The organism is Frigoribacterium sp. VKM Ac-2530 (genome assembly GCF_015350835.1).
Classification (GTDB): domain Bacteria; phylum Actinomycetota; class Actinomycetes; order Actinomycetales; family Microbacteriaceae; genus Frigoribacterium.
Genome location: NZ_JADKSE010000001.1, coordinates 417,229 through 474,899, shown reverse-complemented (window position 1 = coordinate 474,899; position 57,671 = coordinate 417,229). Strand labels below are relative to the sequence as shown.

The 57,671-nt window shown below is 73.2% G+C and carries 50 protein-coding genes and 4 tRNA genes (2 of these 54 only partly in view); 34 read left to right on the top strand and 20 right to left on the bottom strand.

What is annotated here, in order from left to right; all coding sequences use genetic code 11:
* From ITJ48_RS02175 to dxs, 3 genes are all read left to right on the top strand, one after another.
* A protein-coding gene (locus ITJ48_RS02175; protein WP_194612223.1) for a DUF3159 domain-containing protein crosses the window boundary here: on the top strand, positions 1-175 show its final stretch. 614 nt of this gene lie to the left of the window's left edge; the window shows 175 of its 789 coding nt (coding positions 615-789); its start codon lies off the left edge, out of view; it ends in the stop codon at positions 173-175.
* Between the two features lie 150 nt (positions 176-325).
* On the top strand, positions 326-3,142 hold the full coding sequence (locus ITJ48_RS02170) for an aconitate hydratase (RefSeq protein ID WP_194612222.1): 2,817 nt from the start codon (positions 326-328) through the stop codon (positions 3,140-3,142).
* 118 nt (positions 3,143-3,260) lie between these two features.
* A complete protein-coding gene (dxs, locus tag ITJ48_RS02165; RefSeq protein ID WP_194612221.1) occupies positions 3,261-5,201 on the top strand; it encodes a 1-deoxy-D-xylulose-5-phosphate synthase in 1,941 nt (646 codons plus the stop codon).
* A gap of 113 nt (positions 5,202-5,314) precedes the next feature.
* Here the strand turns inward: dxs and ITJ48_RS02160 are convergent, their stop codons facing one another.
* The 4 genes from ITJ48_RS02160 to ITJ48_RS02145 all read right to left on the bottom strand — a co-directional run bounded on the left by ITJ48_RS02160 (position 5,315) and on the right by ITJ48_RS02145 (position 10,661).
* Entirely contained in the window at positions 5,315-7,459 is a 2,145-nt protein-coding gene (locus tag ITJ48_RS02160) for a 3-hydroxyacyl-CoA dehydrogenase NAD-binding domain-containing protein (protein WP_194612220.1), read from the bottom strand.
* Complete coding sequence (locus ITJ48_RS02155) at positions 7,456-8,661, bottom strand: thiolase family protein (protein ID WP_194612219.1); 1,206 nt, start codon at positions 8,659-8,661, stop codon at positions 7,456-7,458. Before ITJ48_RS02155 ends, ITJ48_RS02160 begins: the two co-directional genes overlap by 4 nt.
* 72 nt (positions 8,662-8,733) lie before the next feature.
* A complete protein-coding gene (locus ITJ48_RS02150; RefSeq protein ID WP_194612218.1) occupies positions 8,734-10,047 on the bottom strand; it encodes an HRDC domain-containing protein in 1,314 nt (437 codons plus the stop codon).
* A 20-nt stretch (positions 10,048-10,067) separates the two neighbouring features.
* Positions 10,068-10,661 carry a DUF3000 domain-containing protein gene (locus ITJ48_RS02145; protein WP_123545995.1) on the bottom strand — a complete coding sequence of 198 codons (594 nt, stop codon included), beginning with the start codon at positions 10,659-10,661 and terminating at the stop codon, positions 10,068-10,070.
* Between the two features lie 103 nt (positions 10,662-10,764).
* Between ITJ48_RS02145 and ITJ48_RS02140 the strand changes: the two genes are divergently transcribed.
* A complete protein-coding gene (locus tag ITJ48_RS02140) occupies positions 10,765-12,006 on the top strand; it encodes a S9 family peptidase (protein WP_228506185.1) in 1,242 nt (413 codons plus the stop codon).
* On the opposite strand, the gene ITJ48_RS02135 is transcribed toward ITJ48_RS02140, so the two are convergent.
* Genes ITJ48_RS02135 through ITJ48_RS02125 form a run of 3 tightly spaced genes read right to left on the bottom strand, consistent with a single transcriptional unit; the run spans position 11,927 to position 14,078 of the window.
* Entirely contained in the window at positions 11,927-12,727 is an 801-nt protein-coding gene (locus tag ITJ48_RS02135) for a dihydrofolate reductase family protein (RefSeq protein WP_194612217.1), read from the bottom strand. The genes ITJ48_RS02140 and ITJ48_RS02135 overlap by 80 nt on opposite strands.
* A complete protein-coding gene (locus tag ITJ48_RS02130) occupies positions 12,724-13,173 on the bottom strand; it encodes a SufE family protein (RefSeq protein ID WP_123545989.1) in 450 nt (149 codons plus the stop codon). The genes ITJ48_RS02135 and ITJ48_RS02130 overlap by 4 nt, the downstream gene beginning before the upstream one ends.
* A 5-nt stretch (positions 13,174-13,178) precedes the next feature.
* Positions 13,179-14,078 (bottom strand): sulfurtransferase, encoded by a 900-nt coding sequence (locus ITJ48_RS02125; protein ID WP_194612216.1) that lies wholly within the window; start codon positions 14,076-14,078, stop codon positions 13,179-13,181.
* Between the two features lie 188 nt (positions 14,079-14,266).
* On the opposite strand from ITJ48_RS02125, the gene zapE reads away from it, so the two are divergent.
* From zapE to ITJ48_RS02110, 3 genes are all read left to right on the top strand, one after another.
* Positions 14,267-15,283 (top strand): cell division protein ZapE, encoded by a 1,017-nt coding sequence (gene zapE / locus ITJ48_RS02120; protein ID WP_194612215.1) that lies wholly within the window; start codon positions 14,267-14,269, stop codon positions 15,281-15,283.
* Positions 15,284-15,519: 236 nt separating this feature from the next.
* Entirely contained in the window at positions 15,520-16,800 is a 1,281-nt protein-coding gene (locus ITJ48_RS02115; protein WP_194612214.1) for an ammonium transporter, read from the top strand.
* Between the two features lie 207 nt (positions 16,801-17,007).
* The gene (locus tag ITJ48_RS02110; protein WP_194612213.1) at positions 17,008-20,493 is read left to right on the top strand and encodes a TIM-barrel domain-containing protein; all 3,486 of its coding nucleotides are present in this window, start codon (positions 17,008-17,010) and stop codon (positions 20,491-20,493) included.
* 187 nt (positions 20,494-20,680) lie between these two features.
* Here the strand turns inward: ITJ48_RS02110 and ITJ48_RS02105 are convergent.
* From ITJ48_RS02105 to ITJ48_RS02095, 3 genes are all read right to left on the bottom strand, one after another.
* Positions 20,681-20,752: transfer RNA gene (locus ITJ48_RS02105), tRNA-Val, on the bottom strand.
* A gap of 62 nt (positions 20,753-20,814) precedes the next feature.
* Positions 20,815-20,888, bottom strand: a tRNA-Cys gene (locus ITJ48_RS02100).
* Positions 20,889-20,950: 62 nt separating this feature from the next.
* Positions 20,951-21,022 (bottom strand) — tRNA-Gly (locus ITJ48_RS02095).
* Positions 21,023-21,224: 202 nt separating this feature from the next.
* Between ITJ48_RS02095 and ITJ48_RS02090 the strand changes: the two genes are divergently transcribed.
* The 4 genes from ITJ48_RS02090 to ITJ48_RS02075 all read left to right on the top strand — a co-directional run bounded on the left by ITJ48_RS02090 (position 21,225) and on the right by ITJ48_RS02075 (position 23,444).
* A tRNA-Val gene (locus tag ITJ48_RS02090) sits at positions 21,225-21,300 on the top strand.
* A gap of 199 nt (positions 21,301-21,499) precedes the next feature.
* Entirely contained in the window at positions 21,500-21,928 is a 429-nt protein-coding gene (locus ITJ48_RS02085; RefSeq protein ID WP_194612212.1) for a hypothetical protein, read from the top strand.
* Positions 21,925-22,350, top strand: coding sequence for a hypothetical protein (locus ITJ48_RS02080; RefSeq protein WP_194612211.1), 426 nt, complete (start codon positions 21,925-21,927; stop codon positions 22,348-22,350). Before ITJ48_RS02085 ends, ITJ48_RS02080 begins: the two co-directional genes overlap by 4 nt.
* A 62-nt stretch (positions 22,351-22,412) precedes the next feature.
* Entirely contained in the window at positions 22,413-23,444 is a 1,032-nt protein-coding gene (locus tag ITJ48_RS02075; RefSeq protein WP_194612210.1) for an alcohol dehydrogenase catalytic domain-containing protein, read from the top strand.
* A gap of 73 nt (positions 23,445-23,517) precedes the next feature.
* On the opposite strand, the gene ITJ48_RS02070 is transcribed toward ITJ48_RS02075, so the two are convergent.
* From ITJ48_RS02070 to ITJ48_RS02050, 5 genes are all read right to left on the bottom strand, one after another.
* Entirely contained in the window at positions 23,518-24,471 is a 954-nt protein-coding gene (locus tag ITJ48_RS02070) for a manganese catalase family protein (protein ID WP_194612209.1), read from the bottom strand.
* Positions 24,472-24,627: 156 nt separating this feature from the next.
* Positions 24,628-25,476, bottom strand: a complete 849-nt coding sequence (locus ITJ48_RS02065) for a galactosyltransferase-related protein (protein ID WP_194612208.1) — start codon at positions 25,474-25,476, stop codon at positions 24,628-24,630.
* Positions 25,473-26,537 carry a glycosyltransferase gene (locus tag ITJ48_RS02060; protein WP_194612207.1) on the bottom strand — a complete coding sequence of 355 codons (1,065 nt, stop codon included), beginning with the start codon at positions 26,535-26,537 and terminating at the stop codon, positions 25,473-25,475. Before ITJ48_RS02060 ends, ITJ48_RS02065 begins: the two co-directional genes overlap by 4 nt.
* Positions 26,534-27,751, bottom strand: a complete 1,218-nt coding sequence (locus ITJ48_RS02055) for a glycosyltransferase (protein ID WP_194612206.1) — start codon at positions 27,749-27,751, stop codon at positions 26,534-26,536. The genes ITJ48_RS02060 and ITJ48_RS02055 overlap by 4 nt, the downstream gene beginning before the upstream one ends.
* Positions 27,748-28,953, bottom strand: a complete 1,206-nt coding sequence (locus tag ITJ48_RS02050) for a glycosyltransferase (protein WP_194612205.1) — start codon at positions 28,951-28,953, stop codon at positions 27,748-27,750. The genes ITJ48_RS02055 and ITJ48_RS02050 overlap by 4 nt, the downstream gene beginning before the upstream one ends.
* Positions 28,954-29,206: 253 nt before the next feature.
* On the opposite strand from ITJ48_RS02050, the gene ITJ48_RS02045 reads away from it, so the two are divergent.
* The 7 genes from ITJ48_RS02045 (at position 29,207) to ITJ48_RS02015 (ending at position 36,789) form a co-directional block, all read left to right on the top strand.
* Positions 29,207-30,139: a WcbI family polysaccharide biosynthesis putative acetyltransferase gene (locus ITJ48_RS02045; protein ID WP_194612204.1), complete on the top strand. Its 933-nt coding sequence runs from the start codon at positions 29,207-29,209 to the stop codon at positions 30,137-30,139.
* 44 nt (positions 30,140-30,183) lie between these two features.
* Complete coding sequence (locus ITJ48_RS02040) at positions 30,184-31,233, top strand: hypothetical protein (RefSeq protein ID WP_194612203.1); 1,050 nt, start codon at positions 30,184-30,186, stop codon at positions 31,231-31,233.
* Positions 31,230-32,618 carry a glycosyltransferase gene (locus tag ITJ48_RS02035; RefSeq protein WP_194612202.1) on the top strand — a complete coding sequence of 463 codons (1,389 nt, stop codon included), beginning with the start codon at positions 31,230-31,232 and terminating at the stop codon, positions 32,616-32,618. The genes ITJ48_RS02040 and ITJ48_RS02035 overlap by 4 nt, the downstream gene beginning before the upstream one ends.
* Before the next feature lie 181 nt (positions 32,619-32,799).
* Entirely contained in the window at positions 32,800-33,933 is a 1,134-nt protein-coding gene (locus ITJ48_RS02030; RefSeq protein WP_194612201.1) for an ABC transporter substrate-binding protein, read from the top strand.
* A complete protein-coding gene (locus ITJ48_RS02025; RefSeq protein ID WP_370544848.1) occupies positions 33,933-34,853 on the top strand; it encodes an ABC transporter permease in 921 nt (306 codons plus the stop codon). The genes ITJ48_RS02030 and ITJ48_RS02025 overlap by 1 nt, the downstream gene beginning before the upstream one ends.
* Positions 34,850-35,713, top strand: a complete 864-nt coding sequence (locus ITJ48_RS02020; RefSeq protein ID WP_194612200.1) for an ABC transporter permease — start codon at positions 34,850-34,852, stop codon at positions 35,711-35,713. Before ITJ48_RS02025 ends, ITJ48_RS02020 begins: the two co-directional genes overlap by 4 nt.
* Positions 35,710-36,789, top strand: a complete 1,080-nt coding sequence (locus tag ITJ48_RS02015; RefSeq protein ID WP_194612199.1) for an ABC transporter ATP-binding protein — start codon at positions 35,710-35,712, stop codon at positions 36,787-36,789. Before ITJ48_RS02020 ends, ITJ48_RS02015 begins: the two co-directional genes overlap by 4 nt.
* 78 nt (positions 36,790-36,867) lie before the next feature.
* Here the strand turns inward: ITJ48_RS02015 and ITJ48_RS02010 are convergent, their stop codons facing one another.
* On the bottom strand, positions 36,868-37,140 hold the full coding sequence (locus tag ITJ48_RS02010; RefSeq protein WP_123545960.1) for a hypothetical protein: 273 nt from the start codon (positions 37,138-37,140) through the stop codon (positions 36,868-36,870).
* A 194-nt stretch (positions 37,141-37,334) separates the two neighbouring features.
* Between ITJ48_RS02010 and ITJ48_RS02005 the strand changes: the two genes are divergently transcribed.
* Positions 37,335-38,141, top strand: coding sequence for a DUF817 domain-containing protein (locus ITJ48_RS02005; RefSeq protein WP_194612198.1), 807 nt, complete (start codon positions 37,335-37,337; stop codon positions 38,139-38,141).
* Here ITJ48_RS02005 and coaBC read toward each other — a convergent pair.
* The gene (gene coaBC / locus ITJ48_RS02000; RefSeq protein ID WP_194613299.1) at positions 38,101-39,369 is read right to left on the bottom strand and encodes a bifunctional phosphopantothenoylcysteine decarboxylase/phosphopantothenate--cysteine ligase CoaBC; all 1,269 of its coding nucleotides are present in this window, start codon (positions 39,367-39,369) and stop codon (positions 38,101-38,103) included. The two genes, ITJ48_RS02005 and coaBC, sit on opposite strands and share 41 nt — an antisense overlap.
* Positions 39,370-39,568: 199 nt before the next feature.
* On the opposite strand from coaBC, the gene ITJ48_RS01995 reads away from it, so the two are divergent.
* The 4 genes from ITJ48_RS01995 (at position 39,569) to ITJ48_RS01980 (ending at position 42,780) form a co-directional block, all read left to right on the top strand.
* Complete coding sequence (locus ITJ48_RS01995; RefSeq protein WP_194612197.1) at positions 39,569-40,315, top strand: NRDE family protein; 747 nt, start codon at positions 39,569-39,571, stop codon at positions 40,313-40,315.
* A gap of 120 nt (positions 40,316-40,435) precedes the next feature.
* Positions 40,436-41,302 carry a transporter substrate-binding domain-containing protein gene (locus tag ITJ48_RS01990; protein ID WP_370544737.1) on the top strand — a complete coding sequence of 289 codons (867 nt, stop codon included), beginning with the start codon at positions 40,436-40,438 and terminating at the stop codon, positions 41,300-41,302.
* Between the two features lies 1 nt (position 41,303).
* The gene (locus ITJ48_RS01985; RefSeq protein ID WP_370544736.1) at positions 41,304-41,969 is read left to right on the top strand and encodes an amino acid ABC transporter permease; all 666 of its coding nucleotides are present in this window, start codon (positions 41,304-41,306) and stop codon (positions 41,967-41,969) included.
* The gene (locus ITJ48_RS01980; protein ID WP_194612196.1) at positions 41,956-42,780 is read left to right on the top strand and encodes an amino acid ABC transporter ATP-binding protein; all 825 of its coding nucleotides are present in this window, start codon (positions 41,956-41,958) and stop codon (positions 42,778-42,780) included. The genes ITJ48_RS01985 and ITJ48_RS01980 overlap by 14 nt, the downstream gene beginning before the upstream one ends.
* A gap of 18 nt (positions 42,781-42,798) precedes the next feature.
* Here ITJ48_RS01980 and ITJ48_RS01975 read toward each other — a convergent pair whose 3' ends face one another.
* Genes ITJ48_RS01975 through ITJ48_RS01965 form a run of 3 tightly spaced genes read right to left on the bottom strand, consistent with a single transcriptional unit; the run spans position 42,799 to position 46,785 of the window.
* Positions 42,799-44,118: an LLM class flavin-dependent oxidoreductase gene (locus ITJ48_RS01975; protein ID WP_194612195.1), complete on the bottom strand. Its 1,320-nt coding sequence runs from the start codon at positions 44,116-44,118 to the stop codon at positions 42,799-42,801.
* Entirely contained in the window at positions 44,115-45,533 is a 1,419-nt protein-coding gene (locus ITJ48_RS01970) for a PLP-dependent transferase (protein ID WP_194612194.1), read from the bottom strand. Before ITJ48_RS01970 ends, ITJ48_RS01975 begins: the two co-directional genes overlap by 4 nt.
* 25 nt (positions 45,534-45,558) lie before the next feature.
* Positions 45,559-46,785, bottom strand: coding sequence for a cobalamin-independent methionine synthase II family protein (locus ITJ48_RS01965; RefSeq protein ID WP_194612193.1), 1,227 nt, complete (start codon positions 46,783-46,785; stop codon positions 45,559-45,561).
* 268 nt (positions 46,786-47,053) lie between these two features.
* Here ITJ48_RS01965 and ITJ48_RS01960 point away from each other — a divergent pair, with 268 nt between their 5' ends.
* From ITJ48_RS01960 to ruvA, 11 genes are all read left to right on the top strand, one after another.
* Complete coding sequence (locus tag ITJ48_RS01960; RefSeq protein ID WP_370544847.1) at positions 47,054-48,322, top strand: aminotransferase class V-fold PLP-dependent enzyme; 1,269 nt, start codon at positions 47,054-47,056, stop codon at positions 48,320-48,322.
* Positions 48,319-48,768 (top strand): Fe-S cluster assembly sulfur transfer protein SufU, encoded by a 450-nt coding sequence (gene sufU, locus ITJ48_RS01955; RefSeq protein ID WP_194612191.1) that lies wholly within the window; start codon positions 48,319-48,321, stop codon positions 48,766-48,768. Before ITJ48_RS01960 ends, sufU begins: the two co-directional genes overlap by 4 nt.
* Positions 48,769-48,856: 88 nt before the next feature.
* The gene (locus tag ITJ48_RS01950; RefSeq protein WP_194612190.1) at positions 48,857-49,909 is read left to right on the top strand and encodes a hypothetical protein; all 1,053 of its coding nucleotides are present in this window, start codon (positions 48,857-48,859) and stop codon (positions 49,907-49,909) included.
* Positions 49,906-51,480 carry a phenylacetate--CoA ligase family protein gene (locus tag ITJ48_RS01945; RefSeq protein ID WP_194612189.1) on the top strand — a complete coding sequence of 525 codons (1,575 nt, stop codon included), beginning with the start codon at positions 49,906-49,908 and terminating at the stop codon, positions 51,478-51,480. The genes ITJ48_RS01950 and ITJ48_RS01945 overlap by 4 nt, the downstream gene beginning before the upstream one ends.
* Before the next feature lie 179 nt (positions 51,481-51,659).
* Positions 51,660-53,570, top strand: a complete 1,911-nt coding sequence (gene thrS / locus ITJ48_RS01940) for a threonine--tRNA ligase (RefSeq protein WP_228506338.1) — start codon at positions 51,660-51,662, stop codon at positions 53,568-53,570.
* Between the two features lie 2 nt (positions 53,571-53,572).
* On the top strand, positions 53,573-54,181 hold the full coding sequence (locus ITJ48_RS01935) for an HIT domain-containing protein (protein WP_370544735.1): 609 nt from the start codon (positions 53,573-53,575) through the stop codon (positions 54,179-54,181).
* A 54-nt stretch (positions 54,182-54,235) separates the two neighbouring features.
* The gene (gene pdxS, locus ITJ48_RS01930; protein WP_194612187.1) at positions 54,236-55,156 is read left to right on the top strand and encodes a pyridoxal 5'-phosphate synthase lyase subunit PdxS; all 921 of its coding nucleotides are present in this window, start codon (positions 54,236-54,238) and stop codon (positions 55,154-55,156) included.
* On the top strand, positions 55,146-55,769 hold the full coding sequence (gene pdxT, locus ITJ48_RS01925) for a pyridoxal 5'-phosphate synthase glutaminase subunit PdxT (protein ID WP_194612186.1): 624 nt from the start codon (positions 55,146-55,148) through the stop codon (positions 55,767-55,769). Before pdxS ends, pdxT begins: the two co-directional genes overlap by 11 nt.
* 101 nt (positions 55,770-55,870) lie before the next feature.
* Positions 55,871-56,635, top strand: coding sequence for a YebC/PmpR family DNA-binding transcriptional regulator (locus ITJ48_RS01920; protein ID WP_194612185.1), 765 nt, complete (start codon positions 55,871-55,873; stop codon positions 56,633-56,635).
* A 9-nt stretch (positions 56,636-56,644) separates the two neighbouring features.
* Complete coding sequence (ruvC, locus tag ITJ48_RS01915) at positions 56,645-57,220, top strand: crossover junction endodeoxyribonuclease RuvC (protein WP_123545937.1); 576 nt, start codon at positions 56,645-56,647, stop codon at positions 57,218-57,220.
* Positions 57,217-57,671, top strand: the 5' portion of a protein-coding gene (gene ruvA, locus ITJ48_RS01910) for a Holliday junction branch migration protein RuvA (protein WP_194612184.1). 160 nt of this gene lie beyond the right edge of the window; 455 of the gene's 615 nt are visible here — the first part of the coding sequence; it begins with the start codon at positions 57,217-57,219; its stop codon lies off the right edge, out of view. The genes ruvC and ruvA overlap by 4 nt, the downstream gene beginning before the upstream one ends.

The window sequence follows — 57,671 nt, the reverse complement described above, 5'->3', positions numbered from 1 at the left end:
GCAGCTCCCGCTCCTGCTGAGCGGGCAGATCACCGCGCTCGCGACCCTCAAGCTCCTCATGGGCGTGCCCCTGTACGCCGGCCTCCTCTGGGTCACGTGGCTGCTCGTCCGGACCGTCTACCGCGGTCGCGCCTCCGGTGACGACGTCGTCGACGCGCAGGGCACCGTCAGCTAGCCCACCGCCTCCGGTGCTAGGTTTGTCTCGACATCAAGACAGTTCGACGACATGCGCCCGCAGTCCGTCGACGACTTAGGCTGACCTCGCTGGTGCGGTCCCTCGTCGTCGGGTCATGATGAGGGCGAAGTCCAGCAAGGGAGACGGCACGTGTCTGCAATCAACAGCTTCAGCTCGAAAGACGTCCTGACGGTCGGCGGCACCGACTACGAGGTCTACCGCATCGACGCGGTGGACGGCTCGCAGAAGTTGCCCTTCAGCCTCAAGGTCCTGCTCGAGAACCTGCTCCGCACCGAGGACGGCGCGAACGTCACGGGCGACCAGATCCGCGCGCTCGGCTCGTGGCAGCCGACCGCCGAGCCCGACACCGAGATCCAGTTCTCGCCGGCGCGCGTCGTCATGCAGGACTTCACGGGGGTGCCCTGCATCGTCGACCTCGCGACCATGCGCGAGGCGGTCTCGGCCCTCGGCGGCGACCCCACCAAGATCAACCCCCTCGCCCCGGCCGAGCTCGTGATCGACCACTCGGTCATCGCCGACCTGTTCGGCTCGGCCGACGCCCTCGAGCGCAACGTCGAGATCGAGTACGAGCGCAACGGCGAGCGGTACCAGTTCCTCCGCTGGGGCCAGACGGCCTTCGACGACTTCAAGGTCGTGCCGCCGGGGACGGGCATCGTGCACCAGGTCAACATCGAGTACCTGGCTCGCGTCACCTACAGCCGCGAGGTCGGCGGGGTCCTCCAGGCCTACCCGGACACCCTCGTCGGCACCGACTCGCACACGACGATGGTCAACGGCCTCGGCGTGCTCGGCTGGGGCGTGGGCGGCATCGAGGCCGAGGCGGCCATGCTCGGCCAGCCCGTCTCGATGCTCATCCCCAAGGTGGTGGGCTTCAAGCTCAGCGGCTCGATCCCGACCGGCGTCACCGCGACCGACGTGGTGCTGACCATCACGCAGCAGCTGCGTCGCCACGGCGTCGTCGGCAAGTTCGTCGAGTTCTACGGCGAAGGCGTCGCCGAGGTGCCCCTGGCGAACCGCGCCACCATCGGCAACATGAGCCCGGAGTTCGGGTCGACCGCGGCGATCTTCCCGATCGACGACGTCACCCTCGACTACCTGCGACTCACCGGCCGCAGCGACGAGCAGATCGAGCTCGTCGAGAAGTACGCCAAGCTCCAGGGCCTCTGGCACGACCCGTCGGTCGAGCCGGTCTTCAGCGAGTACCTCGAGCTCGACCTCGCGACCGTCGTCCCGTCGATCGCCGGCCCGAAGCGTCCCCAGGACCGCATCGAGCTGACCAACGCGAAGAGCCAGTTCGGGGTCGACCTCGACAACTACGCCACGACGGACCACTCGATGGTCGACGCCGCGGTCGAGGGCACGTTCCCCGCGTCCGACCCCGTGGGCTTCACCGCGCAGGACGAAGAGTCGTCGCACGCCCACTCGCACACGCACACCTCGCACGCCCCGTCGACGGTGTCGAAGCCGACCCAGGTCGCCCTCGACGACGGATCCTCGTTCACGCTCGATCACGGCGCGGTCGCCATCGCCGCCATCACGTCCTGCACGAACACGTCGAACCCGTCCGTCATGCTCGCGGCCGGCCTGCTCGCCCGCAACGCGAGCAAGAAGGGCCTCAAGGCCAAGCCCTGGGTCAAGACGACCCTGGCGCCGGGCTCGAAGGTCGTGACCGACTACTACGAGAAGGCCGGTCTCACCACCTACCTCGAGGACCTGGGCTTCTACACCGTCGGCTACGGCTGCACGACCTGCATCGGCAACTCGGGCCCGCTGCTGGACGAGATCTCGAGCGCCGTCCAGGACAACGACCTCGCCGTCACGGCCGTCCTCTCGGGCAACCGCAACTTCGAGGGCCGCATCAACCCCGACGTCAAGATGAACTACCTGGCCAGCCCGCCGCTGGTCATCGCCTACGCGCTGGCCGGGTCGATGAACTTCGACTTCGAGGCCGACGCGCTCGGCACGTCGCCGGACGGCAGCGACGTCTACCTGCGCGACATCTGGCCCGACGCGGCCGAGGTCCAGTCGACCATCGACTCGTCGATCGACACCGACATGTTCACGCACGAGTACGCCGGCGTGTTCGACGGCGACGAGCGCTGGCGGTCGCTGCCGACGCCCACGGGTGCGACCTTCGAGTGGGACCCGGAGTCGACCTACGTCCGGAAGCCCCCGTACTTCGAGGGCATGACCCTCGAGACGACGCCGGTCACGGACATCGTCGGCGCCCGCGTCCTCGCCAAGCTCGGCGACTCGGTCACGACCGACCACATCAGCCCCGCCGGGTCGATCAAGTCGGACAGCCCCGCCGGCCACTACCTGGCCGAGCACGGCGTCGACCGGAAGGACTTCAACTCCTACGGGTCGCGTCGCGGCAACCACGAGATCATGATCCGCGGCACGTTCGCCAACATCCGGCTGCGCAACCAGCTGCTCGACGGCGTCGAGGGCGGCTACACGCGCGACTTCACCCAGGCCGACGCCCCGCAGTCGTTCATCTACGACGCGAGCGCGCGCTACCAGGAGCAGGGCACGCCCCTCGTCATCCTCGGCGGCAAGGAGTACGGCTCCGGCTCGTCGCGCGACTGGGCGGCCAAGGGCACGAGCCTCCTGGGGGTCAAGGCGGTCATCACCGAGAGCTTCGAGCGCATCCACCGCTCGAACCTGATCGGCATGGGCGTCGTCCCGCTGCAGTTCCCGGCGGGCGAGACCTGGGAGTCCCTGGGCCTCGACGGCACCGAGTCCCTCAGCATCCACGGCCTCGAGCAGCTGAACGAGGGCACGACGCCCAAGACCGTGCACGTCACCGCGGAGCCGACCGAGCACTCGGCCGACGGCGCCCGCACGATCGAGTTCGACGCCGTCGTCCGGATCGATACGCCGGGCGAGGCGGACTACTACCGCAACGGCGGCATCCTGCAGTACGTCCTCCGCAGCCTGGTCTAGCCGCACCCCGAGGCCCTCGACGTCGTGTCCGCACGGCGCCGGGGGCCTCCCGGCGTTCCCGGCGGTCCGCGCCTAAACTGAGGATCGCCGCCTCCGGGCTGCCGGAAAGGAAATACCGATGAGCATCCTCGAGACGATCACGGGTCCCCGCGACCTCGATCACCTCACCGACCAGCAGATGATCGCGCTGGCCGCCGAGATCCGCCGCTTCCTCGTGACCGAGGTGTCCAAGACCGGCGGGCACCTGGGACCGAACCTCGGCGTCGTCGAGCTGACGCTGGCCATGCACCGGGTCTTCGAGTCGCCGCACGACGCCTTCGTCTTCGACACCGGCCACCAGTCGTACGTGCACAAGCTCGTCACCGGGCGGCAGGACTTCAGCGGGCTTCGGCTGCGCGGCGGCCTGGCGGGCTACCCCCAGCGCTCCGAGTCCGAGCACGACATCGTCGAGAGCTCCCACGCCTCCAGCAGCCTGTCGTGGGCCGACGGCATCTCGCGGGCGTTCCAGCTCACGGGGCAGTCGGACCGCCACGTCGTCGCGGTGGTGGGCGACGGCGCCCTCACCGGCGGCATGACGTGGGAGGCGCTGAACAACATCAGCGACGACAACGGTCGCCGGCTGATCATCGTCGTCAACGACAACGGCCGCTCGTACGCGCCGACGATCGGCGGCATGGCGCGGTTCCTCAACACCGTCCGCACCCGCAGCACGTACCGCGACATGCACCGCGGCTCCGAGGCCGTGTTCGACCACCTCGGGCACCCCGGCCGTGCGCTCTACCGCGGCGTGCGGGGCGGCCTGCACGGTTTCCTCAGCCGGTTCACGAACAACGAGGCCCTCTACTCGAACCTCGACATCAAGTACCTCGGCCCGGTCGACGGCCACGACCAGAAGGCGATGGAGGAGGCGCTCACCCAGGCGAAGGACTACGGCGCCCCCGTCATCGTCCACGCCATCACGGAGAAGGGCCGCGGCTACGACCCGGCTCGTGCCGACGTCGCCGACCAGTTCCACGCGGTCGGCCAGATCGACCCCGAGACGGGCGAGCCGCTCGAGACGACCAACGCCCCCTCGTGGACGAGCGTCTTCGCGGACGAGATCGTCTCGATCGCCGAGCGCGACGAGACCGTCGTGGGCATCACGGCCGCCATGCTCCGTCCCGTCGGGCTGCACAAGCTCGCCGAGCGCTTCCCGAGCCGTGTCCTCGACGTCGGCATCGCCGAGCAGCACGCCGTGACGAGTGCGGCCGGCCTGGCCTTCGGCGGCCTGCACCCCGTCGTGGCCCTCTACGCCACCTTCGTCAACCGCGCCTTCGACCAGGTGCTCATGGACGTCGGCCTGCACCGGGCGGGCGTGACGTTCGTGCTCGACCGGGCGGGCGTCACCGGCCCCGACGGGCCCAGCCACCACGGCATGTGGGACCTGGCGCTCCTCCAGATCGTCCCGCACATCCGCCTCGCCGCCCCGCGGGACGCCTCCCGCCTGCGCGAGGAGCTCCGCGAGGCCGTCGCCGTGACCGACGCGCCGACCGTGGTGCGCTTCTCGAAGGGCAGCGTCGGCACCGAGCACGAAGCCGAGTCGCGCCTCCCGGACGGCGTCGACGTGCTGGCGAGCGACGAGCGGCGCGACGTGCTGCTGGTCTGCGTGGGGCCGATGGCCACCGTCGGCCTGGACGTCGCCGAGCGCCTCGCGGCGCAGGGGATCGGGGCGACCGTCGTCGACCCGCGCTGGGTCGTCCCCGTGCCGCGGTCGATCATCGAGCTCGCCGCCGAGCACCGCCTCGTCGTCACCATCGAGGACGGTGTCCGGGTCGGCGGCATCGGCACCCGTGTCCGTCAGGACCTGCGCGAGGCCGGCGTCGACACCGCGCTCACCGAGCTCGGGCTCCCCGACGAGTTCCTGCAGCACGGCTCGCGGGCAGAGATCCTCGAGGAGGCGGGCCTCACCCCCCAGCACATCGCGCGCGACGTGGTGGCCCAGGTCCTCGGCAGCAAGATCCCCGTGGCCCGGCCGCTCGACGAAGCCTCGTCGCGTCGGGTGGACGCGCAGCAGGACTAGGGCGTCCGTGCGCCGCACGCAGCACGATGAGGGAGGGCCCCGACGACCAGGTCGTCGGGGCCCTCCCTCGTGACGGGACGAGCGCCTCCTCGGCGGTGGCCGGGACGCCCGGCTCAGGCCGAGGCGCGCACCGCGTGCTCCGGGCCGACCACGAGGGGGTCGTGGAACGTGCGTCCCCGCACCCGCTCGGAGGCTCCCACGCGGTCGAGGTAGGGCGTCACGCCGCCCATCTGGAACGGCCAGCCGGCGCCCAGGACGAGGCAGAGGTCGATGTCCTCGGCCGCCGCGACCACCCCGTCGTCGAGCATCCGGCCCACCTCGTCGGCGAGGCCGTCCTCGATGCGGCGCCGCAGCTCGTCGTCCGAGAGGGGAGTGCCCTCGCCGGCGACGAGCGCGACGGCCTTCTTGTCGAACCCCTTGCGACGGCCCTTGGCGTCGCGCTCGAAGACCCGGCCGTGCTCGGCGAGCCGGTGCAGGCCGTCGCTGGCGAAGAAGCGGTCGGGGAACGCCGCGTGGTGCGTGTCGAGCACGTGCGCCCCGACGGTGAGGCCGACGAGCTCGAGCAGCTCGAAGGGAGTCATCGGGAGGCCGAACGGCGCGGTGGCCCGCTCGACCGTCTCGAAGGGGGTGCCCGTCTCGACGGCGTGCATGGCCTCGCCGAGCAGCTTGGCCAGGATGCGGTTGACCACGAAGCCGGGCGTGTCGGCGGTGATCACGGCGTTCTTGCGCAGTGCGGCAGCCGTCACCATGGCCGTGCTGAGGGTCGCCTCGTCGGTCCCCGGTGCCTTCACGACCTCGATCAGCGGCATCACCGCGACCGGGTTGAAGAAGTGGAAGCCCACGAGGCGCTCGGGGTGCGCGAGGCGGGCCCCGATCTGCTCGACGCTGAGCGACGAGGTGTTCGTGGCGAGCACCGTCGTCTCGGAGACGACGGCCTCGACGTTCGCGAAGACCTCCTGCTTGACGCCGAGTTCCTCGAAGACGGCCTCGATGACCCAGTCCGCGTCGGCGAAGTCGGCGAGGTCGGTCGTGCCGGTCACGAGCGCGGTGAGCCGGTTCGACTCGTCGCCCGAGATGCGGCCCTTCTCGGCGAGCTGCAGGATCTCGCCGCGGATGCGCTCCACCCCGGCGTCCACGCGGGCCTGGTCGATGTCGGTGATGACCACCGGGACCTGCAGGCGCCGGACGAAGAGCAGCGCGAACTGGCTGGCCATCAGGCCGGCCCCCACGACGCCGACCTTGCCGACCTTCCGCGCGACGTCGGGCGACGGAGCCCCCGCGGGCTTCTTCGCCCGCTTCTGCACCAGGTCGAAGGCGTACATGCTGGCGTGGAACTGGTCGCCCGACACGAGCTCGGCGAGGGCCTCGTCCTCCGCGGCGAAGCCCGTCGCCCGGTCGGTGTTCCGTGCTGCCTCGAGCAGGTCGAGGGCGACCCAGGGCGACCGCGCCACCCGGCCGATCTTCGACTCGAGCGACTTGCGGGCGATCGAGATCGCGGCGCCCCACTTCACGGCGCGCTCGATCTTGCCGGGCACGTTCGGCCGGGCGACCTTCGTGCGACCCGCCACGACGCCGTCGGCCCAGCGGATCGAGTCCTCGAGGAACGCGGCCGGGCCGAACTCGACGTCGACGATGCCGAGCTCGAGGGCCTGCGCGGCCTTGAGCGTGCGGTTGATCTTGAGCGGGTTCTCGAGGACGACCTTGAGCGCGTTCTCGATCCCGATCAGGTTCGGCAGCAGCCAGGCGCCGCCCCACGCGGGGACGATGCCCAGGAACACCTCGGGCAGGGCGATGGCCGCCGCGGACGAGTCGACCGTGCGGTAGTCGGCATGCAGGGCTATCTCGAGCCCGCCTCCCAGGGCCAGGCCGTTCACGAAGACGAACGTCGGCACCCCGGCCTCGTGCAGCTTGCCGAGGGTCGAGTGGCCCAGGCGGGCCAGCTCGCGGGCCACGTCGCGGCTCGGGATCTGGCTGACCTTGCTGAGGTCCGCACCGGCCGCCAGGAAGTACGGCTTGCCGGTGACCGCGATGGCCTGGACCTCGCCGCGGGAGGCGCGGGCCCGGAGGCCGTCGAGGGTCGCGGACAGCTCGACGAGGGTCGCGGGCCCCAGCGTGCTCGGTCGCTTGTGGTCGCGGCCGTTGTCGAGCGTGACGAGGGCGAGGACGCCGCCCGAGGGCAGCGGCACGTCGCGGACGAACGAGTGCGTCACCACCTCGTCGGCGCTGAGGGCGGTGAGCTGGTCGACTGCGCTGCTCACGATCGAGCCGCCTTCCGTGAGTGGTGGGGGTTCTCCCAGATGACGCTGCCGCCCTGGCCGAGGCCCACGCACATGGCCGTGAGCCCGTAGCGGACCTCCGGGTGCTGCTCGAACTGGCGGGCCAGCTGGATCATCAGGCGGACGCCCGACGACGCGAGCGGGTGGCCCACGGCGATGGCGCCTCCCCAGGGGTTGACCCGGGGGTCGTCGTCGTCGACGCCGAAGTGGTCGAGCAGCGAGAGGACCTGCACGGCGAAGGCCTCGTTCAGCTCGAACAGGCCGATGTCGTCGATCGTCAGCCCTGCCTTGCGCAGGGCCTTCTCGGTCGAGGGCACCGGGCCGATGCCCATGATCTCCGGCTCGACCCCGGCGTAGGCGAAGCTGACGAGGCGCATCTTGACGCCGAGGCCGAGCTCGTCGGCGGCTCCGCGGGAGGCGAGCAGGCTGACGGTCGCACCGTCGTTCAGCCCCGACGAGTTGCCGGCGGTGACCCGCCCGTGGGGGCGGAACGGCGTGCGGAGCCCGGCCAGCCCCTCCATCGTCGTCTCGGGCCGCGGAGCCTCGTCGCGCGTCGCCAGGCCCCAGCCCTCGGGCGTCTGCACCGCGACCGGCACCAGGTCCGGCTGGATGTGGCCCGCGTCGTAGGCGGCGGCGAGCTTCTGCTGCGACCGCAGCGCGAAGCGGTCGGAGCGCTCCTTGGTGAGCTGCGGGAACCGGTCGTGGATCCGCTCGGCGGTCGAGCCCATGTTGAGGGCGTCGCCGCTGACCAGCTTCTCGGTGAGGAACCGGGGGTTGGGATCGGCCGCGAAGCCCATCGGGTGCCGGCCCATGTGCTCGACGCCGCCCGCGAGGACGACGTCGTAGGCGCCGAACGCGATGCCGCCGGCGAGGGTCGTGACGCTCGTCATGGCGCCGGCGCACATGCGGTCGATCGCGAAGCCGGGCACCGAGCGGGGCAGCCCCGCCAGGAGGGCCGTGGTGCGGCCGAGGGTCAGGCCCTGGTCGCCCTGTTGCGTCGTGGCCGCGATCGCGACGTCGTCGACGCGGTCGAGGGGGAGCGACGGGTTGCGCTCGAGCAGCCCCTTCATGGCCTTCACGACGAGGTCGTCGGCCCTCGTTCCCCAGTACATGCCTTTTTCTCCGGCCCTGCCGAACGGGGTGCGTACCCCGTCGACGAAGACCACGTCTGTCGTGTCGGCCACAGTGCCTCCAGTGCTCGGAACTGCTCCGATCCTAGGGAGGGGCCTGCTGCCGGGAGAATCCTTGGCGGATTGCTACGAAGCGTCGGCGGGGTCGCTCTCGGGCTCTTGGTGGGCGTCGACAAAGGCCTCGGCCAGCCGCTCGGCGACGGCGTCGACCTGCCACGGGCGCGCGCCGAGCTCGACGAGGGCCGCGGCCAGCGTCTCGGTGTCGAACGGGATCGGCGGCTCCCAGCAGAGGCGCCGCAGCAGCTCGGGCGTGAGCAGGTTCTCGACGGGCAGGTCGAGTCCCTCGGCGATCTCGGCCACCGCGGGGCGTGCGTGCCGGAGGCGCGCGTCGGCCATCGGGTTCTTGTCGGCCCAGCTGCGGGGAGGCGGCAGGGTGTCGCCCGCCGGCCCGCGGGAGGAGGGCAGGTCACGGGTCGCCATGCCGCGCTCGATCGCGGCCCACCAGCGGTCGAGCTCGCTGCGGCTGGCGCGCCCGACGAACTCCTTCACGCCGGCGAGGGCGCGCTTGTCGGCGGGCTGCGCCTTCGTCGCGGCGACGAGCGACTGGTCGGGCACGAGCCGGCCGGCGGCCGTGTCGACCTGACGGGCGTAGTCGTCGCGGGCCTGCCAGAGCTCGCGGGCGACGGCGAGCGAGCGGGCCCCGCGGACGGTGTGCAGGCCGGTCAGGCGCCGCCAGGGCTCGGCCTTGGCCGGCTTGGCCTCCCGGGCCACCGTCGCCGCGAACTCCTGGCGGGCGATGTCGAGCTTCCCGTCGCGCTCGAGCAGCTCGGCCATCGCGTCGCGGAGGTCGACGAGGAGCTCGACGTCGAGGGCGGCGTAGACGAGCCAGCTCTGCGGCAGGGGCCGCGTCGACCAGTCGGCGGCCGAGTGCTCCTTGGCGAGGTGGACCCCGAGCAGCTGCTCGACCACGGCGCCGAGGCCGACCTTGGGCAGGCCCGCCAGGCGGGCGCCGAGCTCGGTGTCGAAGACGAGATCGGGGTCGAGCCCGACCTCGCGCAGGCACGCGAGATCTTGGCTCGCGGCGTGCAGCACCCACTCCTCGTGCCCGATGACGGCCTGCAGCTCGTCGAACGACCCGATGGCCGGCGGGTCGAAGAGGAAGACTCCGCTGCCCCGGCGGAACACCTGGATCAGGTAGGCACGCTGCGAGTAACGGTAGCCGGACGCCCGCTCGGCGTCGATCGAGACCGGTCCGTGCCCCGCGGCGATCGCCTCCACGGCCTCGAGGTAGGCCTCGCGGTCGGCGATGACGTGCACCTCGCCGTGCACCGAGTCGGCGGTCGCGGCGCGCGGGACGATCGTCGTCGGGGCGACCGTGACGGCGGGGGAGGAGGGCGACGACTCGTCGACCGGGGATGACTCGGGTGTGGGGGCGCTCATGTCTCCGTCGTTCCGGGGGGTCAGTCGCGGCCCACACGACGCGACGCGAGGAGCGTGACGCCCTCGACGGTCGGCGGCAGGCCCGCGAGGGTGCAGATCAGCTCGCTCCACGCCGCGACGTGGGGGGCGAGGTCGGTGCTGGTGGGGGTCCACGAGGCGCGCAGCTCGAGCTGCGCCCCGTCGCCCTGGGCGGCGAGCTCGCCGTAGCCGGACGAGAGCACCTTCGTGGCGGTGCCCGAGGCGGAGTGCCGGGAGGCGCCTCCTGCGTCGAGCGAGTCGACCAGCCAGGACCACGCGACGTCCGCGACGAAGGGGTCGAGGGCCAGGTCGGTCTCGAGCGGGGCCTGCGCGAAGCAGACGACGCGGAAGACGCCGCCCCACGCCTCGGGCGCGCTCTCGTCGTACAGCAGGACGAAGCGCCCGGTGCCGAGCTCGGCGTCGGCCCGCCCGGACGCGCCCACCACGTCGCCGGCGAGGGCGAGGGCGTGCGGGGCGAGGCCGCCGGGGGCAGGGATCTCGGACACGGCGAGGTCGTCGCGGGAGAGGGCCTCGCGGACGGCGGCCGACGCGGCGGCGAACGCGGCCGGGACCGGCGGCGAGGAGGTGTCGGACACCTCAGCAGACTAGGCTCCCACCCGGCTCACAGCCGAGCGGCACGCCGCAGGTGCCCTCGCGCACGTGCCCCCGTTGCTCCGCCCCGTCCGCCCGGAGGTCTCGATGTCCCGACGCCCACGCACACGCCCTCGCCGCACCCCGGCGGCCGTCGCCGGCCTCGTCGTCTCCGTCTCCGTCGGCGGCACCGTGGTCGCGGCGTCGCTGGCCCTGGCGGCGGGCGCGGTCACCATGGCGCGGAAGGTCGTCACTCCGGCGCGACGCCGCCCTGACGACGTCCGGGTGCTCGGGCACGACCCCGTGGCGGCGACGGTGACCCTCGCGGCGAACCCCGACACGCGTCTGCCCGGCCGGTACAGCTTCTGGTTCGACCACGGGAAGGGGCACGCCCGCCTCGGCGAGGTGGTGCAGGAGGAGCGGGGTCGCGTCGTGCGCCGTGTCGAGGCCGTCGACGAGGGCGACCTGGCGACGGCCAGGGCGGGCCGCATCGGCGGCTGGCTCTGGCGGTCGCCTCGCGACGCCGGCCTCACGGTCGAGGACGTCGAGGTCGACACGCCTGTCGGCCCGGCTCCGGCCTGGCTCGTGCCGGGCCCCGACGGCACCGACGGACCGTGGATGATCGGCGTGCACGGGCGCGGCGTGACCCGGGCCGAGACCGTGCGCGCGGCGCCGGTCTTCCACCGGGCCGGATTCACCTCTCTCCTCGTGTCGTACCGCAACGACGCCGAGGCGCCCCGGTCGCCCGACGGCCGGTACGCGCTGGGCGACGCGGAGTGGGCCGACGTCGAGGCCGCGATGCGCTGGGCCGTCGACCACGGCGCGACGTCGATCGTGCTGATGGGCTGGTCGATGGGCGGTGCCACCGTGCTGCAGGCGGTGACCCGGGCCGAGCACCGCGACCGCGTCGTCGGCGTCGTGCTAGAGTCGCCCGTGGTCGACTGGCGCACCACGCTCCGCTACCAGGGGACGGCCATGCGCGTGCCGCGGGTCGTGCAGGAGCTGGCGATGCGCCTCCTCCAGTCCCCTCGGGCGTCACGGCTGAGCGGCAGGGCGGAGCCCCTCGACCTCGACCGGCTCGACCTGGTCGAGCGGGCCGGCGAGCTGCGCGTTCCCGTGCTGGTGCTGCACAGCGACGACGACGGCTTCGTGCCGTCGACTGCCTCGCACGCCCTCGCCGCCGCCCGGCCGGACATCGTGCAGCTCGAGGTGTTCGAGGTCGCCCGGCACACGAAGATCTGGAACTACGACCCCGAGCGCTTCGAGGCGGTCATCGACGAGTGGCTGGGCCGTCTGCCACGAGCCAGCGTGCGTACAGGGCGCTCTGGTCGTCCATCATCAGCTGGCTGAGCGAGAGCCGCGACGGGTCGAAGCGCTCCCGGCCGAAGACGGGCAGACCGCTCCCGATGACGACCGGAGAGGTCGAGAGGCAGAGCTCGTCGACGAGGCCGTCGTGCAGCAGCTGCCCGGCGAGCGAGGGCCCGCCCTCGCAGACGAGCGAGCGCAGGCCGTGGCCCCGCAGCCGGTCGACCAGCGTCGCGGGGGCGACCACGCCGTGGTCGTCGTCGTCGACGACGAGGACGGTCGCGCGGGCCGCGACGTCCGCGCCGAGGGTCTCCGTGACGCGGTCGACCGCCGCGGCGGGGCAGACGACGACGACACGGTCGGCGCGGTCGGGGTCCATCCGGTGTCCGCTGAGGTCGCCGCTGGCCGTGAGCACGACGAGCTGGGCGGACCGGGGCACCCGGTAGCCCTCGGCGCGGACGCTCGCGGCGCCGACGAGCACCCCGTCGGCGAGGTCGCGGATCGCCGCCAGCACGGCGCGGTCGTCGGCGTTGCTCAGCGTGTCGGACGTGCCGTCCTCGCCCGCCGCGTCGCCGCTGACGGCCGCGATCAGGTTGAGGCGCAGCCAGTCGGCCGCAGGAGGTGCGTAGAGCTCCCGTAGACGCGCCCGCCCCTCGTCGGTGCCTGCCTCCACGACCGTGCCTGCCTCGACGACAGGGTCCGCCTCGACGAGCGTGCCGGTGCCCGCACCCCGCGAAGGAGCCGGGTGCAGCACCCGCAGGGTCACGCCGCCGACTTCTCTCGGACCTGGCGCTTGGCCCGGGCCAGCAGCGCCGTCATGCCCCGCACGCGGAGCGGGCTGACCGCCACGCCGAGGCCGATCGTCTGCGGGTAGTCGTCGGGGACGTCCTCGAGCACCTCGCGCACCGACAGACCGCTCAGCCCCTGGGCGAGGATGGAGGCGAAGCCGCGGGTCGTCGGCGCCTCGCGAGGAGCCGTCGCGTGCATCGTCACGACGTCGTCCGACACCTCGACGAAGATGAACACGGGCGACTGGCACTCCTCCACGCGCTCGAGCAGGTCCGGGTGCCCCTCGTACTCGGCGGGCAGAGACGGCAGCTCGTCCGAGAACTCGAGCAGCAGCTGCAGCCGGTCCTTCACGTCGAGGGCGAGGAAGTCCTCGCGGGTCTCGGCCAGGACGCGGGGGAGCGCCCCGGGCTCGGAGGCCGACACCACGCTCAGCGCCCCGGGACCGTGCCGGGCTCCACGCCCTGCACGATCGGCACGCGCACCGCGCTGCCCCACTCGGTCCACGAGCCGTCGTAGTTGCGGACGTTCTCGAACCCCATCAGGTGGTGCAGCACGAACCACGTGTGGCTCGACCGCTCGCCGATGCGGCAGTACGCCACCACGTCGTCGCCGTCGGAGAGGCCGGCGCCGTCGCGGTAGACCGCCTCGAGCTCGCCCAGGCTGCGGAAGCGGCCGTCCTCGGCCGCCGCCTTGCCCCACGGCACGTTCTGGGCCGACGGGATGTGGCCGGCGCGCAGCGCGCCCTCCTCGGGGTAGGCCGGCGCGGTGGTCCGCTCGCCCGAGTACTCCTCGGGGGAGCGGACGTCGATCAGCGGCGATCCGAGGTGCGCGAGCACGTCGTCCTTGTAGGCGCGGATCCGGCTGTCGTCCCGCTCGACGACGGGGTAGTCGGTGGCGACCGGCTCGGGTGCGTCGGTCGTGTACCCGCGGCCCTCCGCCTCCCACGCGGCTCGTCCGCCGTCGAGCAGGCGCACGTCGTCGTGGCCGAAGAGGGAGAAGACCCAGAGGGCGTAGGCGGCCCACCAGTTGTTCTTGTCGCCGTAGATCACGACGGTGCTGTCGCGGGAGATGCCGCTGCGCGACATCAGGGCGGCGAACGCCTCGCCGTCGACGTAGTCGCGCTGCACGGGGTCGTTGAGGTCGAGGTGCCAGTCGATCTTGACGGCGCCCGCGATGTGGCCGGTGTCCCAGAGCAGCACGTCCTCGTCGGACTCGACGACCACGAGGCCGGGCGTGCCCAGGTGCTCCTGGAGCCAGTCGGTGCTGACGAGGCGCTCGGGGTGGGCGTACTCGCTGAACCGTGCGGACGTGTCGTGCTCGACGACCATTGCTGTACCTCCTGGGTCGGCCCCGAGGGGCTGGGCGGTGTCGTGGGGGCGGCGGATAGGATCGCCGCGCGGCCCCGTCGAGGCTACGCACCCACGGTGTGCCCCGGCCGGGTCCCTCTGACTCTGACACAGATCGCGTCCCGGACATTCCCGCGGGCGCCCGTCCCGACGCCTGCGAGGTCGCACCGATGTCCACCGATCCCCTCCGCACCGTCGTGTCGCTCGTCGACCGGGCCCCGACCATCACGGGCGCCGAGATCGTGGCCGAGCTCGTGCCGCCGCGGCAGTTCGCCGAGGCGTCGCTCGAGAACTACCGGCCGGACGACGCGTTCCCGTCGCAGGCGGAGGCGGTCGAGGCCGTCGCCTCGTTCTGGGCCGCGGCCGAGCGCCCGGCCCGGCGAGGGCTGTTCCGGCGTCGTCCGGAGACGCAGGAGGCGCCTCCCGGCCTGTACCTCGACGGCGGCTTCGGCGTCGGCAAGACGCACCTGCTGGCCGCGGCGTACAATCGCGCGGCAGGCCGGCGCTACTTCGGCACGTTCATCGAGTACACGGCCCTCGTGGGAGCGGTCGGCTACGCGGGGGCGGCGAAGCAGCTCGAGGGCGCCGCGCTGGTCTGCATCGACGAGTTCGAGCTCGACGACCCGGGCGACACGATGATGATGACGCGCCTGCTCGGCGACCTCGCGGACGCGGGCACCCGCATCGCGGCGACCTCGAACACGCCGCCCGGCGCACTCGGCGAGGGGCGCTTCGCCGCCGCGGACTTCCTCCGCGAGATCCAGGGGCTCTCCGACCGGTTCCGCACCCTCCGCATCGACGGGAACGACTACCGGCGCCGCGAGGTCGAGGCGCGGGCGCACGTCGTGGCCGACCTGGACGCGGCCGTCGCCGCGGTCGCGGGCACCGCCTCCCTCGACGACTTCGGCGCTGCCGTGCAGCACCTGTCGACGGTGCACCCCAGCCGCTACGTCAAGCTGATCGGCGGCCTCGACGCCGTCGGGCTGCGCGACGTCACGCCGCTCACGAGCCAGACCGACGCGCTGCGCTTCGTCGCGTTCGTCGACCGTCTGTACGACGCCCAGGTGCGCGTGCTCGCGACCGGCACGCCCCTCGACGAGGTCTTCAGCGACGAGATGCTCGCGGGCGGCTACCGCAAGAAGTACCTCCGCGCGACGTCGCGGCTCGTCGCGCTGACCTCCTCCTAGACCTCTCCGAGCAGTTCAGGGGCGTCGTCCCGGCTGCCGGGGAGCCTCGGGAAACGCGTTGTTCACACGGGGCCGGATCCTGTTACATCGCCGAAACACGGGTGCACACGGTCCGAAACGAGGCGCCGCGACACTGGGGACCGCACCGCCCGAGCCCCGTGCTCACAGCCCGCTCACCCACGCGGACGGGTCGGGACCGGTGCGCCCCTGGCTCCCGAACTCGAGAGGTACCACCCATGGATCAAGGCAACACCGCGTTCATGCTGATCTGCGCAGCACTCGTGCTGCTCATGACGCCCGGACTGGCGTTCTTCTACGGCGGCCTCGTCAAGGCCAAGAGCGTCATCAGCATGATGATGCTCAGCTTCGGCGCGATGGGCCTGATCGGCGTCCTGTGGGTGCTCTACGGCTACGCGATCGCGTTCGGCAACCCGACCTCGATCCCCGGCGGCTCCGAGAAGTTCGTCGGCATCCAGGGCTGGTTCGGCATCGACCTCGCCTCGCTCGGGCTCGACAGCGCCTTCAAGGACAGCCTCGCCCCGACGGGCGACTACCCGACGATCGCCTTCGCGGCGTTCCAGGCGACCTTCGCCATCATCACCGTCGCCCTCATCTCGGGCGCCATCGCCGACCGCGCCAAGTTCGGCGCGTGGATGATCTTCGCCGGCGTCTGGGCCACCGTCGTCTACTTCCCCGTCGCGAGCTGGGTCTTCAACTTCACCACCGACGACGACGGCAACGTGGTCGGCGGCTGGATCGCCGCGATGGGCGTCATCGACTTCGCGGGCGGCACGGCCGTCCACATCAACGCCGGAGCTGCGGCGCTCGCCCTGGCGCTCGTGCTCGGCAAGCGCGTCGGCTTCGCCAAGGGCGCCGACAAGCCGCACAACCCGCCCTTCGTGCTGCTGGGCGCCGGGCTGCTCTGGTTCGGCTGGTTCGGCTTCAACGCCGGCTCGGAGCTCGCCGCCGACGGCGTCGCGGCCCTCGCGTTCCTCAACACGATCGCCGCCCCTGCCGCCGCCGTGCTCGGCTGGCTCGTCGTCGAGAAGCTCAAGGACGGCAAGGCCACGTCGGTCGGCGCCGCCTCGGGCGCCGTCGCGGGACTCGTCGCCATCACCCCGGCCTGCGCCGCCCTGACGCCCGGCTGGGCGGTCGTGCTCGGCGTGGTCGCCGGTGCCGTCTGCGCCCTCGCGATCGACCTCAAGTTCAAGCTCGGCTTCGACGACTCGCTCGACGTCGTCGGCATCCACCTCGTCGGCGGCCTGCTCGGGACGCTCTACCTGGGCATCTTCGCCAACGACACCGGCCTGATCTTCTCGCACACGTTCACGCAGCTCGGCATCCAGGCCCTCTCGGCCGTGGCCGTCATGCTCTACTCGTTCGTGCTCGCTTTCGTGATCGGCTTCGTGATCGAGAAGACCATCGGCTTCCGCGTCAAGAACGAGGACGAGGTGGCCGGCATCGACCTCGCCCTGCACGGCGAGGAGGGCTACGTGCTCGAGAACGCGCGCGCCTAGCGCTCCGCCTCACCGCACCTCCCAGGCGGCCCCGGTCTTCGCGACCGGGGCCGTCCTGTGCGTCCGGACGTCTGCACGACAGCTCTTGACAGTCGCTGCACATCTCGTCAGGCTGCAATCCGTACCCCGACGTACCCCATGGCGACCCGACGTGCCGTGCCGGGACGACGGCGGTGCGCCCCCTTCCCCGGACGACGGAGTCCCTGCATGCGCACACCTGCCCGACGACGCCTCGTCGCCGCCACCTCGATCGTCTCGGCCGGGCTGATCGCCGGCTTGACCGCTCTCGGGAGCGCGCCGCCCGCCTCCGCCGCCCCGGCCGCCGGCGAGGTGGCCGCCGCGCAGACCGTGGTCGAGGGCGACGCCCGGTTCCAGGTGCTGTCGCCGACGCTCATCAGGACCGAGTGGGCGCCCGGCGCCGACTTCACGGACGCGCCGACCTTCAACGTCGTCGGCCGCGACGCCTTCGCGCCCACGGCGTTCACGACGACGCGCGAGGACGGCTGGCTGACTATCGACACGGGGGAGGCGCGGGTCCGGTACGAGATCGGGTCCGGCCGCTTCGACGCCGACTCCCTGTCGCTCGGCCTCGCCCTGGGATCGGGCCAGCAGGTGACGGCGTCGCCCTGGCAGGAGGCGGCGGTCGCCACCTGCGAGATCGGCGTCCGCTGCGAGGCGGAGACCCTCACCCTGCAGGGACTGGCGCCGGCGACGAACCACACCGGCGCCACGGGCGACGGCTTCGTGGCGGGCTTCGAGCGGGTCGGCGACGCCGCGAGATTCCGCGTCGCCGCGGACGACGACGGAGCACGCGACCTCGTGCTCCGCTACGCGAACTCCCAGGGCGGCGACGCCCAGGTGACGGACCGCACCCTCAGCGTGGTCGTCGACGGGGGAGCCCCCCGGACGGTCACCCTGCCGCCGACGGCCGGGTGGGACGACTGGGCGCTGGCCCGCACGAGCGTCGAGCTGGCGGCGGGGGAGCACGACGTCGTCGTCACCCGCGGGGCCGACGACTCCGGCAACGTCAACCTCGACGGCCTCGTCGTCGTCCCCACCGGCGGGGCGTTCCCCGAGCCGACGACGTCGGACGACTCGGTCGACTGCGCCTTCGGCACGGTGTGCGAGGCGGAGGCGACGCGGCTGACCGGCGGCGCCGAGGCTGCCGACGACCACGACGGCGCCTCGGGCGAGGCCTTCACGGCCGGCCTCGTCCGCGGGGCGACGCAGACGACGCACGTCACGGGCGTCCCGACGGCGGGCGAGCACGTGCTGCAGGTGCGGTACGCGAGCGGGCAGCCCGCGGCGCGTCCCGTGACGGTGACGACCGCCTCCGGCACGTCGGTCTCCGTCCCTCTCGAGCCCACCAGCGGCTGGGACTACTGGCGCACCGTCGAGGTCCCCGTCGAGCTCGCCGCCGGCGAGGACGACGTGACGATCAGCTGCCCCGACGACGCCAGCTGTGCCCTCAACGTGGACACGGTGGCGGTCGTGGAGGCAGGCACGCCCCTCCTCGCCCCGCACGCGGCCCTCGGCGGGTACCGGCGGGACCTCGACACGGCGAACGGGACCGTGCGGACGAACCCCGGCCTGTTGTTCCAGGACGGCTGGTCGCTGCTCGACGACAGCGCCTCCGCCGAGTACGACCCGACGACCGAGGCGCTCACGCCGCGATCGGACGACGGCGCCCGGCAGGACGGCTACCTCTTCGCCGCCGGGGACGAGCACCAGGCCGCACTCGGCGACCTGGCGACCCTGACGGGCCCGTCGTTGCTGCTGCCGCGCTGGGCCTACGGCGTCTGGTACAGCGAGTACTACGACCGCACGCAGGCGGAGTTCGAGGACGTCGTCGTGCCCCGCTTCGCCGCCGAGGGGGTGCCGCTCGACGTCCTCGCCGTCGACACCGACTACAAGGCGCCGGACACCTGGAACGGCTGGTCGGTCGACACCGAGAAGTTCCCCGACATGGCCGGCTTCCTCGCCGGGCTGGAGGCCCAGGGCATCCACAACACGCTCAACGTGCACCCGAGCATCAGCCGCGGCGACCCCCACCTGGCCGAGGCGCAGGCGACCGCGGGCGGGGCGCTCGTCCCCGACGGCGACGACAGGTTCCTGTTCGACTGGGCCGACCCGGCACAGCTGCAGGCCTACTTCGACCTGCATGACGACATCGCGGACCAGGGCGTCGATTCCTTCTGGCTCGACTGGTGCTGCAGCGACGAGTCGCGGTACTCGCTGCCGGGCGTGACCCCGGACGCCTTCATCAACCAGCAGTACGCGACGCGGATGGCCGACCGCGTCGACGGGCGGGGCTTCGCGTTCTCCCGGGCGTACGGCGCGCTGACTGCGGGCGGCTACGGCAACCCGCAGGCGGTGCCCACCGGCCCCTGGGCGGACAAGCGCACGACGCTGCACTTCACGGGCGACACGACGTCGACCTGGCAGATGCTGCAGGCCCAGGTCGGCTACACGCCGGGGGAGTCGGCCTCGACCGGGCTCTCCGCGGTCAGCCACGACATCGGCGGCCACACCGGCGGCGACACCTCGCCCGGCGCCGAGCCCAAGAGCACGCAGCTCGACGACGACCTGTACGCCCGGTGGGTCCAGTTCGGCACCTTCCAGCCGATCGACCGCCTGCACAGCAACCACAGCGACCGGCTGCCCTGGCAGTACGGTCCCGCCGCCGACGCGTCGGCCACGCAGTTCCTGAACCTGCGGGAGCGGCTGATGCCCACCACGTACACGCTGGCGGCAGCCGCCACGAGCACGGGCGTGCCCGTCGTGCGGCCCCTGTACGTGGACTTCCCGGACCAGCAGGAGGCCTACGCGGCCGCCGGCAGCGAGTACCTCTTCGGCCCCGACGTGCTCGTCGCCCCGGCGACCCAGCCCGGCGAGACCGCCACGACCCGCGTCTGGTTCCCGGGCGGCAGCGACTGGACGGACTGGTTCACCGGCACGACGTACGCCGGCGGCAGCACGGCCGACGTCACGACGGGGCTGGACGCCATGCCTGTCTTCGTGCGGTCGGGCGGAGTCGTCGCCACCCGGACGACGGACGTCGCGAACGACACGGCGCCGCTCTCCGAGCTCACACTGACCACGGCGACCGGAGCCGACGGGTCGTTCTCCCTCTACGAGGACGACGGCGTGAGCACGGATCCCGCGGCGTCAGCGACGACGCAGGTCACCTTCACCGAGGCGCCGGACGGCGGAGCGCTCGACGTGGCCCCGGTCGACGGCTCGTTCGACGGCCAGGTCGCCGAGCGGGCGGTCACCGCGGTGTTCACCGACGCCGAGCGGCCTCAGGTCGTCCGCGTCGACGGTGACGTCGTCGACGCCGCCGCGTGGTCGTACGACGAGGCCGCCCGTCGGCTCACCGTGCCGGTCGAGAGCCGCTCGGTCGACGCTGCGACGCGGGTCGAGTTCTCCACCACGGCGGTCGTCGTGCCGGATCCCGGCACGGACCCGGCACCGGGCGCGGGTCCGGGTGCAGGAGGCGGTGCCCCGGCCCCGGGGAGCGGCACGGCCCCCGGGCCGGTCACCGGCGCCGGCGACGCCCGGCCCGTCGCCTCGACGGGCGGGCCCCTCGCGTTCACGGGTTCGGCCGGCCTCGGTCTGCTCCTGATCGTGGGCGCGGGCCTCGTGACGGGCGGACTCGTGCTGCGACGCCTGGGACGCCGCCGGACACGCTGACCGAGCACGAGGAGGTGTCGAGGAAGGGCCGGGCGGCGGACAGTCGCCCGGCCCTTCCTCTCGCCGCAGAACGGAGTCTCGGTCGCGTCGCGTCGCGTCGGACGCGGGACCTGAGACGTGTCCGCAGACGACGAGTCCGTGGCCGGGAACGACGAAGGCCCCCGATCTCTCGGGGGCCTTCTCTGTGTGAGCGATACTGGGATCGAACCAGCGACCTCTTCCGTGTCAGGGAAGCGCGCTACCGCTGCGCCAATCGCTCATGCTTGTTCAGTTGTGATCGTCTCGGGAGACGAATCGATCATAGACCCAGAGGGTGGTCCATGGAGGTGGAGACGGGATTTGAACCCGCGTGAACGGCTTTGCAGGCCGGTGCCTCGCCTCTCGGCCACTCCACCACATGAGATACTCCCAGAGGGAGCCACCATCGGTGGACTCCCTCTGGTGAGCTTTACACTCGAGCGGATGACGAGATTCGAACTCGCGACCCTCACCTTGGCAAGGTGATGCGCTACCACTGCGCCACATCCGCATTTCGTTTCGCATTGCTGCGATGTTTCTTTCGTTTCGCATCGCTGCGAACAAGAAGAACACTACCCAGACCCTGGACAGAAAACAAATCGAGAGAAGTTCGTGTCTTGGTCGCCTCCTCGACACCTCATCGGAGACGCTGTCGCGCTCGTCGAATGGCGTCGAGGCCAGAAGATCCACTAGTATCGACGAGTCCCGATCAGGGGCGATTGGCGCAGTTGGTAGCGCGCTTCCTTCACACGGAAGAGGTCATCGGTTCGAGTCCGGTATCGCCCACCACGTTCTTCCCCCGCACGACGAAGCCCCGGTCCGCCGGGGCTTTCTCGCGCTCAGAAGGTCCCCGGGGGTCAGCGTCGCCCATGGAGACGAGGTCCTCATGGCGGCCCGATGTGTCGAGAGTGGCAGGCGTCCGGGCTCCTGGGTGCCGCGCCACGTGCGGTATCGTCCGTCACCAGACGGCGGGACGGCGGGGGCTGAGATGACGAGTGGAGACAAGGGCGACCCGACGAAGGGGCCCATGTCGGCGGATCTCTTCGGGACGTTCACGGGCGGACGACCTCGCTACTCGAACCTTCCCGAGGGCCCCGTGCAGTCCTACGACCTCGTCCTCGACGATCGCGTCATGGGGCGCATCTGGTGGGACTCGACCGGCGAGGCGGCCGGCTACCTCGCGTCGCCCCACCAGGGCGACCTCGCCCACAACCTCTCGATGCGGTGGGCGCGCAAGCTGTCCGAGTCACGGGGACGTGGACTGTCTTCCTCGGACGCCGTCGCACAGCTCCTGGTCCCGGGCATCCTCCCGCCTGACGCCGGCTTCCTGTCCCCGGGCACGCTCCGCGAGTTCGCCTCGAAGGACGACGCTCGCGCCTTCGATCCCGGACAGCCGGAGGGCACGGCGTCCCGATGAGCACGAGAGACGGCCGTCCACCGGAGCCGGCGGTCAGGCGGTTCACCTCGCCGCTGGGCGTCTCGCCCGACTGGCGGGCGGGCAGGTTCAGCACGACGGCGACAGGACCGGTCTCGTACCGTGTCGCCGTCCGGGACGGCGTCCCTCTCGGCTACGTCTGGCACGACGAGAGCGGCGGGGCCGCGGGGTGGGTACCTCGGAAGGACGCGGGCGACGTCGGCCTCAACGCAGGCGTCTCGTGGGCACGGGGACTGCGGGAGCAGAAGGCGGCGGGCGCGGACTCGCGGCAGGCCGTGGAGCGACTCAGCGAGCCGGGCGCGATGGCCCCCTCGGCGGGAGCGCTCACGGGCTCGCCGGTGCAGGGCGTCGAGTCGGTGAGCGCGTTGAGGGCGCTGGCCGCGCGGCCCTGCCCGCTCGAGTGAGACGACGGGAGCGCACTGCCCCGCGCCGATGCCTCGCCGTCGAACGGTGCCAGGATCGGGGGATGCGCGCCGTCCAGTACGACCACTTCGGGTCCGTCCCGACCATCGTCGAGCTCCCCGAGCCCGTCCCGCCGGCCGACGGCGTCGTCGTCAGGGTCGCCGCGACCGGCGTCTGCCGCAGCGACTGGCACGCCTGGAAGGGGCACGACGACTCCGTGCAGCTGCCGCACGTCCCCGGCCACGAGTTCGCCGGCGTCGTCACGGCCCTGGGTCCGGGCGTCACCCGGGTCTCGATCGGGGACCGCGTCACGGCCCCCTTCGTCTTCGCGTGCGGCACGTGCGACGAGTGCCGCGCGGGCGCCACGCAGGTGTGCACGCGTCAGGAGCAGCCCGGCTTCACCCTCGCCGGCTCCTGGGCCGAGTCCGTGGTCGTGCCGCACGCCGACGTCAACGTGATCGCCCTGCCGGACGCCGTCGGGTTCGCCGCGGCGGCCGCGCTCGGCTGCCGTTTCGGGACGGCGTACCACGCGCTGCACGACCGGGCCAGGGTCCGGCCGGGCGAGCAGGTGGCCGTCTTCGGCTGCGGCGGGGTCGGCCTCTCGGCGATAGCGGTGGCGGTCGCCGCCGGTGCCCGCGTCGTGGCCGTCGACATCTCGCCTGCCGCACTCGAGCGGGCTACGGCCCTCGGTGCCCAGGTCGTCCCGATGGACGAGCAGGCCGTCGACGCGGTCCGGTCCCTCACCGGAGGCGGTGCGCACGTCGCGCTCGACGCCTACGGCAGCCGTGCCACGTCCGCAGCCTCGGTCCGCTCCCTCCGGCCGCGGGGGAGGCACGTCCAGGTGGGGCTCCTCCTCGACGACGAGGCCGCCCCCGTCATCCCGATGGGCCGGGTCATCGCCGACGAGCTCGAGCTGCTGGGCAGCCACGGCATCTCGGTCGGCGAGTACGCCGCGATGATCGCCGACGTCGTCGCGGGCCGGCTGCGGCCGGAGGAGTCGATCGGCGTCACGATCGGCTTCGACGACCTCCCCGGCGCCCTGGCCGCCATGGACCGCCCGGCGACCACCGCCGGGATGACCGTGGCCGTGTTCTGAACGATCGGCCGAGTGCCCGAACGACCGAGAGCCTCGGGCATCCCCGGGGCTCTCGGTCGTTCGGTCGAGTCCGCTACTTGCCGGTCGGGCCGTAGAAGCTCTCGATGTCGGCCAGCTCCATCTCGGCGGTCTGCTGGATCAGGGCCAGCAGGTCCTTGTCGAGGCCGGGGGAGAACTCCTCGAGGCGCTCGGGCGAGATCGTCGAGGGTGCGCCCTTCGGTGTCTGCTCCGTCGACGACAGCTCGGTGCCGTCGCCCGACGGCGACGTGCCCTGGAAGATCCTGCCGGCCTCCGACTTGCCGTCGAGGTCGAACGTGTACTGCTTGCTCTGCAGGCCCAGGTCGACCAACTCCTTGACCTCGGGGAACGCCTCCGCGTTCGTCTTCGGGATCGGCAGCAGCTTGCCCCAGTCGACGCCGAGCGTCTCGAGGGCCTTGGCGTAGGCGTTCTCGTGCGCCTGGTCGCGGACGATCAGGTACGCGACCGTCTTGCGGGCGACGGGGTTGTCCGTCATCTCGTAGATGCGGCTCTTCTGCAGCCGGCCCGTCGACTCGAGCATGAGGTTGTAGAGCAGGTCGAGCGGCAGGTTGCCCGAGTTGTAGACGTAGCTGCCCGACCAGGGGTTGCCCACCGAGTCGACCGGCAGCGCGCCCTGGGCGCCCACGAGGTAGTGGTGGATGTTGCCCGTGTCCAGGGCGATGTTCAACGGCGTGGCCCCGCCGGCACCCGGGGTGTCGAGCGGGTCGGTCAGCTTGCCCGTGTAGTCGGGGCTGCCGTCGAGCAGTCGGGAGATGGTCGTGCCGATCAGCTCGACGTGGCTGATCTCCTCGGTGCCGATCCCCTGGATGAGGTCGCGGTACGGCTTCGCCGCCGGCCCGCGGAAGTTCATCGCCTGGAAGAGGTACTGCATCATGGTGCGCATCTCGCCGAACTGGCCGCCGAGGCCCTCCTGCAGGGCGTTGGCCGCCGCGGGGTCCGGCTCGCCGTCGGCGATGTCGTTGATCCAGGTCTGTGCGTGGAAGTACATGGTTCCTCCTTGCGTCCCGGTCGGGAGGCGCCCCGGCCCGCGTGCACAGTGCGCCTCGGCCCTGGGCGCCGGTCGGCAGGGGTACAGGCGGGGGACCGTGCTGCGGGATGCGGATCGACGTGACACCGGGAGGCGCGGGCCAGGGGCGCAGACCGCTCAGGCCGTGACGCGCTCCCAGCCGCCGTCCTCGGCGACGCGCACGGCGCCTCCTTCGCGGAACGCCTCGAGCCAGCCGCCCATCGGCCACTCGCCCCACCGCTCGGCGAACCGACGGCCGTTGCGGAGGATGTCGTCGAGGTGCTGCCAGGGCGGCGACGTCGTGGGGTGCCACTGGTGGTAGGCGTGCGCACCGCCGACCCAGACGAGCGGGAGGCCGAGCGACCGGGCGGTGAAGGCGAAGTCGGTGTCCTCGCCGCCGTAGCCCTCGTAGCCGGGCTCGAAGCCGCCCGTCCGCGCCCAGGTGTCGGCCGCGAGGGCGAACGAGAGCGACCAGAACAGCGGGTACTGGTCGTGCCCCGCGACGACCGTCTCGCCGGCCTCGGGCGAGGGGCGCGCCGCGTGCGGCCGCGTCGCGGCGTCGAGCGAGTCGTCGTCGAGGCCGACGTGGTCCTCGGGCAGGTACGTCACCGGCCCGCAGAGCAGCGCGTCGGGGTGTGCCGACGCCGCGGCCTCGTACCGGGCGACCAGGTCGGGGCCGGGCACGCAGTCCGCGTCGAGGAACACCACGAGCGACGCGCCGAGGGCGATCGCCCGCTCGGCACCCGCGTTCCTGCCGGCCGCGAGGCGCAGGCCATCGGCTCCCGGCGGGACGTGCAGCACGTGCGCGTCCGACAGCTCGGGCAGCGCGGGCGCCGGTGCCTCGTCGAGCCAGACGACGACGTGGGGAACCGACGGCCGGAGGCGCGCCAGGGCCTCGCGCTGCGGCAGGAGGTGGTCGAGACGGGCGGCCGAGCAGAGCGTGACCGCGACCGTTGAGACGGTCGGCGCGGGCTGGTGCCCCGTCACCGGGCCACCTCGGCGATCACCGCGGCCGCGCGGGCGGCGGCGCCGTCGACCTGCCACAGCGACCAGTCGGGAGCGAGCGCGCGCGCCCGGTCGAGCAGCTCGGGCCACGCCTCGGGCGCGGGCCAGCCGTGGTCGGCACGGCCGCGATCGGGCACGACGGCGAGCCCGCGGGCGGCGAGGAGACGCGCGGTCGTCCGCTGCTCGTCGAAGGGACGGTCCTGGGGGACGACCACGGCGCGGGCGCCGGCGGCCGCGAGGTCGGCGACGCTGTTCTGGCCCGCGGCCGAGACGACGACCTCGGCCCCGCGGAGGAGCGGCCACGGGTCGTCGACCCAGCTGTCGGCCGAGCCGCCGAGCACGGACCAGCGCCAGGCAGGCGTGGCCCTCGAGGCCTCCGCGACGCGCTGCGCGAGCCCCTCGCGGCCCTCGGCGCCGCCGCCGGCCAGGACCAGGACGGTGCCGGGTGCAGGCGAGCCGGGGCCGTCGACCCGGCCGTCGTGCCGCGAGATCCCGCCGACGAGACGGACCCTGTCCCGGACGCGGTCGAGCGCCAGCGAGACGTGGAGTCCCTCGGCCCAGGGCGCCAGGACGCGGTCCGCCGCGTCCCAGCCGAGGGCGTGCGGGGCGTCCGAGCGGTCGCCGGGCTGGGCGACGACGACGGGTGGCACCCCGAGCAGGCGGACGAGCAGCGCGACCTCGACGGAGACGTCGACGACGAACGCACGGGGCCGGGCGTGCGCGATCCAGGTCGCGACGGCGGCGAGGCGGCCGGCGTGGCCGTCGTGGTGCAGCGGCGCCCAGTGCAGCAGCCCGCGCACCGTCGGGTCGGTGCCGGACCCGGGGTCGCCGGGGGCCCGGGTCGTGCCGTCCGGGGCGACCACGTCGTGGTCGTCCCGGGGGAGCTGCAGCCAGGTCGTGCCCTCGGGCAGGACGGCCGGCGCGGCGAGGGAGCTGAAGACGACGACGTCGGCGTCGAGGTGCGGCCGCACCGCCAGCAGCCGTGTCAGGTGGCCGGCACCGTGGTGGTGGACGTACCAGCCGACGAGGGGACGCGCGGTCACGCGACGGCCTCGGGGGCGAGCAGGGCCCTGGCCCTCCCGGCACCGGTGAGGTGACCGGCGACGAGGGCCTCGTGCACCTCCTCGACCACCTCGGCACGGCGGTGCAGCGAGAAGCGGGCGAGCGCGTCGGCCCGCACCCTCCGGCGGAAGCCCGGAGTCGTCGACGCCTCCGCCGCGAGCCCGGCCGCCAGGTGCGCGAGCCCTGCCACGTCGTCCCGCGCGACGAGACCGGCCCCGATGCTCGAGCCGACGACCTCGGGGACGCCGCCGGTGGCGAAGGAGGCGACGGGCGTGCCGGTCGACAGCGCCTCCGCGATGACGAGCCCGAACGGCTCCTCCCAGCAGGGCGTGACGAGGGCGCAGGCGGACCGGCCGACGAGCTCGGCGAGCTCGGGCTGCCGCAGCGGCCCCACGTGCTCGGCGTCCGCCCCCAGCAGGGGCACGACCATGGACTCGTGGTAGTCGACGTCGCCGACGCGCCCGGCGAGGACGATGCGTCGACCGGCGAGGCGAGCGGCCTCGATCGCGAGGTGCGGACCCTTCTCGGGCACGATCCGTCCGGTCCAGACCAGGTCGTCGCCGCCGGGGCCGAGGGGCCAGAGGTCCGTGTCCACCGCGTTCGGCAGCACGCGCGCCTCGACGCCCTCGGCCCGCCAGACGGCCGCGGTGTGCTCGCTCACGGCGAGGAACGCGCTGCGCGGCTCGACGCCGGCCCGGTGGTGCTCGAGGAGGTCGGGCAAGGTCGGGGTGTGCAGGGTCGAGACGACGGGCACGCCGAGCTCGCCGGCCCGCGAGAGCACGTGGCCGCTCAGGGAGTGGTTCTCGACGACGTCGATCTCGTCGGCGTGGTCGCGGATCCAGTCCAGGGCGCGGTGCAGGGCAGGCACGGCCACGTCGAGGTATCCGTCGGGGTAGGTCGAGTCGGTGGCGTCGGCCGGGTCGTCCCAGTGGACGGCGGGGAGCGAGAACTCGGCAGGCCCGCCGAGCAGGTGGTCGCTGCCCGCGACCGCGCAGAGCAGCACCTGGTGCCCCCGGGAGCGGAGGACGCGCACCTGGTGCCACACGCTCGACTCCAGGCCTCCTGCGTGGGGCTCGGCGATGGGGTATCGCAGGGGGGCCACGACGACGATGCGCCGCGGACGCTCGGCCGTGCGCGCCGGCTCGACGAGCCCGGCCGACGAGGAGGCGGTGCCCGTCCCGGACAGGGCCGTCACGAGACCAGCTCCGAGGGCCGCGCCGTGGAGCGCGCGGATGCCGGTGCTGCGGGCACGGGACGGCCGTCAGCCACGACGACGGCCCGCTCGTACGCCGCGAGGTGCGCCTGCGCGATCGCGTCGCGCTGTGCCCGTCGCTGGTCGCGGCGTTCCGCCACGAGGGCCCGTCGGGCCGCCGAGCCGGGACGGGCCGGGACGTCGCCGCGCGCTCTGACGAGCGAGGAGACGGCGGCCGCCAGCTGACCGGCGTCGCCGGCGTCGAAGGACGCGGTGTCCACGGCGGCGGGGTGCTGGTCGGCGACGTGCCCGACCCGCGGCGCCGCGACGGGCACGCCCAGGTCCCAGCTCAGCTCGACCCAGCCGGAGTGGGTGCCGTGCGAGTACGGCAGCACGACGACGTCGAGGTCGGCCAGCGCCTCGGCGAGCTCGTCGTCGGCAAGCCGGGGGTGGACCGCGAGCGACACGTCGAGGTGACCGGGCGCGTCGGCGACCAGTGCCCGCACCTCCGCGAGCGCCGCGGCGTCGCGGACGCGCTCGTTGACGTCGACCCGCACGGCGACGGGCCGACCGGCGTCGGCCAGCAGCCCGGCGGCCGCGATCAGGGTCGCGACGGAGCCCGGTCCGTCGACGTTGGGACGCAGGTCGCGCAGGCTGACGCCGACGACGACCTCGTCGTGCGCGGTGCCGGTCGGCGCGACCACGTCCAGGGGCAGGAGGTGCGGGTGCGGCACGACGACGGGCCTGCGACCGAAGGTGCGCTCGACCTCGTCGGCGGCACCCTCCGTCAGGGTGAGCAGACCGTCGGCCTCGGCGACGAGCAGGCCCAGGTGGGCGAGGTGCGGCTCCTGGTCGACCAGCTGCGGGTTGACCAGGTCGTGCACGGTGTGGACGATCGGCAGCCGTGCGGCCCGGGCGGCGTCGACGACACGACGGAGGTGAGCGAGGTCGTACGACTCGGTGCCGAAGTGCACGTGCAGCACGTCGACCTCGGCGGCGTGCTCGGCGATCCAGCCGGCGTCGAGCACGACGGGCGGCCACCAGCGCGCGGGCTCCGAGGGGTCGGGCAGCGGGTCGGCGAGACGGACCACGGCCCGGGCCAGGGCGGAGTCGTCGACCGGCTGGAGGTGGCGCACGTAGGGGTGGCCGGCGGGCACGGACGCGACGCGCAGGGCGTCGCGGGCGGGCGGCGGGGTGTCGATCATCGGGCCTCCTCGGCTCAGGCGGGGCACGACGGTCGGGGAGACCGTCGGGAGGTGAGCCGGGGCGACTCGGGGACCCTGGGGAGACCGGGGGCCCGGTTCGCGTCGAGGGAGGGGGCCGATGGGAGCGGCCTCCCTGCACCATAGACCGTGGGGGCCCCCCGTGCCCGCTCGCGGATGCTGGCCCTGACGGCCTCGCATCCAGCACGATGGAGTCGTCGCGTCCGCCTCTCGAGGGACGCCACGGAGAGGCACCATGACCCCGCACACCCCCGCCGTCGACGGCCGCACCCGGCACTACGGGCATTTCTACGGTCTCGGCGAGCCCGAGGGCGACGGCCCCGTCGCCGTCGTGATCGGCAACTGCCAGGCCGAGTCGCTCCGGGTCGCGCTCGACGGGGGCGGCCTCCGCACCGTCCGGACACCTGCTGTTCACGAGCTCGTCACCGCGGACCTGCCGCACCTGGACCGCTGGCTGGCCCGCGCCTCCGTGCTGGTCTCCCAGCCGGTGCGCGACGACTACCACGACCTGCCGCTCGGCACGCGGCAGCTGACGGCCCGTCTCGGCGCCGGGGCACGCGTCGTCGCCGTGCCCGTCGTCCGCTTCGCGGGCCTCTACCCGACGTCGGCGATCGTCCGGCCGCCGCACGACCCGTCGCTGGTGCCGCCGCTGGTCGACTACCACGACCTCGTCGTGCTGGCCGAGGCGGCCGCCCGGCGCGACGGCACGACGCCCCCGGTCCCGCGGCTGGACGCCGAGGCGGTCCGGTCGGTCGCCGCGCTCTCGCTGCACGAGCTCCGGAAGCGCGAGCAGGCGCACGACGCGGTGGTCGCGTCCGACCTCTTCGACGACCCGTCGTTCGAGCAGATGCGCACCCTCAACCACCCGGGCAACCCCGTGTGGACGGCGCTCGCGTCCCGCGTGCGGGATCGCCTGGGGCTGCCTGATCACGTCGTCGACCCCGGACGGCAGCTGCTCGACAGCGTCCACGCGCCCCGGCTGCAGGCGGTCGTCGACGCCTTCGGCCTCGACGACGAGGCCACCGACCACTGGATCGTCGAGGGCACGCAGGTGCCCCGCGAGGAGGTCCGGGAGGCGCACCTCCGGTGGTACGAGCGCGAGCCGCAGGTCGTCGGCGCCGGCCTCGCCCGCCACGCCGACACCCTGGCGCTGCTGGGGCTCGCGTGAGCGCCGGGCTGCCGGGCGTACCGCGCGTACCGGACGTGTCTGCCGTGCCCGCCCTCGTCGTGACCGACGACCCGCAGCACGGCGTCACGGTCCTCGCCCGGCGAGTCGCCGACGGGGTCGCCCGCCGCACGGGTCGGGACCTCGTGGTCTCGCCGTCCGATCTGACCGGGCCCAGGCCGCCCGCCTCGGCCCACCTGCACTTCACCGACCGGCTGTGGGCGACGTCGCCCGAGGACGCCGCGGACCGCCTCGTCGACCTCGCCGGCCGGGTCGCCCTGACGGTCACGCTGCACGACCTGCCCCAGCCGTCCGACGGCGAGCGCAACCTCGTCCGGCGCGGCGACTGCTACCGGCGCGTGGTCGAGGCCGCGGCGGGCACGGTCGTCAACAGCGAGCACGAGGCGCTGCTGCTCGCCGAGCACACGACCGGCGGGGTGCGACCCGGCGTCGTCCCGCTCCCCGTCGACCTCGCCCCGCCGCCGACCGGACGGCCCGCGCCCGACGGCACCGCGGCCGTCATCGGCTTCGTCTACCCCGGCAAGGGCCACGCGGAGCTCATCGACGCCGTCGCCCGGCTGCGGGACCGCGGGGACGACGCGGCAGGGTCGCTGCGCGTCACCGCGCTCGGCCGTGCCAGCGCGGGGCACGAGGCCGAGACCGACCAGCTCGTGTCGGAGGCCGCCTCCCGCGGGGTCGTCCTCGACGTGACCGGGTACCTCGACGACGCGGTGCTCCTCGACCGCTGCCGCCGCGCCTCCGTGCCGGTCGCCGTGCACCGGCACGTCTCGGCGTCGGGCTCGATCGCGACCTGGATCGGCGCCGGGCGACGCCCGATCGTGCCCGACACGCGGTACTCCCGCGAGATGGCGGCCCTCCGACCCGGCACCCTCACCCTGATCGACGACGACCCCGACGCCCTCGCCGAGGCCGTCGCGCGGGCCGTCGCCGACCCGGGGTCCACCTGGCTGGCTCCCGACGCCCGGACAGCGCCCGACATCGACGACGTCGCGGCGGCGTACATCGCGTGGTGGTCCGGACGCGAGCGGCCCGGCCGCGACCAGGCCGGCCGCGAGCGCAGGGGAGCGACGTCGTGACCGACGAGCGACGAGACGAGGAGGCGCCCGCGAGGCCCCCGAGGCAGCCCAGGGGAGTCCCGGGCAACCGCTGGGACCTGCTCGACGGCCTCGTGCCCGACCCGTTGCCGACCGTCTCCGTGGTCGTGGCCCACTACCGCCAGCAGGCCGAGCTGGACCGGACCCTCGCCGCCCTCGCGCGGCAGGACCACCCGGCCGAGCTGCTCGAGGTCGTCGTGGTCGACGACGGCTCGCCCGAGACGCCCCGGGTGCCGGCCGGCGTGCGGCTCGTCGTCCAGGCCGACGAGGGCTTCCGCCTCTCGGCCGCCCGCAACCTCGGGGTGCGCTCGTCGACGGGCGAGGTGATCTGCTTCCTCGACGCCGACACGGCGCCCGAGCCCGGCTGGGTGACGGCCATGTCGAGGCTGCCCGCCCTCGCGTCGGAGGCCGTCGTCGTCGGCACGCGCCGGCACGCCGACTTCACCGGGGTCGCCGTCGACGCCCCGGTCGAGCAGGAGGGGCCACGGCACGAGCTGCCCGCACCGCGCTGGCTCGACGAGGCCTACCGCGGCAGCCGCGACCTGCTCGACGCCGACGACCGCTCGTACCGACACGTCATCGGAGCCGTGCTCGCGTGCTCCCGGTCGTTCCTCGAGACGGTCGGCGGCTTCGACGAGGACTTCACGACCTACGGCGGCGAGGACTGGGAGTGGGCCTGGCGTGCCTGGCGCGGGGGCGCGCTCCTCGCCCACGAGCCCGCCGCCGTCGCCTGGCACGACGGCCCGGACTGGGCCGGCCGCGACTCGGTCGACCGCCAGCGGCAGAAGAACGGCGAGACGCTCGTGCTCAGCGGGCTCGTCCCCGTCGAGGGGTCGCGGCCGCGGGGACTGCGCGGGGCGACCCCCGACGTGCTGGTGCGGCTCGCCGCGGCGCCCTCGGCGGGCACCGCCTGGCTCTGCGTCGACACCGTCCTGGCCGCGCTGCCCGGCTCCGTCGTCGTGGTGCCCGACGAGCACGTGTCCGTCTTCGCCGCCGACGGCCGCGTCGTGGGCGCCTCGGACGAGGCCGCCGCCCGGGCGACGCGCACGGCGCGGGTGACCGTCGACCTGCCTGCCCCGGTGCGCGTCCGCGACGCCGCCCCCCTGCTCGAGGCGGTCTCGTCGGTCGGCGTCGGGGCCCTCGGCACCGTCGAGGTCACGGAGGGGGCGACCAGCGACGGTCAGGACGGCGCACCGGGCGAAGGAGGCGGCGGCCTGGTCCTGCGCATCCGCTCGAGCCGGGCCGAGGCCCGCGCCCGGCTCCACGGCACCGAGGAGCTCTTCGAGACCCGCCGCCTCGCCGCGACCTGGTGCGAGCGCGTCGAGGGCGAGCCGTCGGTCGCCGCCTACCTGGGCGGCTGGGGCTGACCCGGGGCGAGCAGGCCCGGCGGCCGTGGACCCGCGCGCCATCGACCGTTCACCCGCGCTCCACCCGGCGCCCCCCGGACCGACTCCGGGCCTCCCTACCGTGCACGCAGGCCGACCGACGCCCCTCCGCGAGCTGATCCCCAGAACGCGACCGGCGGCCGAGCACCAGGAGGACCCACCCGTGATCGACAAGCGACACCTCGCCGCCGCCGCCGCCCTCGGCGCCCTCGCCCTCGGCCTGACCGGCTGCTCGGCCTCCGCCGACGCGTCCGACGCGGCAGGCGCCTCCGGCACCGACGCCGCCACCGCGACCAGCGCCGCCGACCTGGGCGGCATGGACGCCCTCGTCGCCGCCGCCGAGGCGGAGGGCGAGCTCAACGTCATCGCGCTGCCGGACACCTGGGCCAACTACGGGAAGATCATCGACGCCTTCGAGGCCGAGTACGACATCACCGTCAACTCGGACAGCCCCGACGTGTCGAGCGCCGAGGAGATCACCGCCGCGCAGAACCTGGCGGGGCAGGACGGCGCCCCCGACGTCCTCGACCTCGGCTCGGCCGTCACGCTGGCGAACACCGACCAGTTCGCGCCCTACAAGGTCACCACGTGGGACGACATCGCCGACGACCACAAGGACGCCGACGGCACCTGGGTCTACGACTACACGGGCCTGATGTCGGTCGGCTACGACGCGGACGCCGTCCCCGAGCCCACCAGCCTCGACGACCTGCTCGGCGACGACTACAAGGGCAAGATCGCGATCAACGGCGACCCGACCCAGGCGGGCGCGGCCGCGGCCGCCGTCCAGTGGGCCGCCCTGCAGGACGGCGGCAGCGCGGACGACGTGCAGCCGGGCATCGACTTCTTCGGCCAGCTGGCCGACGCCGGCAACTTCCTGCCGACCGACCCGACCCCGGCGACGATCGCCTCGGGCGAGACGCCCGTGGTCTTCGACTGGAGCTACAACAACCTCGCCGCCGCGGCCGACGCGGGCGGCCGTGACTGGAAGACCGCCGTGCTGCCCGGCACGGCCCTCGCCAGCTACTACAACCAGGCGATCAACGTCGACGCGCCGCACCCGGCCGCCGCGCGTCTGTGGCAGGAGTTCATCATGGGCGACACGGCGCAGAACCTGTACCTCGCCGCCGGCGCCTACCCCGTCCGCCTGGCCGCGATGGTCGAGGCCGGCACCGTCGACCAGGACGCCCTGGACGCCGTCGGCGAGCAGCCCGAGGACACCGTGCAGCTGACGAGCGAGCAGACCGAGGCCGCCTCGGCCCTGCTCGCGCAGTCGTGGGCCGCGGCGATCGGCTGATCGTGACCACCCTGGCGGAGACCGTCCCCCAGGCCTCCGTCACCCCGGACGGCGCCGTGCCCACGAGGGCCCGGCGCCGTCCGGCGGCGTGGTGGGGGCTCACGCCGTTCGTGCTGTACGTGCTGGCCTTCCTCGTGCTGCCGTGCCTGCTCGCGCTCGGCACCGGCCTCGTCGACGGTGACGGCCGGCCCACGCTGTCGAACCTGACGGCGCTCGGCGACCCCGTCGTGCTCCGCACCTTCGCCAGCTCGTTCCTCGTCTCGGGGGTCACCGCCGTCGGGGGAGCGGTCGTCGGCGCCGTCGTCTGCTGGGGCCTCACCGCCCTCCGCCCCGACGGGCTCGTCCGCAGCCTCGTCGACGGCGCCGCCAGCGTGCTCGCCCAGTTCGGCGGCGTGATGCTCGCCTTCGCCTTCACCGCCACGATCGGGATCCAGGGCGTCGTGACGCAGCTGCTGCTGACCCGGGCGGGCGTCGACATCTTCGCCGGCGGGGCGTGGATCTACGAGGTCCCCGGCCTCCTGCTGCCCTACCTGTACTTCCAGGTGCCGCTGATGGTCATCACCTTCATGCCCGCGGTCACCGGCCTCAAGCCCCAGTGGCAGGAGGCGGTCGCCACCCTGGGCGGCACATCCCGCCAGCACCTGCTGCGCGTCGTCGTCCCGGTGCTGGCGCCCGCCTTCACCGGCAGCCTGCTCCTCCTCTTCGCCAACGCGTTCTCGTCCTACGCGACCGCGGCGGCCCTGATCAGCCAGGGCTCGCAGATCGTGCCGCTCCAGATCCGTGCCGCCCTCGTCAGCGAGACGGTGCTCGGCCGGGAGAACGTCGCGGGCGTGCTCGCCCTCGGGATGGTGCTCGTGATGGTCGTGCTCATGGTCGGCTACTCCCTGCTGCAGCGCCGCACCGACCGGTGGACGCGATGAGCGCGGCCGGCCGCGGCACGAGCCGCGGCCGCGGCCCCGGCGCCGCGTCGCCCGCCGCCCGCCGCGCCGCCCTCGTCGTCATCGGCCTCGTCTTCGCCGTGCCGATCGCCGCCATGGTCGCCTTCTCGCTGCGGAGCGCCGACGGCACCGGCCACGACCTCGGCCACTGGCTCGCCCTGGCCGACCCGGAGAACGGCCGCGCCTACCGCAACCTCGTCGAGGGCGTGACGAACAGCCTGGTGCTCGCGGTCGTCACCGCGGTGCTCGTCCTCGTGATGCTGGTGCCCGCGATGGTGCTGGTCCACCTGCGGTACCCGCGCCTGTCGCGCGTGCTCGAGTTCGTCTGCCTGGTGCCGATCACGGTCCCGGCGATCGTGCTCGTCGTCGGGCTCGCGCCGGTGTACTCGGTCGTGGCGCGCCTCCTCGGCTCGGGGGCCTGGACCCTCGCCCTCGCCTACGGGGTCACCGTGCTGCCCTACGCCTACCGGGCCGTGCAGTCGGACCTCGCGGCGACCGACCTGCGGACCCTGACCGAGGCGTCGCGGACGCTCGGCTCGAGCTGGCTCTCGACCCTCGTGCTGGTCGTCGTGCCGAGCCTGCGTCGCGGGCTGCTCGCCGCGGCGTTCATCACCGTCGCCGTCGTGCTCGGCGAGTACACGATCTCGTCGCTGCTGAACCGCGTCACCCTGCAGACCTCGCTCGTCCAGATCAGCCGCAGCGACCCGTTCGCCGCCGTGATCGTCGCCCTGCTCGCGCTCGCCTTCGCGTTCGTGCTGCTCGTCGTGATGGGCCGGGTCGGCTCCGTCGGCACGGCGCGTCCCGCCGTCCCCTCCTCCACCTCCCGGAAGGCCCACTCGTGACCGCCACCCTCCCCGAGCGGCCCGCCGCCGCCTCCTCGACGACCGGCGCCGCCGGCGCGACCGTCGCCTTCCGGTCCGTGGTCAAGGAGTACGCCGGCCACCGCGCCCTGACGGGCCTCGACCTCGACCTGGGCGCCGGCGAGCTGGTCGCCCTGCTCGGGCCGTCGGGCTGCGGCAAGACGACGGCGCTCCGCAGCCTCGCGGGGCTGGAGGCCGTGACGAGCGGGACCGTCTCGATCGACGGCCGCGACGTCGTGGGCGTGCCCACGCACCGCCGTGACGTCGGGATGGTGTTCCAGGCGTACTCGCTGTTCCCGCACCTCACGGTGCAGCAGAACGTCGAGTTCGGCCTGCGGATGCGACGCGTGGCCCGTGCCGAACGGGCCCGGCGTGCCGCCGAGATGCTCGACCTGGTCGGGCTCGGCGACCTCGGCGGCCGGTACGCGCACCAGCTGTCGGGCGGCCAGCAGCAGCGCGTCGCCCTCGCCCGCGCGCTCGTCACCCGGCCGCGCGTCCTGCTGCTCGACGAACCGCTGAGCGCTCTCGACGCGAAGGTGCGCGTCCAGCTCCGCGACGAGATCCGCCGCATCCAGCGCGAGCTCTCGATCACGACGCTGTTCGTCACCCACGACCAGGAGGAGGCGCTGGCGGTGGCCGACCGCGTCGCCGTCATGCGGGCCGGCGGCATCGAGCAGATCGGCGCGCCGGAGGAGCTCTACGCGACGCCGGCGACGCAGTTCGTCGCGGAGTTCGTCGGGACGAACAACCGGCTGCGCTCCGAGGTCGTCTCGGGTCGGGTCCGCCTGCCCGGGGGAGAGGTCCCGGCCGTGGGGGTCTGCGCCGACGGCCCGGTCTGGGCGTACGTGCGGCCGGAGGACGTGGTCTTCGCCGACCGGGGCCTCGCCGGCACGGTCGAGCAGGTGTCGTTCCGCGGGGCCACCGTGCGGACCGTGGTGCGGACGACGGGCGACGTGCTGATCACCCTCGACCACCGGGCCGACCGGCGCCGTGCCGTGGGCGACGGAGTCTGCCTCGCGATCACGGCACAGGCCGTGGCCGTCGCCGCGATCGACTGACGCGGCGGCCGCAGCCGCGGCTGCGGCGGGCACGTCCGAGGGCAGGGCCGCGGCGGTCGGGCCGCCGCGGCGTGCCTGCTAGTCGTCGTGCTTCTTCGTCTTCTTCGTGGCGATGGCGTCCCGCTCGCCGCGCAGCGACTGCACGGTCTCGGGGTCGAGGAAGTCGACGAAGGGGTTCGGCTGACCGGTCTTGTCGGCGACGACCTGTGTGTAGGCGGAGGCGGCCTGACGCACCTTCTCGGTGGCCCGGCCCGCGCGCTTGGCGCTGACGGGGCGGTCGCTCATCACCTCGCCGTGGTGCTCGAGGGCCTTGACGAGGGACTTGAGGGCTGCGTCGATCTTCTTGCTCACGAGGGCATTGTGTCGCACCGAGGTTAACGCGCAAGTCGGCGTCCCCCGGTCGGCGGTCGACGTCCCCCGCCGACGACACGTGTCGATCTCCTCACCACGGACGAGCGAGATGCTCCCCGAGGACGACGCGCCGTCGGGCCCGCTGCTCGTAGCGTCGACCCGACGTCGACCACCGGCGTCGGGGGGAGGCCGTCGTGACCGGTGCACGATCCGTCGCGGGCAGCCGCGCAGGAGGTGCCGACCGCCTCCTCGAGGCCGGTCGCGACCTCGTCGCGTTCGGAACGCAGCAGGCGCTCTCGTGCGCGTTCGCCGTGGCCGTGCTCGCGGGCCTCGCCCTGACGAGCGTCGTCGACGTCGGGCTGCCGCGCTACGACGCGATGCTGGTCTGGTGCGTGCTCGTCCAGGTCGTGTTCGTCGCGACGCGCCTCGAGACCCGCGACGAGCTGGTGGTGATCTGCCTCTTCCACCTCCTGGGCCTCGGACTGGAGGTCTTCAAGGTGGCGGTCGGGTCGTGGTCGTACCCCGAGCGCGGCGTGCTGCGGATCGGCGACGTCCCGCTCTACAGCGGCTTCATGTACGCGGCGGTGGGCAGCTACGTCTGCCAGGCCTGGCGGCGTCTCGACCTGCGGGTCGACCGGCTGCGGATGCTGCCGACCCTCGCCCTCGCGCTCGCCTTCTACGTCAACTTCTTCACGAACCACTGGGTCGTCGACCTGCGCTGGGCGCTGCTCGGCGTGGCCGTCGTGCTGCTGGGACGCAAGGGGGTGACGTTCCGGGTGCGGGGCCGCGACCGGAGGATGCCCCTGCTCGTCGCCTTCGCCCTGATCGGCTTCTTCATCTGGGTCGCCGAGAACGCCGCGACCCTGATGGGCGCCTGGACCTACGCCTCGCAGGCTGACGGCTGGTCGATCGTGCACCCCAGCAAGATCGGGTCGTGGATGGTGCTCGTCGTCTTCAGCTTCACGCTCGTGCTGTGGCTGAAGCAGCGCCGAGCAGGCTGACCACGGCGTCGAGCAGGGCGCGCGCCGTGTCCGCCTTGGTGCCGCTCGACTCGCCGACGACGGCGCCCTCCCGGCCGAGCAGGACCGCGACGGACTCGTCCCGGCCGAAGCCCTCGGCCCAGCCGACCTGGTTGAGCACGAGCAGGTCGGCGGGCTTCCGCGCGAGCTTGCGGCGGCCCAGGGCGATCAGGTCGTCCCGCCCGGTCGAGGTCTCGGCGGCGAAGCCCACGACGACCTGGCCCGTCCGGCGCCGTGCCACGAGGCCGGCCAGCACGTCGACGGTCCGCACCAGGTCGAGGGTGAGTCGGTCGCCCGCGTCGTCCTTCTTCAGCTTGGCGTCGGCGACGGAGGCGGGCGTCCAGTCCGCGACCGCGGCCGCCATCACGACGACGTCGGCCTCCTCGGCCGCCGCCGTGGTGACGACGTCGAGCTCGGCCGCGGTGCCGGCGGTCCGCACCTCGACGCCCACCAGCTGCGAGACCGCAGCGGCGACCTCGTCGTCGACGTGGGCCGCCACGAAGACCACGCGGGCGCCACGGGCCGTGGCCTCGCGGGCGACGGCGAGGCCCTGCTTGCCGCTCGAGCGGTTGCCGAGCCAGCGCACGGGGTCGAGGGGCTCGCGCGTCCCGCCGGCCGTGACGACGACGACGCGGCCGGCGAGGTCGCGACCGGCCAGGTCACGCCGCCGCGCCTCCTCGGCCCGGCCCGCGGCGACCGCGAGCGCCGCGTCGACGATCACGTCGGGCTCGCTCAGTCGCCCGGGGCCGCTGTCGCCGCCGGTCAGCGGGCCGTCGTCCGGACCGACCACGACGACGCCCCGCGCACGGAGCAGCGCCACGTTGTCGGCGGTCGAGGCCGCCTGCCACATCTGCGTGTGCATCGCCGGCGCGACGACGAGCGGCGCCGTGCTCGCGAGGACGGTCGTGCCGAGCAGGTCGTCGCTCAGCCCGTGCGCGAGCTTCGCGAGGGTGTGCGCGGTCGCCGGCGCGACGACGATCAGGTCGGCCTGCTGGCCGAGGGCGACGTGGCGCACCTGGGCGACGTCGTCGAAGACGGAGGTGTGCACCGGGTTGCGGCTGATCGCCTCGAGGGTGGGGGCGCCGACGAACCGGAGGGCCGCCTCCGTGGGGACGACGTGCACGTCGTGGCCCCGCAGCACGAGCTCGCGCACCACGGACACGGCCTTGTAGGCGGCGATGCCGCCGCAGATGCCGACGACGACGGTCAGCCGGCGGGCGTCGGGACCGACCGCGTGGTCGTCTGCGGCTGCTGCTGCTGCTGCGTCGGCGTCGGCCGCGCTGGCGGCGGTGCTGTCGGTCACGGTGGAGCCCCTGTCGATCGGCCGCCGAGCTGGTGCCCGTCGGCGGGTAGCGTTGCAGCCACCACGATGCCGCATCCCGACGGATCGTGCCGGAGGAGGCCGCACCGTGTGCACCGTCGTCGTGTCCGTCGCTCCCGGCGCCGAGTGGCCGGTGGTGTTCCTCGGGCTCCGCGACGAGTCGGCCGACCGCCCCTGGGATCCGCCCGCCGCCTGGTGGCCCGAGCTCGGCGACCGCGTCGAGGGCCTGCACGACCGCGAGGCCGGGGGAGCCTGGCTGGCCACGGCGACCGGGCCGGCCCGCGCCTCCGTCGTCCTCAACCGGCGGGAGCAGCCCCCCGTCCCCGAGGGGGGCTGGCGCACCCGCGGCGCGCTGCCGCTCGAGGCGGCCGCCGCCGGAGAGCTGCCCACCGGACGTCCCGCGACCCGCACCTTCAACCTCCTCTCGGCCGACGCCTCCGGAGCCGTCCACACGAGCTGGGACGGCGACCGCCTCGCGAGCGTGCCGCTCTCGCCGGGCGTGCACGTCCTCACGCACGGTGCGCCCGACGACGACCAGGTGGCCCGGGTGGCGCGCTGGCTGCCCCGGTTCCGGGGCGTCGCCGCACCGGTGGGCCCGCCGCCCGAGCAGGACGAGGGCAGCTGGCGGCCGTGGCTCGACCTGCTGCGCGAGAGCAGCGCGCTGCCGCTGTCCGACGAGGAGGCGCTGGTCCGGGCCGACCTGCTGCAGGGCACCTGGTTCGGCTCGCTCTCGCTCAGCCTCGTGGCGCTGTCCGCCGACCGCGTCGCCCACGAGCACCTGCGGCTCGACGCCGGCTCGGGCGTCGACCTGCCGGGCGCCCTCGCCGCCCGCTGACACGGCCCCGAGCACCCTCGCCGACGTCACGAGACGACACGGGGAATCACCGCCGCGCCTGCGCGGTTAGGGTCGGAGGCCCGGCAGACCCGGGCAGCTCATCGACCAGGAAGATCACCCGTGACGTTCTCGACTCCCCGCCTCTCCCGCACGACCCGGATCATCGCCGTCGGCGTCGCCTCCGCCGCAGCCCTGCTGCTGACGGCGTGCGCGCCCGCCTCGACCGACGACGTCGTCTCGCAGACCGGGAGCGCCACCGCGGACACCAGCGCGGCGAAGAGCCTCTCCGACATCCAGGACGCCGGCGTGCTCGTCATCGGCACCGAGGGCACCTACCAGCCCTTCACCTACCACGAGGGCGGTTCGGGAGCCCTGACGGGCTACGACGTCGACGTGGCCACCGCCGTCGCCGAGAAGCTCGGCGTCGAGCCCAGCTTCCAGGAGACCCAGTTCGACGCGCTGCTCGCGGGCCTCGACGCCGGGCGCTTCGACGTCGTCGCGAACCAGATCTCGATCACCGATGAGCGCGAGGCGACCTTCGACTTCTCGACGCCGTACACGGTCAGCCGCGGCGTCGTGGTGACGGCCGCCGACGACACCTCGATCACGTCGCTCGCCGACCTCGCGGGCAAGACGACCGCGCAGTCGCAGTCGAGCAACTTCTACGACACCGCGAAGGACGCCGGCGCCGACGTGCAGGTCGTCGAGGGCTGGGCCCAGTCGGTCGCCCTCGTCGAGCAGGGGCGCATCGACGCCACCGTCAACGACGAGCTCACCTTCCTCGACTACGTGAAGACCAACCCCGAGCAGGCGGCGGCGATCAAGATCGCGGCGACGACCGACGACGTGTCGCGCTCGGCGCTCGTGACGACGAAGGGCAGCGACGACCTCGTGCAGGCGATGGACGACGCGCTGGCGGAGCTGAAGGCCGACGGCACGCTGGCCCAGATCTCGGACAAGTACTTCGGCCAGGACGTCAGCGAGTAACGTGCAGTCCTCACTCGACCTCTTCGGCCGGGCGTTCTGGCCGATCGCGTCGGGTGCCCTGGTCGCGTCGATCCCGCTGGCCCTCGCCTCCATGGCGATCGGCCTGGTCATCGCCCTCGTCGTCGCGATGATGCGGTTGTCGGGGCGCGCCTGGCTCTCCGGGCTGGCGCGGTTCTACACGTCGGTGATCCGGGGCACGCCGTTGCTCGTGCAGCTGTTCGTCGTCTTCTACGGGCTGCCGTCGATCGGCGTGCGGCTCGACCCGTGGCCGAGCGCGATCATCGCGTTCTCGCTCAACGTCGGCGGCTACGCGGCCGAGGTGATCCGGGCGGCCATCCTCTCGGTGCCCAAGGGCCAGTGGGAGGCGGCGCACACCATCGGCATGTCACGCACCCTGGCGCTGCGGCGGATCATCCTGCCGCAGGCGGCGCGGGTCTCGGTGCCCCCGTTGTCGAACACCTTCATCAGCCTCGTCAAGGACACCTCGCTCGCCAGCGTCATCCTCGTCGTCGAGCTGTTCCGGCAGGCGCAGCAGATCGCGACCGTGTCGAACCAGTTCCTGCTGATCTACCTCGAGGCCGCCCTGATCTACTGGGTGATCTGCCTCGTGCTGTCGTTCGGGCAGGACGCCCTCGAGAAGAGACTGGACCGACATGTCGCCCGCTGACCCGCCCCTGTCCGGCGCCTCCTCCCGTCCCGTCCGCCCCGGCCAGGCTGCCGAGCTCGTCCTCCGCGTCGAGGGCCTCCGCAAGTCGTTCGGCGCGACCGAGGTGCTCAAGGGCATCGACCTCGAGGTGCGGCGCGGCCGCGTCGTCGCGATCATCGGGCCGTCCGGCTCGGGCAAGACGACCGTGCTGCGGTCCCTGAACAGCCTCGAGGTCCCCGACGGCGGGCGGGCGACCCTGTCCGACGGACGGGTCGTCGACTTCGGCGGCAAGGTCGCCAAGCGCGACCTGCTCGCCCTCCGCGACCGGTCGTCGATGGTGTTCCAGCACTTCAACCTGTTCCCGCACCTCACCGTGCTGCAGAACGTGGTCGAGGGGCCGATCCGCGTCCAGGGCCGCGACCCCGAGGAGGCGCGGGCCGAGGCCCGCGAGCTGCTCACCCGGGTGGGCCTCGCCTCCCGCGTCGACGCCTGGCCGGTCGAGCTCTCGGGCGGTCAGCAGCAGCGGGTCGGCATCGTCCGCGCCCTGGCCCTCCGACCGGAGCTGCTGCTCTTCGACGAGCCGACCAGCGCCCTCGACCCCGAGCTCGTCGGCGACGTCCTCTCCGTCGTCAAGGAACTCGCCGACGAGGGCTGGACGATGGTCGTCGTCACGCACGAGCTCGAGTTCGCCCGCCGGGTCGCCGACGAGGTCGTCTTCATGGACGACGGCGTCGTGGTCGAGCGCGGCGCCCCCGCCGAGGTGCTGAACCGCCCCCGCGAACCGCGCACGCAGCAGTTCCTCCGCCGCGTGCTCAAGCCCCTCGACGACTGACCTCGCCCGGCTAGGAGGCTAGAAGTCGAAGAGGTTGGCCCGCAGGCCGCCGTCGCCGAGCTCCTGCCGCAGCACCCCGCGGCGGCGCAGCACCGGCACGAGCTCGTCGAGCATCCGGTGCACGGTGACGGGGTGCAGGTCGCCCGAGAAGATCATCCCGTCGCTGCCGCCGTCGTCGCCGAGCTCCTCGACGAAGTCGGCGAACTCGTCCGCCGTCCCGACGAAGCCCGCCCGCTCGCTGACGAGCCCCTTGCGCGCCTTCGCCGTGAGGAGCTCCCGCAGGGTGGTGTCCGCGAACGAACCCGCACCCCCGAGCAGGCCCTTGACCGAGCCGTGCGAGACGTGCTCGCCGAAGATCGCCGGGTCGACCGGCCGGTCGAGGTCCAGCGTCGTCAGGTCGGTCTCGAGGTCGCTCGACTGGCCGAGCGCGATCGCCTCCAGCACGTCGTCGGACGGGTGCCGGGAGGCCTCGACGACCCGCAGCGCCTCCTCGCGGCTCGGCACGATCTCGGGCTTGACGACGAAGAGCACGCGGATCTCCGACGGCTTCCGCCCTCGCTCGGCTGCCGCCGTCAGGATGCGCGCGCGGTAGTCGCGCACGCTCCCCGCGTCGAGCGGCGCGAGGGCCAGCTGCACGTCCGACTGCGTGCCCGCGAACGCGAGGCCGCGAGCCGACCCGCCGGGGGAGACGACGACCGGGTCGCCGCGCTCGAACGGCACCGCGTTGAGCGGGCCGGCGACGTCGAAGTGCTCGCCCACGTGCCGGAACGCGTCGAGCGCCGCCCCGTCGGCGAAGCGACCGGTGCCCGGGTCGGCGACCAGCGCCTCCTCGCCCCAGCTGTGCCACAGGCGTCGGACGACCGCCATCCACTCGTCGGCGCGGTCGTAGGCGGCGTCGTGCCCGAGCGCGGGCAGGCCGAAGTGCCGGGCGCTGCCGGTGTCGGTGACGAGGTTGAGGCCGAAGCGGTCGTCGCTGAGGTGGGCCAGGGTCGCGAACTGACGCGCGGCGAGGTACGGCGGGTAGGCGCCGGCGTTGATCGTCGGAGCGATGCCGATGCGCGACGTCGCGGCGAACAGGTAGGGCGCCAGCATGAGCGGGTCGTGCTTCGGACCGCCGTAGGCGCCCCGGACGCGCAGGTCGAGGGTCTCGGGCGAGCCGAGCGACAGCGCGTCCTCCATGATCACCAGGTCGAGGCCGGCCTGCTCGAGCTCGCGCACCGACTGCTGGTAGAGCGCGGGCTTCGTCCAGTCGTGGTTCCACTCCCGGTACGGGTGGCCCCAGCCCTGGGGGCCGAAGCCGCGGGAGAAGAACCAGCCGAAGTGCTGCAGGCGGGTCACGCCGCGTCCTCCTCTGCGGCGGCCGGGTGCAGCCGAGGAGGCGCGGCGTCGGCCGCCCCCTCGGCTGACTGCCCCGAGACGGTCGGCCCCCGGCGCACCGCCTCCAGGCCGCGCTCGAGGTCGCGGAGCAGGTCGTCGACGTCCTCGATGCCGACGGACAGCCGCAGCAGCCCGGGCCAGATGCCGGCGGCCCGCTGCTCGTCCGGCGTGCGCAGGGCGTGCGTCGTGGTGCCCGGGTGCAGGATCAGCGACCGGACGTCGCCGAGGTGGGTCATGCGGCTGATCAGCGCGACGGCGTCGACGAACAGCTCGGCCGCGGCGATCCCGCCGCGCAGGGTGAACGAGAAGACGCTGCCCGCGCCCCGGGGCAGGTACCGCTCGGCCAGGGCGTGGTGCGGGCTCGACGCGAGGCCCGCGTAGTCGACGGACTCCACCTCCTGCTGCTGCTCGAGCCACGTGGCGACGGCGAGGGCGTTGGCCGAGTGCCGCTCGACGCGGAGCGAGAGGGTCTCGACGCCCTGCTGGATGAGGAACGCGTTGAACGGCGAGGGCGCCGGCCCGATCCGGGCGGCCACGACCTCGCGGGCGTAGGCGAGCGCCGCCCGCGCCCCGAACCGCTCCGCGTAGCTGGCGCCGGCCAGCGCACGTCGCGGTTCGACCAGGTGCGGGAACCGCGGCGCGCCGCCCGCGTCGACCCCGGTCCAGTCGAACGCGTCGCCCGAGACGACGACGCCGCCGAGGGCGGTGCCGTGCCCCGCGAGGAACTTGCTCGCCGAGTGCACCACGAGGTCGGCCCCGTCGTCGAGGGGACGCCAGAGGTACGGCGACGCGAGCGTGTTGTCGACGACGAGCGGCAGCCCGGCCTCGTGGGCCACTCGGGCGATCGCGGCCACGTCGAGCAGGTCGTTCTTCGGGTTCGGGATCGGCTCGCCGTAGAGCAGCTTCGTCTCGGGACGGATCAGCCGGCGCCAGGCCTCGGGGTCGCCCGCGTCGTCGACGAACGAGACGTCGATGCCGAGCCGGGCGAAGTTGTCGACGAAGATGCCGCGCGTGCCCTCGTAGATGCTGCTCGCGCTGACGAGGTGGTCGCCCGCCTCGAGCAGGGCGAGCAGGGCGACCGTGATCGCCGCCTGCCCGGTGCCGACGAGCAGCGCGTCCGTGCCGTGCTCGAGCAGCGCGAGGCGGCGCTCGACCGCGGCCGTGGTGGGGTTGCCGCTCCGGGTGTAGACGTAGCCGGGATCGTCGCCGGCGAACCGGTCGCGGGCCTGGGCGAAGTCGTCGAAGACGAAGCCCGCGCTGAGGTGGATCGGCGAGACGCGGGCGCCGAAGTCGCCGTCGGTCGCCGCGCCTCCGTGCACCTGCTCGGTGGTGAACCCGTGCCGGTCGTGGTCTGCTCGCGGGTGTGCCTGGCTCACCGTGCGCCTCCTCTGGTCCGTGTGCTCAGCCGAACAGCCGCGAGCTCGCGATGCGCGCGCCCTCGCCGAGCGCGGCGAGCTTCGCCACGGCGATCTGCGGGTGGATGCGTCCGCCGAGCCCGCAGTCGGTCGAGGCGACGACCCGTTCGGGCCCCACCACCGACGCGAACGCCTCGATGCGGTCCGCGACGAGCTCGGGGTGCTCGACGACGTTCGTCGCGTGGCTCACGATGCCGGGGATGATCTTCTTGTGCGCCGGCAGGTCGAGGTCGCGCCAGACCTTCCACTCGTGCTCGTGCCGCACGTTGGCCGCCTCGAACGAGTACGCGCCGGCGGTGATCTCGAGCATGAGGTCGGCGATGTGCCGGAACTCGATGTCCGTGGTGTGCGGTCCGTGCCAGCTGCCCCAACAGAGGTGGAACCGGATCTGGTCCTCGGGCAGGCCGCGCAGGGCGTGGTTCAGCGCCTCGACCCGGATGCGCGTGAACGCGCGGTAGTCCTCGACGCTCGGCTCGGGGACGATCTGGTCCCAGTTCTCGGCGATCGACGGGTCGTCGATCTGCACCGTGAGGCCGGCCTCGACGATCGCCGTGTACTCCTCGCGCAGCACCTCGGCCCAGGCCCAGATGTGCTCCTCCTCGGTCGCGTAGAAGTCGTTCGCGATGCGCGCGCCGCTGCCGGGCGACAGCGACGTGATGAAGCCGGACGACGGGTCGGCGCCGGTCGCGGCGAGCCCCGCCTTGAGGTTGGCGATGTCGGAGGCGATGGCCGACTGCCCGACGTACGCGAGCGGCCCCGTGGTGCTGGGGAACGCGGTCGCGGTCGTGCCGGTGCTGATGCCCGAGGTCGGGTCCTGGTAGGCGTCGGCGAAGATCGTCCAGTCGCGCCGGTCGGGGAACGACGTCAGCCGCACGTCCCCCGGCGACGAGCGCACCGGCTCCTGCGAGAAGATGTCCGCGCCCGTGACCGTCAGGCCCGAGACCCGCTGGAACGAGTACGACCACCAGGCGCCGTAGTCGACCGCACTCGTCATGGCCTTGCCGTACTCGCCGTCGCCGACGACGGTGATGCCGAGGTCCTGCTGGCGGCGCACGAGGTCGACCACCGCGGCGGTCAGCAGCTCGTCGAACTCGGGCGTGCGCTCGAGCGTGAGGCCGTCGTCGGCCAGGCGGCGGGCGTTGTTGGCCGCGATGAGCTCGGGCGTGCGGGGCAGGCTGCCCGCGTGGCTGGTCTCGATCCTCTGGTTCGTCATGTGCCGATGGTGGACCTCGGTCCCGCCGGTGTCACGTGCCTGCGTCACGCGCCGTCACGAAGGCGCAGGAGGCAGCGGTGCGGGAACAGGACGGGCACGCTGGTCGTTGCCCCCGTCGACCGCCGACCGGCCCTGGCTACGATCGTCGGGAAGGGACACCGTGACTCAGACACCGCAGCAAGCTCAGACACCGCAACAAGCTCAGACACCCCAGCGAGCTCAGACACCGCAGCAGACCACCACCGCCCCCGCCCGCCCCCTCGACGACATCGAGGTCGAGCGCCTCCGGGCCGACTTCCCGATCCTCGCGCAACAGGTGTCGGGCGAGCCCCTGGCCTACCTCGACTCCGGCGCGACGGCGCAGCGCCCGCGCTCCGTGCTCGACGCCGAGCGCCGGTTCCTCGAGAACGACAACTCGGCCGTGCACCGCGGCGCGCACACGCTCGCCGCCCTGGCGACCGAGGCGTTCGAGGAGGCGCGCGAGACCGTCGCGCGCTTCGTGGGCGCCGCCTCCCACGAGGTCGTCTGGACGGCGAACGCGACCGACGCGATCAACCTGGTCGCGCACGGCTTCACGGCCGCGACCCTCGGCCGCGGCGACGAGGCCGCCCGCCGCTTCGCGCTCCGCCCGGGCGACGAGATCGTCGTGACGGAGGCCGAGCACCACGCGAACCTCGTTCCCTGGCAAGAGGTGGCGGCCACCACCGGAGCCGTCCTGCGCGTCGTTCCGGTCGACGACGACGGCGTCTGGACGCTCGACGACGCCCGTGCCGTCGTCACCGAGCGCACGCGGGTGCTCGCCTTCGCCCACGTGTCGAACGTGACCGGGCTGGTGGCGCCCGTCGAGCAGCTGGTCGAGCTCGCCCACGGGGTCGGCGCGCTGGTCGTGCTCGACGCCTGCCAGTCGGTGCCCCACCGCCCCGTCGACGTCCGCGCCCTCGGCGTCGACTTCGCCGCGTTCTCCGGCCACAAGATGCTCGGGCCCACCGGCATCGGCGTGCTCGTCGGCCGTGGCGAGCTGCTCGACGCCCTGCCCCCGTTCCGCACGGGAGGCTCGATGATCACCACCGTGACGCTCGAGTCCGCCGAGTACCTGCCCGCGCCCCAGCGCTTCGAGGCCGGCACGCAGCCGGTCTCGCAGGCCGTCGCCCTCGCCGAGGCCGTGCGCTACCTCGAGGCCGTCGGCCTCGAGCGCGTCCGCGACCACGAGGAGGCGCTGGCCGAGCAGCTGGTGGTCGGCCTGTCCGCGCTCCCCGGCGTCCACGTCGTCGGCCCACCCGCCGGCGTGCCGCGATCGGGCCTCGCCAGCTTCGTCGTCGACGGCGTGCACGCGCACGACGTGGGCCAGTACCTCGACGCCCAGGGGATCGCCGTGCGCGTCGGCCACCACTGCGCGCAGCCCCTGCACCGGCGGCTGGGCGTCACGGCGACGACGCGGGCGAGCACCTACCTGTACACGACCGCCGCCGAGGTCGACCGCCTGATCGCCGGCGTCGCCGGGGTCCGCGGCTACTTCGGGGCGGAGGACGCCCGATGAGCGCCTCCCTCGACTCGCTCTACCAGCAGGTGATCCTCGACCACGCGAAGGCACGGCAGGGCGACGGCGAGCTCCCCGACGCCGACGCCGAGCACTTCGAGCGGAACCCGACCTGCGGCGACGAGATCACGGTGCGGGTCCGGCTCGAGCCGGGCACCGACCGCATCGCCGACCTGCGCTGGCAGGGCGCGGGGTGCAGCATCTCGATGGCGTCGGCGTCGGTCCTCTCCGGACTCGCGCCGGGTCGGTCGCTGCCCGAGCTCGCGGCGCTCGTCGGCGAGTTCCGCACGATGATGCGGTCGCGGGGCGCGGGGGAGCCCGACGACGAGGTCCTCGGCGACGCCGTCGCCCTGCACGGCGTCTCGAAGTTCGTCATGCGGGTGAAGTGCGGCATGCTCGCCTGGGTCGCCGCCGAGGCCTGCGGCGCGGAGCTGGCGGCCCGCTGACCCGGAGCGCACCGTCACCGGCGCCGGTGCCCCCGGTTCATCCCTGAGGTGCAGGTGGGCAGGCCGTCGCCGCCACTAGTGTCGGCCCATGGAACCTCGGGGGAGCGACCGGCCGACGACGCCCTGGCCGGAACTGATCGAGCAGGCGCGGCACTACCCGTCGCCGCACAACTCGCAGCCGATCGTCGTGCAGCCGACGTCCGCGACGACCGCGACCGTCTGGTACGACCTCGACCGGGGCCTCCCCGCCGAGTCGTTCGGCATCCCGTTCGCCCACGTCTGCGGCGGGGTGTTCCTCGCCGGCCTCGCGATCGTCGCCCGTGCCCAGGGCTTCGTCGTCCGCGAGGCGCTCGACCTCGCGCCGATGGACTTCGGCGGGGACGCCCGGCTGCACCGCCTGGCCGAGGTCGTCCTCGAGCCGCGCGAGGCGACCGACGCCGACCGCGCCGACCGTGACGCCTTCCTCGCCCGGCAGACGTCGCGCCGTCCCTACGACGCGACGACCGTGGACGAGGAGGTGCTGGCCGGCGCCCGCGCGATCGCCGCCTCCCACGGTCACCTCCTCCGCAGCACGACCGACGCCGCGACGGTCGACGACGTCGTCCGCATCAACCAGGAGACGCTCTTCGACGACCTGCAGGACGACGACGTGCACGCCGAGATCATGACCTGGCTGCGCTTCTCGGCGAAGCAGGCCGCGGAGACCGGCGACGGCCTGAGCGCCGAGACCATGTTGATGCCGGGGCCGGTGCTCCGGTTCGCCATGGGCCACCGTCGGCTCTGGACGGCGCCGGTCGTCGGCGACGCCGTCAGGCGGGTCTACCTCGGCACCATGAAGGGCGTCCGCCAGCTCGCCTGGCTGGAGGGCCCGTTCGCGGGCCCCGCCGACCACGTCGAGGCGGGCCGGGCGTTCCTCGAGGTGTGGCTCGAGCTGTCGCGGCACGGCGTCGCCCTGCACCCGTTCGGCACCGTCATCACCAACCCGCGGTCGCACGCCGCGTTCGTCCGCGCCGTCGACGTCGACGAGCAGGACGGGCGGATGGCCTGGATGCTCTTCCGGCTGGGGCGGAGCGCTCCGCCGCCCGTGGCCCGCCGACGCCCGGCCGCCGCGATGACGATCGGGGCGGGGGAAGGACGATGAAGCGGCTCGTGGTCTTCACGCTCCTCCGGGTGGTCGACGGCCTCGTCAAGCTCGCGATGCCCCGGGTCGAGACGCACCGCCTCCTGCTCGTCCCCGGCATCGAGCCGCTGCGCTGGCGGCTCGGGCGCTGGCGCGCCTGGCGCACCATGGAGCGAGCGGCGCGGTCGGTGCCCGCCTACCGGGCGTTCCTCCGGGAGCACGGGCAGGGCCGTCGACTCGACACCCGGGACGGCGTCGAGGCCGCGTTCGCCCGACTGCCCGAGATGGACAAGGAGTCGTACGTCAAGCGCTGGAGCATCGCCGAGCGCTGCCTCGGCGGCCGCCTCCCGCGCCGAGGGGTGGTCGTCGACGAGTCGTCGGGCAGCTCGGGCGTGCCGACGAGCTGGGTGCGCGGGCCCGACGAGCGCCAGGCCACGAGACAGCTGCTGCAGCTCGGGTTCGCCCGCACGTCGGCCGAGCTGCCGCACCCGCCGTTCGTGCTCAACGCGTTCTCGCTCGGCGCCTGGGCCACCGGCATGAACGTCACCGCGTCGCTCACCGAGTCGACGATGATCAAGTCGATCGGACCGGACCCGGACAAGATCATCCAGACGATGCGCGAGTTCGGCACCGGGTTCACCTACGTCATCCTCAGCTACCCGCCGTTCCTCAAGGGCCTCTTCGAGGACGACCGGCTCGACTGGTCGCAGTACACGATCGTCGCCGCGTTCGGGGGCGAGGGCATCAGCGAGAACATGCGCGGGCACATCCTCGAGTACGCCCGCGCGGTCCTCGGCTCGTACGGCGCGAGCGACCTCGAGATCAACCTCGGCATCGAGACCGAGTTCACCGTGGCCCTCCGCCGCGCGATCGCCGACGACCCCGACCTCGCGGCCCGGCTCACCCGGCAGCAGGAGTACGGCGTGCTGCCGATGATCTTCCAGTTCAACCCGTTCGGGTACCTGATCGAGACGAACGAGGCCGGCGAGCTCGTCGTCACGATCGCCCGCGCCGAGAACATCAGCCCCCGGATCCGCTACAACATCCACGACCGGGGGCACGTGACCCGGATGCGCGACGTCCTGCCGGTGCTGCGCGAGAAGGGGCTGTCGGCGGTCGTCGCCGAGAAGTTCCTCGACCTGCCGCTGCTCTTCCACTACGGCCGGAGCGACCTCTCGGTCGACTACAACGGCGCCGTCGTGGCGCCCGACGCCCTCCGCGACGTGCTGAACGGCGACCCTGCCCTGCTGCAGGCCGTCGAGAACCACCGGCTCATCGCCTTCGAGGACGCGTCGGGCGACCGTCAGCTGCACATCGCCCTCCAGCTCTCGCCGAACGCCGACGACGTCGACACCGGCCCGTGGCGCGACGACGTCGTGAGCGGCCTGCGGCGCCTGAACCTCGACTTCTCGAACGCCGTCCGCACCGCGGCGCCCGCGACCCTCCCCACCGTCGCCTTCTACGCGCACCGCACGGGCCCCTTCGCCGGCGACGGCGCGAAGCTGAAGAACGAGTACGTCTGGCAGCTCGGCCCCGGCGAGGTCGACCGGCACGACCTCGACCTGGGCTGGACGGCGCCGAGGGAGGCCTGACCGGCGGCGGCCGCCGCTGCCGGCGGCACTAAACTGGCGCGCGTCCCCTCGATCGTCAGGAGCCCTCCACCGTGTCAGACCAGCCTGCCCCCGCCGCCCTCGCCGCCGCACCTGAGACCGTCGAGGCGACCGAGACCACGACGGGGCTCGAGCTGTTCACGGACAAGGGCGTCGTCGCGATGCGCGTCGCCGGCGAGCTGCGCGACCTCGCGTCCGAGCTGCACGCGGGCGACGTCGCCGAGGCCGTCACCATCGGGTCGCCCGACGGCCTGGCCGTGCTCCGCCACTCGGCCGCGCACGTCATGGCGCAGGCCGTCCAGGGCATCAACCCGGAGGCGAAGCTCGGCATCGGCCCGCCCGTCACCGACGGCTTCTACTACGACTTCGACGTCGCCGAGCCGTTCACGCCCGACGACCTCAAGGCGATCGAGAAGGGCATGGAGCGGATCATCCGCCAGGGCCAGCGCTTCCGCCGCCGCGTCGTCACCGAGGCCGAGGCGCGCGCCGAGCTCGCCGGCGAGCCCTACAAGCTCGAGCTGATCGGCCTCAAGGGCGGGTCGGCCGACGAGATCGGCGACGACGGCGAGTCGGTCGAGGTCGGCGGCGCCGAGCTGACCATCTACGACAACGTCGACCCGAAGTCCGGCGACGTGCTCTGGTCCGACCTCTGCCGCGGCCCCCACGTGCCGAGCACCCGCGTCCTCGGCAACGCCACGAAGCTGATGCGCGTCGCCGCCGCCTACTGGCGCGGCTCGGAGAAGAACCCGCAGCTGCAGCGCATCTACGGCACCGCCTGGCCCACGAAGGACGAGCTGCGCGAGTACCAGGCCCGGCTCGAGGAGGCGGCGAAGCGCGACCACCGCAAGCTCGGCGTCGAGCTCGACCTCTTCTCGTTCCCGGACGAGATCGGCTCGGGCCTCGCGATCTTCCACCCGAAGGGCGGCATCATCCGCCGCGAGATGGAGGACTACTCCCGTCGTCGCCACGAGGCCGCGGGCTACGACTTCGTGTACACGCCGCACATCACCAAGGCGAGCCTGTTCGAGACCTCGGGCCACCTCGGCTGGTACAAGGACGGCATGTTCCCGGCCATGAAGCTCGACGAGGCCCGGAACGACGAGGGCGAGGTCACCCGCCAGGGCGCCGACTACTACCTCAAGCCGATGAACTGCCCCATGCACATCCTCGCGTACCGCTCGCAGCCGCGGTCGTACCGCGACCTGCCGATGCGCCTCTTCGAGTTCGGCACCGTCTACCGCAACGAGAAGTCGGGCGTCATCCACGGCCTCACCCGGGTGCGGGGCATGACCCAGGACGACGCGCACATCTTCACCACGACCGACAAGATGAAGGAGGAGCTGACCGGCACCCTGAACTTCGTCCTGTCCCTGCTCCGTGACTACGGCCTGACCGACTTCTACCTCGAGCTCTCGACGAAGGACCCGGTCAAGTACGTCGGCGACGACGACATCTGGGACACCGCCACGCAGACCCTCCGCGAGGTGGCAGAGGAGTCCGGGCTCGAGCTCGTCCCCGACCCGGGCGGAGCCGCGTTCTACGGCCCCAAGATCTCGGTGCAGGCCCGCGACGCCATCGGCCGCACATGGCAGATGTCGACGGTCCAGCTCGACTTCAACCTGCCCGAGCGCTTCGAGCTCGAGTACGCGGCCGCGGACGGCACCCGACAGCGTCCGGTCATGATCCACCGGGCGCTGTTCGGCACCATCGAGCGGTTCTTCGGGGTCCTCACCGAGCACTACGCCGGGGCGTTCCCCGTGTGGCTGTCCCCGGTCCAGGTCGTGGCGATCCCCGTGGCCGACGAGTACGGCGACTACCTCGACGACGTGGTGCGCCAGCTGCGCGAAAAGGGCGTCCGCGCCCAGGTCGACCACGGCGACGACCGGTTCCCCAAGAAGATCCGCACGCACACGAAGTCCAAGGTGCCCTTCCAGCTCATCGCGGGCGAGGAGGACCGCGCGGCCGGCGCCGTGAGCTTCCGCTACCGCGACGGCTCCCAGGAGAACGGCGTGCCCGTCGCCGACGCCGTGGCCAAGATCCTCGAGGCGATCGAGACGAAGGCCCAGGTCTGACCGTGGGGGCAGGCGCCGACGAGCTGCCGGCCGACGTCGACCCGGTCGGCGACGAGTCGGCGCGCGTCGAGTCGGCGGACGACTTCGCGTCGGCGCCCGACGCGTTCCAGCGCCTCTGGACGCCGCACCGTGCCGTGTACGTCAGCCGCGGCCAGGGCGCCCACGACGACGCGTGCCCGTTCTGCGCCGCGCCCTCGCGCAGCGACGAGGAGGCGCTGATCGTCGCCCGGGGGCAGCACGCGTTCGTCCTGCTGAACCTGTACCCGTACAACCCCGGCCACCTGCTGGTCTGCCCCTACCGGCACATCTCGACCTACGACCTGGCCACGCCCGACGAGGTCGCCGAGATCGGCGCGCTGACCCAGACCGCCATGCGCGTCGTCCGCGAGGTCTCGCACGCCCAGGGCTTCAACATGGGCATGAACCAGGGGTCGGTCGGCGGTGCCGGCATCGCCGAGCACCTGCACCAGCACGTGGTGCCGCGCTACGGTGGCGACTCGAACTTCTTCCCGATCATCGCCCAGACCAAGGCCGTCACCCAGCTGCTCGGCGACGTCCGCGAGGCGCTGGCGGCCGCCTGGCCCGTCGGGGGAGACCAGGCCACTCGGTGACGAGCGGCACATCGGCGACGCACGCCCCCGGGCAGCGCCTAAACTGAGGCCATCATGAGCGACAGCACCCCCACCTCCGTCCCGTCCGCCGGCAGCACGACCGGATCGGACCGCGTCAAGCGCGGTCTCGCCGAGATGCTCAAGGGCGGCGTCATCATGGACGTCGTCAACGTCGAGCAGGCGAAGATCGCAGAAGACGCGGGGGCCGTCGCCGTCATGGCCCTCGAGCGCGTGCCCGCCGACATCCGCTCGCAGGGCGGCGTCGCCCGCATGAGCGACCCCGACATGATCGACGAGATCATCGCGGCCGTCTCGATCCCCGTCATGGCGAAGGCGCGCATCGGCCACTTCGTCGAGGCACAGATCCTCCAGACGCTCGGCGTCGACTACATCGACGAGTCCGAGGTGCTGAGCCCCGCCGACTACGTCAACCACATCGACAAGTGGAACTTCACGGTCCCCTTCGTCTGCGGTGCGACGAACCTGGGCGAGGCGCTCCGTCGCATCACCGAGGGCGCCGCCATGATCCGCTCCAAGGGCGAGGCCGGCACCGGCGACGTGTCCGAGGCGACCAAGCACATCCGCACCATCTCGAAAGAGATCGCGCAGCTCCAGGGCCTCAAGACCGACGAGCTGTACGTGGCCGCGAAAGAGCTGCAGGCGCCCTACGAGCTGGTGAAGGAGATCGCCGAGACCGGCAAGCTCCCCGTAGTCCTCTTCACCGCCGGCGGCGTCGCGACGCCCGCCGACGCGGCGCTGATGATGCAGCTCGGCGCCGACGGCGTCTTCGTGGGCTCCGGCATCTTCAAGTCGGGCAACCCGGCCGAGCGCGCCGCCGCGATCGTCAAGGCCACGACGTTCTTCGACGACCCCCAGGTCGTCGCCGACGCGTCGCGCGGCCTCGGCGAGGCCATGGTCGGCATCAACGTGCCCGACCTGCCCGCGCCGCATCGCCTCGCCGAGCGTGGCTGGTAGCCGACACGAGGAGGCGGCGGCCCCGCGGGTCGGGGTCCTCGCCCTCCAGGGCGACTTCCGCGAGCACCTCGCGGTGCTGACCGCCCTCGGAGCGGTCGCCGTGCCCGTGCGCCGGCCCGACGAGCTCGCGGGCGTGTCCGGTCTCGTCATCCCGGGCGGCGAGTCGACCGTGATGGACAAGCTCAGCCGCACCTTCGGCATGGCCGAGCCGCTGCGTGCGGCCGTCGACGCGGGTCTGCCCGTCTACGGGACGTGCGCCGGGCTGATCATGCTCGCCGACCGGGTCGTCGACGGCTCCGCCGGGCAGCGCACGATCGGCGGCCTCGACGTTGCCGTGCGCCGCAACGCCTTCGGCGGGCAGAACGAGTCGTTCGAGACCGACCTCGTCGTGCCCGTCGTGGGCGATGGGCCCGTGCACGCGGTCTTCATCCGGGCGCCCGTGGTGGCCGAGGTGGGTCCGCTCGCCACGGCGGTGGGCGTCCTCGACGACGGTCGGGTCGTCGCCGTCGAGCAGGGGAACCTGCTCGGCACGTCGTTCCACCCCGAGGTGACCGGCGAGCTCCGGTTCCACGTGCGGTTCCTCGAGAAGGCGCGCGCCTGGTCCTCGCGCTGACGCGCCTCCTCGTCCTGCCCGGTCCTGACCTGTCGCTGCCGCCCCGGCGGCGGGCCTGCCGGTAGGATGGTCCGGATCGTCAACCGGAAGTGAGGAGCACCGTGTCCGGGCATTCCAAGTGGGCCACGACCAAGCACAAGAAGGCCGTCATCGACAGCCGTCGCGCCAAGTCGTTCGCCAAGCTCATCAAGAACATCGAGGTCGCGGCCAAGCAGGGCGGGGCCGACATGTCCGGCAACCCGACGCTCGTCGACGCCGTCCAGAAGGCCAAGAAGACCTCGGTCCCCAACGACAACATCGACCGCGCCGTCAAGCGCGGCGCGGGCCTCAGCGGCGAGTCCGTCGACTACCAGACCATCGTCTACGAGGGCTACGGCCCCAACGGCGTCGCCTTGCTGATCGAGTGCCTGACCGACAACAAGAACCGCGCGGCGGCGAACGTCCGCACGGTCATGTCGCGCAACGGCGGCACCATGGCCGACCCGGGCAGCGTCGCCTACAACTTCAGCCGCAAGGGCGTCATCGCGGTCATGAAGACCGGCGAGCTCAGCGAGGACGACGTGCTGGCCGCGGTGCTCGACGCCGGCGCCGAAGAGGTCACCGACCGGGGCGAGGGCTTCGAGATCGTGACCGAGCCGTCCGACCTGGTGCCCACGCGCACGGCGCTCCAGGAGGCCGGGATCGACTACGACTCCGCCGACGTCGAGTTCGTCCCCGGCCTCAAGATCGAGGTCGACCTCGAGACCGCCCGCAAGGTGTTCCGCCTCGTCGACGCGCTCGACGACGACGACGACGTGCAGAACGTCTACGCGAACTACGACGTCCCCGCCGACGTGCAGGCCGCGCTCGACGACGACGACGACTGAGCCGCCGAGGTGACCCTGCGGGTGCTCGGCATCGACCCCGGCCTGACCCGCTGCGGGGTCGGCGTCGTCGAGGTCGACGCGACCCGCCGGGCCACCCTCGTGGCGGTGACCGTCATCCGGTCGCCGGCCGACATGCCGCTCGAGCAGCGCCTCCTCACGATCGGGCGCGGCATCGAACAGCTCGTCGACGAGCACCGTCCCGACGCGATGGCCATCGAGCGCGTCTTCGCGCAGAACAACCTGTCGACCGTGATGGGCACCGCCCAGGTGAGCGGCCTGGCGCTCCGCGCCGCCGCCGAGCGGTCCGTCCCCGTGGCCATGCACACGCCGTCCGAGGTCAAGGCGGCCGTGACCGGCTACGGCTCGGCGGACAAGGCCCAGGTGGGCGCAATGGTCGCCCGCCTGCTCGGCCTCGCCGAGGCCCCGAAGCCCGCCGACGCCGCCGATGCCCTGGCGCTGGCGATCTGCCACGCGTGGCGTCGTGGCGGCCTCCCCTCGGCACCGGCCGGCGGCGGTCTCACGGCCGCGCAGAAGGCGTGGCGCGAGGCGGAGAAGTCGGCGCGGACTCCTAGGCTGGGCAGATGATCTCGAGCGTCCGCGGCACCGTGCTGTCCGCCTCCGGAACCAGCGTCGTCGTCGAGGTCGGGGGAGTGGGCCTCCGGGTCGGCGTGACGCCTCAGCTCGCCCTCACGGCCACGGTCGGCACGACGCTCCAGCTGTTCACGACGCTGATCGTCCGCGAAGACGACCTGTCCCTCTTCGGCTTCGCCGCCCTCGAGGAAATCGAGGTGTTCGACCTGCTGCGGAGCGTCACGGGCGTCGGCCCGAAGTCGGCCCAGGGCGTGCTCGCCACGCTCAGCCCGTCGCAGGTCGCGCACGCCGTCGCCGACGACGACGACGCGCCCTTCCGGCGCGTGTCCGGCATCGGGCCCAAGACCGCGAAGCTCATCGTCCTCTCGTTGGCGGGCAAGCTCGACGTCCGGGCCGCCGCACCCACCGTGACCGCCGCCTCCTCGACCTCGGCCGACGTCCTCAC

Bases quoted from the DNA above. Each gene is read 5' to 3' on its own strand.
- ITJ48_RS01945 (WP_194612189.1), top strand. From the start codon at position 49,906: ATGAAGCGGCTCGTGGTCTTCACGCTCCTCCGGGTGGTCGACGGCCTC.
- ITJ48_RS02080 (WP_194612211.1), top strand. From the start codon at position 21,925: ATGAGCACGAGAGACGGCCGTCCACCGGAGCCGGCGGTCAGGCGGTTC.
- ITJ48_RS02020 (WP_194612200.1), top strand. From the start codon at position 34,850: ATGAGCGCGGCCGGCCGCGGCACGAGCCGCGGCCGCGGCCCCGGCGCC.
- ITJ48_RS02050 (WP_194612205.1), bottom strand. From the start codon at position 28,953: ATGATCGACACCCCGCCGCCCGCCCGCGACGCCCTGCGCGTCGCGTCC.
- ITJ48_RS02110 (WP_194612213.1), top strand. From the start codon at position 17,008: ATGCGCACACCTGCCCGACGACGCCTCGTCGCCGCCACCTCGATCGTC.
- ITJ48_RS01965 (WP_194612193.1), bottom strand. From the start codon at position 46,785: ATGACGAACCAGAGGATCGAGACCAGCCACGCGGGCAGCCTGCCCCGC.
- thrS (WP_228506338.1), top strand. From the start codon at position 51,660: ATGCGCGTCGCCGGCGAGCTGCGCGACCTCGCGTCCGAGCTGCACGCG.
- zapE (WP_194612215.1), top strand. From the start codon at position 14,267: ATGTCCACCGATCCCCTCCGCACCGTCGTGTCGCTCGTCGACCGGGCC.
- pdxS (WP_194612187.1), top strand. From the start codon at position 54,236: ATGAGCGACAGCACCCCCACCTCCGTCCCGTCCGCCGGCAGCACGACC.
- ITJ48_RS02070 (WP_194612209.1), bottom strand. From the start codon at position 24,471: ATGTACTTCCACGCACAGACCTGGATCAACGACATCGCCGACGGCGAG.
- ITJ48_RS02075 (WP_194612210.1), top strand. From the start codon at position 22,413: ATGCGCGCCGTCCAGTACGACCACTTCGGGTCCGTCCCGACCATCGTC.
- ITJ48_RS02125 (WP_194612216.1), bottom strand. From the start codon at position 14,078: ATGGTCGTCGAGCACGACACGTCCGCACGGTTCAGCGAGTACGCCCAC.
- dxs (WP_194612221.1), top strand. From the start codon at position 3,261: ATGAGCATCCTCGAGACGATCACGGGTCCCCGCGACCTCGATCACCTC.
- ITJ48_RS02150 (WP_194612218.1), bottom strand. From the start codon at position 10,047: ATGAGCGCCCCCACACCCGAGTCATCCCCGGTCGACGAGTCGTCGCCC.
- ITJ48_RS02045 (WP_194612204.1), top strand. From the start codon at position 29,207: ATGACCCCGCACACCCCCGCCGTCGACGGCCGCACCCGGCACTACGGG.
- ITJ48_RS02140 (WP_228506185.1), top strand. From the start codon at position 10,765: ATGTCCCGACGCCCACGCACACGCCCTCGCCGCACCCCGGCGGCCGTC.
- sufU (WP_194612191.1), top strand. From the start codon at position 48,319: ATGAGCGCCTCCCTCGACTCGCTCTACCAGCAGGTGATCCTCGACCAC.
- ITJ48_RS02085 (WP_194612212.1), top strand. From the start codon at position 21,500: ATGACGAGTGGAGACAAGGGCGACCCGACGAAGGGGCCCATGTCGGCG.
- ITJ48_RS01950 (WP_194612190.1), top strand. From the start codon at position 48,857: ATGGAACCTCGGGGGAGCGACCGGCCGACGACGCCCTGGCCGGAACTG.
- ITJ48_RS02115 (WP_194612214.1), top strand. From the start codon at position 15,520: ATGGATCAAGGCAACACCGCGTTCATGCTGATCTGCGCAGCACTCGTG.
- ITJ48_RS01980 (WP_194612196.1), top strand. From the start codon at position 41,956: ATGTCGCCCGCTGACCCGCCCCTGTCCGGCGCCTCCTCCCGTCCCGTC.